This window comes from Kitasatospora sp. NPDC088351, from assembly GCF_040685575.1.
GTDB lineage: Bacteria > Actinomycetota > Actinomycetes > Streptomycetales > Streptomycetaceae > Kitasatospora.
Window position 1 is genome coordinate 1 of record NZ_JBFBIL010000010.1, and the last position, 55,689, is coordinate 55,689.

Here is a 55,689-nt window from a genome sequence, read left to right on the forward strand (position 1 = left end):
TCAGTTGCGCTCGCGTCACACACCACGGTCTACCGGATCAGGACCCGCCGCGAAGGTGAATCACACAGATTGATCACGACCGAATACGCGCCCTAGGTCCATCGCCGTAGGCGATCACCCGACCAAAGTCAGGGGTCACGCGGGTGGACGAGCCTTACGATGTTTCGTATGACCACTGCATCCCCCACCTCGGTCGACTCCGCCCCGATACCCCCCGCAGAGCACCCGGCCGACGGGGATCCCGGAGGCGGGGTGCTCAGCGGCCGCTTCCGGGCGCTGACCCTGGGGATCGTCTCCGTGGTCCTGCTCCTCGCCTTCGAGGCGACGGCCGTCAACACCGCGATGCCGGTGGCGGCCCGGCAGCTGAACGGCCTGGAGCTCTACGCCTTCGCCTTCTCGGGGTACTTCACCACCACGCTGTTCGCCCTGGTCGTCTCCGGCCAGTGGTGCGACAAGCGCGGCCCGTTGCAGCCGCTGTTCACCGGCATCGCGGTGTTCGGCGCGGGCCTGGTGGTCGCCGGGGCGGCGCCGGGGATGTGGATCTTCGTGAGCGGCCGGGCGATCCAGGGCCTGGGCGGCGGGCTGGTGATCGTCGCGCTCTACGTGGTGGTCGGCCGTGCCTACCCGGAGCGGCTGCGGCCGGCCGTGTTCGCGGCCTTCTCCTCGGCCTGGGTGCTGCCCTCGATCGTCGGCCCGGTGGTCTCCGGCGCCGTCACCCAGCACCTGGGCTGGCGCTGGGTCTTCCTGGCCGTTCCGGCGCTGATCCTGCTGCCGCTGGCGGTGATGGGCCCGGCGCTGCGCCGCTCCGAGCGGGAGCAGCCGGTGCTCAAGGGCGCGGACTTCGACCGCCGCCGTACCCGGCTGGCCGCGATGGCCGCGCTCGGCGCCGGCCTGCTGCAGTACGCGGGCCAGCGGCTGGACCTGATCGGGCTGGTCCCGGCGGTGGCCGGGGCGGCGCTGCTGCTGCCCGCCGTACTGGGGCTGCTGCCGACCGGGACGCTGCGGGCCGGGCGCGGGCTGCCGACGGTGATCCTGCTGCGCGGGGTGGCCGCCGGGGCGTTCTTCGCGGCCGAGGCGTTCATCCCGCTGATGATGGTCACCCAGCGGGGTCTCTCGCCGACGCTGGCCGGGCTGACCCTGACCAGCGGCGGTCTCTCCTGGGCGCTCGGGTCCTGGCTGCAGGGCCGGCCGGGAGCGGAGCGGTACCGGGAGACGATGATCCGGGCCGGCTTCCTGCTGACGGCGGTGGCGATCGCCGGTGCGGCCCTGGTGCTCGTCCCGGCGGTGCCGGTCTGGGTGGCGGCGGCGGCCTGGGGCGTCGGCGGCATCGGCATGGGCCTGACGGTCGCCAGCGTCAGCGTGCTGATGATGCGGCTGTCCACGCCGGAGGACGCCGGTGCCAACTCGGCCTCGCTGCAGATGAGCGACGCGCTCGGCAACGTGCTGCTGGTCGGCCTGGCCGGGGTGCTGTTCTCGGCGCTGGGCGGCGGGTCGGTGGCCGCCGCCCACGAGGGTGCCGAGGGTACCGGCTCGGCCGGCGCCTTCGCGGTGATCTTCCTGACCATGACCGGGGTGGCCCTGCTGGGCGCCCTGGTCTCCGGCCGGGTCCGCCGCGCGGCGGACGCCTGATCAGCCGGCCGCGGCCGGGGCGGCGGCGCCGAGGAAGGTCTCCCAGCCCCCGGCCGGCGACTGGCCGACGGCGAGGCCCTGCAGCTTGCGCAGCACCGCCGGGTCCTGGGCGTCCAGCCAGTCCACCAGCTGGCGGAAGGAGACCAGCCGGACCTCGGGCTTGTCGGCGACGGCCTTGAGCACGTCCTCGACGGCGTTCATGTAGACGCCGCCGTTCCACTGCTCGAAGTGGTTGCCGATGATGTACGGCGCCCGGTTGGTGGTGTAGGCCCGTTCGAAGCCCATCAGGTAGGCGTCGCGGGCCTGCTGCTGGTACGCCGGGTGGAGCGAGGCGTCGGCCTTGGTGTTGCTGCCGGACTGGTTGAACATGATGTTGTAGTCCATCGACAGCACCTGGAAGGTGTGCCCGGGGAAGGGGATGGACTGCAGCGGCAGGTCCCACAGCGCGCCGCCCTGGATCTTCTGCGGCCAGATCTGCGTCCCGTTCCCGCTGCTGTCGTACCGCCAGCCGCGCTTGACGGCGGTCGGCAGCAGATTGCGCTGGCCCTCCAGACAGGGGGTGCGGCTGCCGATCAGTTCCTTGCGGTAGTCGAAGGGCAGCGCCGGCAGGTCGGTGAAGCCGGTGTTGGTCCGCCAGTTGGTGACGAAGTCCATCGCCTGCTGGATCTCGCTGTCCCACTCCTCGGGCGACCACGCGCTGACACCGGTGGAGCCGCAGAAGTGCCCGTTGAAGTGGGTGCCGATCTCGTGGCCCTCCAGCCAGGCCGCGTGCAGGTTCTCCAGCGTGTCGTGGATGTGCCGGTCGGTCAGGTAGCCGATGTCGGAGGCGCCGGCCTTGTGCTGCGGCGGCCGGTAGAGGTCCTTCTTGTCCTCGGGCAGCAGGTAGAGGCCGCTCAGGAAGAAGGTCATCGAGGCGTCGTGCTCCCGCGCGAGCCGGCGGAAGCGGCCGAACAGGCCGTTGTCCAGTTCGCCTGCGCCGTCCCAGGAGAACACCACGAACTGCGGCGGGCGCTCGCCGAGCCCGAGCCGCTCGGGGACCGGCTGGTTCGGCTGGGCGCCGGTGTTCGAGGTCGAGCCGTCGCCGATCAGGACGGCGGGCTGTTCGGCGTCCGCGGCCGGGGCCGCGTTCTGCTTCGCCACCGGGCTGTCCGGCACCGGCACCGGGGTGGCTGACGGCGCGCCCACGGCGCCGTCGTTCGCGCCGCAGCCGGCCGCGAGACCCGCGGCGGTGGCGGCGCCGGCGGCGAGCAGGGCGCGGCGGGAGAGAGCGTCCATGGTCACTCCGTTCATGAGGCGTGTGACAGGCGTGCGACAGGCCGGCGGTACGTCCGGTCGGACAAGTGGGGTGATAGCCGCGCGGCCCGGGTCAGCATGGCATGGGTGCACGACCGGTCGGTGATTCACCGCGAACGGGCGCAAGTGATCGCCTGAATGATGCAACCGGACCGGTGTCCGGAACTGTCGATGGTCATGCGGTGTCGTTCCGCCCGTCGGCGCTCTCGCTCGGTGACCACACCCCTACGCGGCGCAGTATTCCGTCCGCTGGACCTGCCGATCGGGGGGGCGCGATACGACCGTCGTATGGATGTGCCTTAAGGTCCGATCCGGTTGAATTGTTCTCAGGAAACTCCCAGGAACGATCAGATCGTCAGCAGAGGGGAGCGCCGGTTGGGCGCCCAGCAGAGCAGGAGCCCGTGGCCGGGCGCCTTGGCGGCCGGCGCCGCCCTGGTGTTCGGCGCCTGGCTGCTGCACGGCGGCGGCTCCGGCGAGCTCCCGCCGGCCCCCGGCACCGGACAGGCCCTCTCCGGCTTCGCCCCGGTCTCCGTCGTACCTCCGCTCGGCCCCTCCGCCCCCACCCGGATCCGCATCCCCGCCGTCAGGCTCGACGCGCCCGTCACCGGCCTCGGCCTGGACCGCGACGGCCACCTCCAGACGCCCCCGGAGACCGACCGCAACCTGGCCGGCTGGTTCCGCGGTGGTGCCACCCCCGGGCAGCGCGGCACCGCGATCATCGCCGGACACGTCGACAACAGGAGCGGGCCCGCCGTCTTCTACCGGCTGGGTGCCCTGCACCGCGGCGACCGGATCGAGATCGCCCGCGAGGACGGCGCCACCGCCGTCTACCAGCTCTACGCCATCGAAGTGCACGACCGAAAGGACTTCCCGGACGACCGGGTGTACCGCCAGGCCTCCGACGCGCAGCTACGGGTGATCACCTGTGGCGGCGGGTACAGCGAGGAGCACGGCTACGAGGGCAACGTCGTCGCCTACGGCTTCCTGGCCGACACCACTCGGCCGGGGAAGAACGCATGAACTCTGTCTCGCTCGCCGTCCGCTGGAACCCGATCGACTGGCCGCTGACACACGGTCCGATCCCGCACGCCGTGCTGGCCGCGGGCTGGGGGGCCCTGCTCGTGCTCGCGCTCTCCCGGAGCCGGGCCTGGTGGAAGCGCCGGCTGCCCGCCGCGCTGCTCGCCGCCGCGGCGCTGAGCCTGCTGCTGGACACCGTCGTCGACGGCTGGTGGCACCCCTTCCCCGAGGGGCTGCCCCGGTACGTGACCTGGTGGATCGCCATCGCGCTGCTCGGGCTCTGCCTGGCCGGCTTCCGGATGCCCTCGCTTCCCCGGCGCGGCAAGGCGCTGGCGGCGGTCGGCGGCATCCTGGTGCTGCTGATGGCCTCCTCGCAGGTCAACCGCGGCTTCGGTCAGTACCCGAGCGGCCGGGTCATGCTCGCGCCCTGGCTCTCCAAGACCCAGGAGCTGATCACCAGTAAGGACGCCAGGACGGTCGGTCCGCCGCCCGGCAAGGTGCTCGACGAGGTCTGGCAGGCGCCGCCCGGACTGCCCGCCAAGGGCACCGTCTCGATCACGCCGATCCCCGGCACCAAGTCCGGCTTCAAGGGCCGCGACGCGTACGTCTACCTGCCGCCCGCCTACCAGGCGAGCCCGCGGCCGCTGCTGCCCGTGGTGGTCCTGATCACCGGTCAGCCCGGGAACCCGGGGGACTGGGTGCTCGGTGGCCAGGTGAACGAGGCGCTGGACGCCTTCGCCGCCGAACACCACGGCCTGGCACCGATCGTGGTGATGCCCGACCAGCTCGGCTCCATCTGGGCCAACACGCTCTGCATGGACTCCAGGATCGCCAACGTGCAGACCTACCTGGCCGTGGACATCCCCGACTGGGTCCACCAGAACCTCCAGGCCGCCAGGGGCCGGGGCTCCTGGTCGATCGGCGGCGCGTCCATGGGCGGCACCTGTGCGCTCCAGCTCGCCGTCAACGCCCCGGACGTCTACGGTTCCTTCCTCGACATGTCCGGACAGGAGGAGCCCACCCTGGGAACCCGTGAGCAGACCGTCGCGGCGGCCTTCGACGGGGACGCGGCGCGCTTCGACGCCGTCGACCCGTTGCAGGTGATGGCCCGTAAGCGCTTCCCGGACACGGCCGCCGCGATCGTCGTCGGCCGCACCGACGGCGAGTTCCGGCCGCAGCAGGAGAAGATCTACGAGGCCGTCACGGCCGCCGGGATGAAGGCGAAGTTCGACCTGATGCCGGGTGGACACGGCTGGGTGGTGTTCCGGCCCGGCATCGTCGACCAGTTGCCCTGGCTCGCCCAGCAGACCGGGCTGATCCGGTGATCCGGCTCGGCCCGGCGCCGGTCCTGGTCGACCAGCGTGAACGGGACCGCGACCGCGGCCACGCCCCGGACCGTGAACGGGAGCCCGACCACGCCCCGGTCACCGGTACGCCCGAGCCCCGGCCGCAGCGCGTCGGCCGGATCGCCGCCGTCCTGGGCGCGCGGCTGCGCGCCGCGCCGCTCACCCTGCTGCTGCTCGTCACGCTCTGGACGGTCGGCGCGGCCGGCGGCAGCCTGACCGGCGGGCCCTCGGCGCGGCTGCTGTCCCGGGCCGGCGTCGGCGTGTCCACCCTGGCCGAGGGCCGCTGGTGGACGCCGTTCACCTCGCTGTTCTGGTGCTCCGGCGTCAGCTCCTACGCCTTCGCCAGCCTGCTGCTGCTCCTGGTCGGCCCGGCCGCCGAGCGCCGGCTCGGACGGCTGCGGACCGCCGCCGTGCTGGTCGGCGGGCAGCTGCTCGGCACCCTGCTGGGCACCGGTCTGGTCGCGGCCGGCTCCCGGGCCGGCGAGCAGTGGACCGTCTCGGTCGCCGACCAGACCGCCATCGGCCCCGGCGCCGGTCTGTTCGCCCTGGCCGGGGTGCTCGGCTACCGCCTCACCGTGCTCTGGCGCCGCCGGCTGCACCTGCTGGTGGTGCTCGTCCCGCTGGTGATGACGCTGTACGTCGGGCACCTGCAGAGCGTCCAGCGGATCGCCGGCGCGCTGCTCGGCCTGGGCCTCGGCGCGCTGCTCTCCGAGGGCCGGCCGCACCTGCGCACGCACCGCTCCTCGCACACCGAGACCCGGGTGCTGGTCGCGTTCTGCCTGATCGCCGCCGCCCTCGGACCGCTGATCGCCTCGCTGTACGACAACGCCAGCGGACCGTTCAACACCTTCTCCGAGCTCTACTTCTCGCACCGGCTCACCCCCGACGAGGTCGCGGACTTCTGCGCGCTCTCCGCCCACGACTGCGCCCGCGCGCACGCCGTCGAGCGGCTCTTCGACACCCCGGGCCGGCTGATGGCAGCGCTCTTCCCGGCGCTGCTGCTGGTCCTCGCCGAAGGGTTGCGACGGGGCCTGCGGCTCGCCTGGCGGATCACCGTCGCCACCGAACTGCTCTGGGTGGCGCTGCTGGTCTGGCTGTTCGCCGACTCCGGCACCGGCAACGGGGACGCGATGCAGTACTTCGTCGAGGCGCTGCTGCTGCCGCTGCTCACCACCGGACTGCTGCTGGCCACCCGCCAGCGCTTCCGCCTGCGGCTGCCGGGCAGGGTGCTGCTCCGGCTCACCGCCGCCGTCGGCGGCGCCGCGCTGGCCGCCTCGGCCGCGTACACCGGTCTCGGGCTCGCCGCGGCCGGCCAGTTCGAGCCGGGGGCGACCTTCCGCGGGCTGGTCTCCGGCCTGCCGGCCCAGTTCCTGCCGCCCGCCTACAACGACCTGCTGCCGGACTACCCGATCGCCGTCGGCCGGTTCGCCCGCCTGCTGGAGACGTACTGCGGGATGGCCTTCTGGGCGGTCGCGCTGAGCGCCCTGCTGGTGGCCTTCCGCCGGCCGGTGGTGCACGCGGCCGCCGAGGACGCCGCCCGGGCCAGGGCGCTGCTCACCGCGTACGGCGGCGGGACGCTGTCCTTCATCACCACCTGGGACGGCAACCACTACTGGTTCGACGAGGAGGGCCGGGCCGCCGTCGCCTACCGGGTGCTCTCCACCGTGGCGCTGACCACGGGCGACCCGTTCGGCGAGCCGGAGGCCCGGCGGCGGGCGGTGGCGGGCTTCGCCCGGTACTGCGACGCCCGGGGCTGGACCCCGTGCTTCTACAGCGTGACCCCGGAGACCAGGGCCGCCGCCGGGCAGCTCGGCTGGCGCTCGCTGCAGGTCGCCGAGGACACCGTGGTGGCGCTGCCCGAGCTGGCCTTCACCGGCCGCAAGTGGCAGGACATCAGGACGGCGCTGAACAAGGCCGGCAAGCAGGGCATCACCGCCGAGTGGTGGGCCTACCACGAGGTGCCGCTCGCCCTGAAGGACCAGATCCGCTCGATCTCGGAGGAGTGGGTCTCCGAGAAGGGCCTGCCGGAGATGGGCTTCACCCTCGGCGGGCTGGAGGAGCTGGACGACCCGGCGGTGCGGCTGCTGATCGCCGTCGACGGGGACCGCACCGTGCACGGGGTGACCAGCTGGATGCCGGTCTACGAGGCCGGGGAACCGGTCGGCTGGACGCTGGACTTCATGCGCCGGCGCTCGGACGGCTTCCGCGGGGTGACGGAGTTCCTGATCGCCTCCGCCGCGCTCGGCTTCAAGGAGGAGGGCGCGAGCTTCCTCTCGCTCTCCGGCGCTCCGCTGGCCCGTTCCGGGCAGGGCGGGGAGCCCACCGCGCTGCAGCGGATGCTGGACTGGATGGGCCGGGTGCTGGAGCCGGTGTACGGCTTCCGCTCGCTGCTCGCGTTCAAGGCGAAGTTCCAGCCGGAGTACCGGCCGATGTACATGGCGTACCCGGACCCGGCGGCGCTGCCCAGCATCACCCGGGCGATCGGCAAGGCCTACCTGCCGCACCTGACGGCGGCGCAGGGCGTCCGGCTGATGCGCCGGCTGTCCTCCTGAGGGCGGCGGGGCGGCGGCCCCGGCAGCGACGGCCTGGGCCCCTCCTGCCCGGCGGCGGGCGAGGAGGTGGGCCCCTCCTGCTCGATGGCGGGCGAGGAGGTGGGCCCCTCCTGGCCGATGGCGGGCAAGGAGGTGGGCCCCTCCTGGCCGATGGCAGGCAAGGAGGTGGGCCCCTCCTGGCCGATGGCGGGCAAGGAGGGAGAGCAGTGGGGGTGCTCCCGGCCGCCGGGCGGGGCTCAACCGAGCAGCTCGGCCAGCGCGCGGTCGGCGTCCAGGTGCAGGTGCTCCTCGCCCTCGGGGACGAGCAGCCGGCTGCGCCACAGGAAGCGCCGCAGGTCGGTGCTGTCGAACTGGATCAGCGCGGTGCCCTCGGGCGCGCGCAGCTCGACCATGGTGCGGCGGCCGAGCGCGGGCCGGATGTGCACGTCGCCGATGCCCGAGGGCAGCTCCAGGCCGGCCGTCAGCAGCTGGCGGGCGAAGACCCACTCGATGTCCTGGCCGCCGGTGTCGGGGCCGGGCCCGTCGGCCGGCTCGTCCAGCGAGAACTCGGCGGGGAAGGCCATCCGGACGGCGAGTGGGTCCTCCGGGCGGTAGGTCAGGGTGACCCGCAACCGGATGGAGCGGTGAGTGGAGATGATCAGGCGGGCGTGGACGATCTCTTCGGCGGCGGTGTACACGGCGGTTCCCTTCTCGTGGTGCGAGGCCGGCGGTGGCGACTGTGGAGGGTGGGGCGGCCTCACACCGGATGAGAGCGGGTGGGGTGGTCGCGATTACGCGGTTTCCCGGACCGATTCCAGTGATCCACATCACATCGATTTCCGGCCGCGCGGGCCGCGCGGGGGCCGGGCCTGGGCGTCCCCGCGGCGCCGGGCCGGTACGCTGGACCGGTTGTCCGATCGCCGCCCGACCGCGGGCCGGGGCCGCAATACCGCCCCTGACCTGCGACGATCCCCCTCGGAGACCGTGAGTACTGCCGCCGCCTCCTCGATGCCCCTCTTCTCCGACGCGCACGAGTCGCACGCACCCGTCCGGGCCGCCGCCCATGGCGCGTCCGGCCCCTCGCACCACCTGTCGCCGGCCTTCCCCGGCCGTGCCCCCTGGGGCACCGCCGGCAAGCTCCGGGCCTGGCAGCAGGGTGCGCTGGACAAGTACATCGAGAAGCAGCCGCGCGACTTCCTCGCGGTCGCGACCCCGGGCGCCGGAAAGACCACCTTCGCGCTGACCCTGGCCTCGTACCTGCTCCACAACCACCTGGTGCAGCAGATCACCGTGGTCGCGCCGACCGAGCACCTGAAGAAGCAGTGGGCCGAGGCCGCCGCCCGGATCGGCATCCGGCTCGACCCGGCGTACTCCTCCGGGCCGCTCTCCCGGGACTACCACGGCATCGTGGTCACCTACGCGGGCATCGGGGTGAACCCGATGCTGCACCGCAACCGCACCGAGGCCCGCAAGACGCTGGTCATCATGGACGAGATCCACCACGCCGGTGACTCCAAGTCCTGGGGCGAGGGCTGTTTCGAGGCCTTCGAGCCGGCCACCCGCCGGCTCGCGCTGACCGGTACGCCGTTCCGCTCGGACACCAACCCGATCCCGTTCGTCCAGTACGAGGCGGGCGGCGACGGCATCCGCAAGTCGGTGGCCGACTACACCTACGGCTACGGGCACGCGCTGGCCGACCACGTCGTGCGCCCGGTGATCTTCCTCTCCTACAGCGGCAACATGCGCTGGCGCACCAAGTCGGGCGACGAACTGGAGGCCCGGCTCGGCGAGCCGATGACCAAGGACCTGATCGCCCAGGCCTGGCGCACCGCGCTGGCCCCGCAGGGCGAGTGGATCCCCAGCGTGCTGCAGGCCGCCGACCGCCGGCTGACCGAGGTCCGCAAGGCGATCCCGGACGCCGGCGGGCTGGTCATCGCCACCGACCAGAACACCGCCCGCGCGTACGCCAAGATCCTGCGCGAGATCAGCGGTGAGAAGGCCACCGTGGTGCTCTCCGACGAGACCGAGGCGTCCAAGCGGATCTCCGACTACGCGGCGGGCGACTCGCGCTGGATGGTCGCGGTCCGGATGGTGTCCGAGGGCGTCGACGTGCCGCGGCTGTGTGTCGGGGTGTACGCCACCTCGATCTCCACCCCGCTGTTCTTCGCGCAGGCCGTCGGGCGCTTCGTGCGGGCCCGCAAGCGCGGCGAGACGGCCTCGGTCTTCCTGCCGACCATCCCGATGCTGCTGGGCTTCGCCAATGAGATGGAGGTCCAGCGCGACCACGTGCTGGACCGGCCGAAGAAGGAGGGCGAGGGCCTCTTCGACGAGGAGGACCGGCTGCTCGCCGAGGCCGAGCGCGCCAACGACGGGCCGGACGGTGCCGGGGGCGAGGAGTTCTCCTACGAGGCGATCGGCTCCGACGCGGTCTTCGACCGGGTGCTGTACAACGCCATGGAGTTCGGCATGCAGGCGCACCCGGGGAGCGAGGAGGAGGACGACTACCTCGGCATCCCGGGCCTGCTGGAGCCGGATCAGGTGCAGATGCTGCTGCAGAAGCGCCAGCACCGGCAGATCCAGCGCAGCAAGGCCAAGCCCGCCGAGGAGGCCGACCTGCTGGAACTGCCGGCCGAGCAGCGGCCGGTCGTGACCCACCAGGAGCTCCGCGAGCTGCGCAAGGAGCTGAACGCGCTGGTGGCGGCGTGGCACCACCGCACCAGCCAGCCGCACGGCACCATCCACAACGAGCTGCGCCGTCAGTGCGGCGGTCCGCTCACCGCGCAGGCCACCGCGAACCAGCTCAAAGCGCGGATCGTCCAAATCCGGGAATGGGCGAAGTAACGGTACGTCAGGCAATAATTCCGGGTTGTAGTAGCTATATATGACATTCAGGTATACGTGAAGGAATTGAAGAGACATCCGGTGTGATCATCGGCTAGTGTTCCGCGTGCCGCGCCGCTTCCGGGCCGTCACAGCTGTACGCCGACCCGCCGGGGACGGTTGCCGCAGTCCCCGGTGAGTCCGGCCGGCGACCTCACCGAACCCGAGGCCGCGGCAACCATGCCGTGCCCGGGGATGCCGCTACAAGGAGCACACCGAACGTGTCGTACCCCCCTTACGCCCAGCAGCCCGAGCTGTCCGACAAGTCGAAGGTCGTCGCGGGCATCCTGCAGATCCTGCTCGGCTCGCTCGGCGTGGGCCGCTTCTACACCGGCCACATCGGCATCGGCATCGCCCAACTGCTGACCTGTGGCGGCCTGGGCGTCTGGTCCCTGATCGACGGCATCCTCTTCCTCACCAGCAACGACCGCACGGACGCCCAGGGCCGGCTGCTGCGCAGCAACTGACCTTGCGCACGCCACGCGCGGCACGCCGCCCCGGCTCCGGCCGGGGCGGCTTCGCCGTTCCCGCCCGGCTGCGGACCGCCGTCCCGCCGCTGGCGGTGCTCGTGGGCGGACTGGCCGGCGCCGCCTACCTCTGGTCGCGCGACCCGCACCTGCCCGGGCAGGTGCTGCCGTTCTGCCCCTGGCGCAAGGTCACCGGCCTGCAGTGCCCCGGCTGCGGCGGCACCCGGATGACGTACGACCTGCTGCACGGCGACCTCGCGGCGGCCTGGCACGACAACGCGGCACTGCTGCTCTCGCTGCCGCTGGTCGCCCTGCTCTACGTCACCTGGCTGCGGCGCGGGGTGGCCGGCCGGAGCTGGCAGCCCCCGCTCGGGCGCCGCGGCACGGCGGTGGTGCTCGGCGCCGCGGTGGCCTGGACGGTGCTGCGCAACCTGCTCTGAGCCGGCGGGCGTCCGGGGCCGGGCACCCGGGGCGGCCGGTCCGGGCGTGGCGCCCCCTCCGGTCCAGGTGTCCGAACTTCGGACTGTGTTCGAACTGACACCCGGTCACGCCTTGTGATACGTGGGCATTTGCCCGGATTTGCCGGGCGCGTTCAAATCGATCATGCCCGAATTTTGGACAACCACTTCCGTCGCGACATTTCCTTCACTACCTTTCCCACACGCTCTTCCGCCGGGTAACCCCCGGGGACGGGCGCCGCAGGACCGCCAGGGCGTCAAGGACGACACACCGCGGCCCGAGCGCGGTCACCCACCTGCGCGCGACACCTGAGTCCCGGACCGGCGCCGCCGCTCCGGCGACCGCCGCGGAAAGGAATTGCGCGTCGTGACTGCAGAGACCTCCCAGACCCTGGACCGTGGCGTCCGGGTCCTCAAACTCCTCGCCGACTCCGAGCGCGGGCTGACGGTCACCGAACTGGCCGCCCGGCTCGCCGTCAACCGGACCGTCGTCTACCGGCTGCTGGCCACCCTGGAGCAGCACGGGCTGGTCCGTCGGGACATCGGCGGCCGGGCCCGGGTCGGCCTGGGTGTCCTGCGCCTGGCGCACCGGGTGCACCCGCTGCTGCGCGAGGCGGCCCTGCCGGCCCTGCGCAGCCTGGCCGAGGACCTCGGCGCCACCGCCCATCTGACCCTGGTGGACGGCAACGAGGCGCTGGCCGTCGCCGTGGTCGAACCCAGCTGGACCGACTTCCACGTCGCGTACCGGACCGGCCTGCGCCACCCGCTGGGCGAGAGCGCCGCCGGGCGGGCGATCCTGGAGGCGCGCGGGTTCCCCGGCCAGCGCCGGCCGGACCAGGGATTCGTCATCACCCGTGCGGAGGAGCAGTCCGGGGCGTCCGGCGCCGCGGCCGCGCTGCTGGGGCTGAGCGGGATCGAGGGCAGCGTGGGCGTGGTGATGCTGAACGGACTGGTCCCCGAGCGGGTCGGCCCCCGGGTGGTGGAGGCGGCGACCGAGGTGGCCGACGCCCTGCGGTAGTGCCCGGCGGGAGTGCCGGGTGTGTTTGGATGCCTCTGTGTCCGACTCCAGGCTGCCCAAGGCCCTGACCGCCCCCCGTACCCGCGCGCTGGCGCTGTGCGGGGCGCTGGTCACCGCGCTGTTCGGCGTGGCGGCCTTCGTCCCGCTGCCGTACACCCTCACCTGGCCCGGCGTGACGGCGGACACCCTCGGCAGCTACCAGGACCGGCCGGTGCTCACCATCACCGGAGCGCCGGTCCGGGCCACCGACGGCCAACTGCGGATGGTGACCATCTCGGCGACCAGCCCGGGGGAGCGCACCACCTTCTGGCGCTCGCTGCAGGCCTGGTTCGACCGGGACGAGGCGGTCCGGCCGACCGACACCGTCTACCCGCAGGGCAATCCGGCCAAGGCCGAGGAGGTCACCGCCCGGCAGATGGCCGAGTCGCAGAACAGCGCCGCGATGGCCGGGCTCTCCTACCTCCACCTCTCGCCGGACCAGGTGAAGGTGAAGGTCGACCTCGGCGACATCGGCGGCCCGAGCGCCGGCCAGATGCTGGCGCTGGGCATCGTCGACAAGCTCTCCGGGGACGGCAAGGGCGGCGACCTCACCGGCGGGCTGAAGATCGCGGGCACCGGCACCATCGACGACCAGGGCACCATCGGCGCGGTGGGCGGCGTACCGCTGAAGACGCAGGCCGCCGCCCGGGACGGCGCGACGGTGTTCCTGCTGCCCAAGGACGAGTGCACGGACGCCAAGGTGAACACGCCCGAGGGCCTGCGGCTGGTCCCGGTGGGCACGCTGGGGGAGGCCGTCTCCGCGCTGGAGGCGCTCAGGAACGGCGGCGGCGTCCCGAGCTGCTGACGGCCGACGGCGGCCGGACGGCGCGGGTGCCGGGCCGGGCGGCTACTCCGCGGCGGCCTGGTCCACCAGCGGCAGGATCCGGTAGGGCACCGGGTTCTCCAGCGCGATCGCCGTCGAGGACCGGACGATCCCGTCGAAGCCCACCACCCGGTCGATCACCCGTTGCAGATCGGCGTTGGAACGGGCCACGATCCGCACCATCATGTCCCCGTGCCCGGTGATCGTGTGCAGTTCCAGCACCTCCGGCACGCCCACCAGGTGCGCCCGCACGTCCGCGCCCTGCCCCTGGGAGATCTCCAGCGTGGCGAACGCCGTCACCGGGTAGCCCAGCGCCGCCGGGTCCACCTCCGGGCCGAAGCCGCCGATCACCCCCTTCGCCTGGAGCCGGTCCAGCCGCGCCTGCACGGTGCCCCGGGCCACCTGGAGGCGGCGGGAGCACTCCAGCACCCCGATCCGGGGCTCCTCCGCCAGCAGCCGGATCAGCCGTCCGTCCAGCGGGTCGATCGCGTCGTTGCCGCCGCCCGCGCCCGCCGGCGGCGCGGAAGGGCTCGGTGCGGCAGGGGAGTCGGCCGAGCCGGGGGAGCTCGGGGAGTTGGCGGGGGGCATCGCGGGCTCCGTCCTCCGGTGGGCATTCTGTACAGCGGTGCGGCCGATTCTCCCGCCCCGGCGCACACCTTGACCAGGAGGAAACGGAACAGTTGCGCGGCGGTCGGCTCGGCGCCACCCTCCAGCCACACCCCCGTGAGCCGGTCCCCGCACCGCGCCCGGGCTGATCGTGGTCCCGTACGCCTACCGGGAGGGCCGTCATGACCGACACCGCCGCCGAACCCGTTCTGCTCGCCGCGGGCCGGGAGGAGCCCGACCTCGTCCCGATGGGGCGCGCCGACGCGGTGGTCTTCGCGGTCGGGGACGCCGAGCGCGCGGCACGCCGCTACGCCGCCGCGCTCGGCCTGCGATGTACCGCCTACGCGGGGCCCGGGACGGGCGAGCCGGAGACCGTCTCGTACGTGCTGCGGGCGCCCGGGACGCGGTTCGTGCTCACCTCGCCGGTCCAGGTCGTCGGCCCGCGCGGGCGGGAGCTGGCCGCGTACCTGGCCCGGCACGGCGACGGGGTGGTGGACCTGGCGGTGGCGGTGCCCGACGTCCACTACGCGTACGACTTCGCCGTCGACCGGGGCGCCGGCTCGCTGGCCGAGCCGTACGAGGTGCGGGACCGCTACGGCACGGTGGTGCTCGCCGCGATCAGGGTGCCCGGCGGCACCCGGCACACCCTGGTCGACCGCTCCCGCTACACCGGGCCCTATCTGCCCGGGTACCTGCCGTTCGAGGGGTGGTGACGGGAGGTCAGCGGATCACCGGGTCGACAATCGGCGGGTGGCCGTTCCAGTAGGCGATGACCGAGTTGGTCTGGTCGTCCTTGGTGAAGTCCACCCGCAGCCACTGCTCGCCGTTCCAGACCCGCATCGTCCAGCCGGGGTCCGGTGTGGCGGAGACCAGTGAGGCACTGTCCGACCGGATGTCCAGGGCCACCTTGCCGCCCGGGACCGGGTAACTGCGCACGGTGGACGTGGGGGTGGCGGTCGGTACGGGCCGGCGGGAGGAGGGCTGGGCGGTGGCCGCGGTGACGGGACTGCGCTGGGTGGTCGGGGCGGCGGGCGTGGACGGCGGGGCGGGCGGCTGGGGCTGGGGCGTCGACGACGCCTGCGTCTGGGCCTGCGCGGACGTGGGCGTCGGCGTGGGTGTCGGCCTGGTCCCGCTGGAGGCCGGGGAGGGCAGTGGCAGCGCCGTCGGCTGCTCGAACGCGGCGCCGGTCAGCACCGCGTGCACGCCGAGCCAGGACAGCGCCACCGCCGCCCCGGTGGCTGCCGCCCAGGCGCCGAGCTGTACCAGTCCGTTCCGCATCGTGCGCACATCCTGCCGTATCCCGGGGCGCGGCAGGTGGGCACCCCTGCTATTCGGCAGGGTAGTTGCACAAAACCCCGGCCGCGGGCCGGACCGGGTCCGGCCCCGCCCGCGGCCGGGGCCGGACCCGACCCCGAGGTACAGACCATTGCATGCCGATGGCGTACCGTGCAGCCCCATGGCAACAGTGCTCGTGGTCGAGGACGACCCCTTCGTACGCTCCGCCCTCATCCGGCACCTGGCCGACACCGGCCACGCGGTCCGCAGTGTGGGCACGGCACTTGAGGCGCTGCGCGAGGTCGCCCAGGTCGGCTGTGACCTGGTGATCCTCGACCTCGGCCTGCCCGATCTGGACGGCAGCGAGGCGCTCAAGATGATCCGCGGCCTGACCAATGTGCCGGTCATCATCTCCACCGCCCGCGACGACGAGACCGAGATCGTCCGGCTGCTCAACGACGGCGCCGACGACTACTTGGTGAAACCTTTCTCCGGTGAGCACCTCAGCGCCCGGATGGCCGCCGTCCTGCGCCGGCTCGGCGGCGGCGTGGCCCCCGTGGCCCAGGTGCTCAGAGTCGGCGGGCTCGCCATCGATCTCCAGCGGCGCGAGGCCGCGCTGGACGGGCGGCCGCTGGATCTGACCCGCCGTGAATTCGACCTGCTGGCCTTTCTCGCCGCCCGCCCGGGGGTGGTGGTGCCGCGCAAGGAGATCCTGGCCGAGGTCTGGCGTCAGACCTACGGCGGCGACCAGACCATCGACGTCCACCTCTCCTGGCTGCGCCGCAAGCTCGGCGAGACCGCCTCCAGCCCCCGTTACCTGCACACCGTGCGCGGCGTCGGGGTCCGGCTGGAGGCGGCCGGGCACCCCACCGGTCCCGGGCCGGCCCACGCGGAGCGCCGGACATGAGGAAGTTCGGCCACTCGCTGCGCTGGGCCCTGATCAAGGCCGCCGTGGCCGGTACCACCATGGTCGCGCTGGCCTTCCTCATTCCGCTCGGGCTGATGGTCCAGCAGACCGCCCGCGACCGGGCGTTCACCGCGGCGGAGCGTCAGGCCGCGGCCCTCGGCCCGGCGCTCGCCATCACCACCGGCCAGGAGGCCATCACCCGCGCCGTGGCCAGCACCGACGCGGGCGCGCAGCGCCGGATGGCGGTCCACCTGCCGGCCCCGGCGCGGACCGCCGCCGGGGCGGACGGCGCGGCGGCCACGGCACCGGCCGCGGTGCCGGGCGTCCTGCCCGGCGCGGCACCGACCGCGGTGCCCGGCGTGCCCGCCGCGGCGGGCGGGGAGCCGGCCGGCGCGGGTGAGGGGGGCGGGCCGACCATCGGCGACGCCCACGCGCTCGCCGCCGACGTGGCCAGCGCCGCCGGCCAGGGCCGCTCGTTCACCGTCGAGGTGCCCGGCGGCTTCGCGCTGCTCCAGCCGGTCGCCGTCGACACCGGCCGGACCGCAGTGGTCGAGGTGTTCGTGGCCGACGTCGACCTCACCCGGGGCGTCTCCACCGCCTGGCTGGTGCTGTCCGCCGTCGCACTCGCCCTGGTCGCCATCTCGGTGCTGGTCGCCGACCGGATGGGCGCGCGGATCGTCGCCTCCGCCCGCCGGCTGGCCGGCGCCGCCCGTTCGCTCGGCGCCGGCAACCTCGCGGTCCGGGTGCCCACCGACGGCCGGCAGACCGCCGGCAGCCCCGAGGAACTGCGCGAGGCCGCGCACGCCTTCAACGCCATGGCCGACCGGGTCGTCCACCTGCTCGCCGCCGAGCGGGAGCTGGCCGCCGACCTGTCGCACCGGCTGCGTACCCCGCTCACCGTGCTGCGGCTCAACGCCGCCTCGCTCGGCGAGGGCGACGCCGCCGACGCCACCCGGCACGCCGTCTCCCAGCTGGAGCGCGAGGTCGACCAGATCATCCGCTCGGCCCGCCGGGCGCCCGAGGACGCGCCCGCCGTCACCGTCGGGTGCGACGCCGCCGAGGTGATCCAGGAACGGGTCGGCTTCTGGTCCGCACTCGCCGAGGACGAGGGCCGCCGCTGGCAGCTCGCCGGCGCCGACCAGCCGGCCCCCGTCCCGGTCCAGCGCGGCGACCTCGCCGCCGCCGTGGACGCGCTGCTCGGCAACGTCTTCCGGCACACCGCCGTCGGCACCGCCTTCTCGGTGGACGTGCTCGCCGCCGACAGCTCGGTCATCGTCCTGGTCGGCGACGCCGGCCCGGGCTTCACCGACCCCGAGGCCGCCCTGCAGCGCGGCCAGGGCCACGGCGGCGAGGGCTCCACCGGCCTCGGTCTGGACATCGCCCGCAAGCTCGCCGAGGCCACCGGCGGCGATCTCGCGCTCGGCCGCTCCGCCGTGCTCGGCGGCGCCGAGATCCGGCTGCGGCTGGAGGCGCGCCCCGACGGTGCCCCGGCCCGGGCCGGCCGCCGCCGCAGCCGCAGCGCGCTGTTCCAGCGGTGAACCCCGGCGACGCCCCGGCCTCTTTCTTAAGCGGGCCCTAAGGGACCTGTACCCCTCGCTCAGCAGGCCGGTTCCGGTCCTCGGGCACCGCTAGCGTCGTCCGCGCCGGTCACCCGACCGAGCCGGGTCGCAGGCCCGCGACGGGTCCACGCACCCTCGCCCGGCCGCTGCGGCCCCCACGGCCCCACCTTGCCTCCCCCACCCTTTCGGGCGGGGAGGTTTCCCAGCGGAGGTACGCCCCTATGACGACCCAGCCCAACCGCCGTCCAGGCCGCCGCCGACGCAGCCGCAAGGGGACCGTCATCGGCGCCTCGGCGGTCGCCGCCGCGCTGGTCGCGGGCGGTGTCGTCGTCCTCGCGTCCTCGGCCAGCGCCGCCTCGCTGGGCGCCGTCTACAGCCGCACCAGCACCTGGGACGCCGGCTACACCGGCCAGTACCTGGTCACCAACCCCGACAGCGGCGCGATCGAGGACTGGACGCTCTCCTTCGACCTGCCCGCCGGAGCGAAGATCGACTCGCTCTGGAACGCCACCTTCAGCGCCACCGGGCAGCACATCACCGTCAAGCCCGAGTCGTGGAACAAGCGGCTGGAGCCCGGCAGGAGCGTGGTGGTCGGCTTCGTCGCCCAGGGCTCCGGCGCCGCCCAGGGCGAGCCCGGCAACTGCCTGATCAACAACGTCTCCTGCAAGGCCGGCGACGGCACCGCGCCCACCCCCTCGGGCCGGCCGACCACCTCGCCCAGCGCCACCGCGACCGCCGTCCCGACGTCCGCCACCCCGACCCCGACCCCGACCCCGACAGCGACGGCCCAGCCCACCACCGCCCCGCCCAGCCCCACCGCCACCGTCAAGCCCACCACCCCGGCGCCGACGCCGACCACGGTCCCGACGCCCACCGCGACCGGCACGCCCGTCCCGGCCACCGGCGCCGGCTTCGCCCCGTTCGTGGACACCTCGCTCTACCCGCCGTACGACCTGGTCGCCACCGCCAAGGCGAGCGGCGTCAAGAACTTCACCCTGGCCTTCGTGGTCTCCGGCGGCGGCTGCGTCCCCAAGTGGGGCGGCGTCAGCGACCTCTCCGCCGACGCGGTGGCCGCGCAGATCGGCGCGCTGCGGGCGATCGGCGGCGACGTCCGGGTCTCCTTCGGCGGTGCCAACGGCAGCGAGCTGGCCCTCGCCTGCTCCTCGGTGGCCGACCTGACCGCCGTCTACCAGAAGACCGTCGACACCTTCGGCCTGACCAAGATCGACTTCGACGTGGAGGGCGGCGCGATCGGCAACACCGCCGCCAACACCCGCCGCGCCCAGTCCATCGCCCAGCTGCAGAAGAACGCCGCGGCCAAGGGCAAGGCCCTGGACGTCTCCTACACCCTGCCCGCGCTGCCCTCCGGCCTCACCCAGGAGGGCGTCAACCTGGTCGCCGACGCCAAGAACAACGGCGTCGCGATCGGCGCGGTCAACATCATGGCGATGGACTTCGGCGACGGCGTCGCCCCGAACCCGCAGGGCCAGATGGGCAAGTACGCCATCGCCGCCGCCACCGCCACCCAGGCCCAGGTGAAGAGCGTGCTCGGCCTGGACGACGCGTCCGCCTGGCGCAAGGTCGCCGTCACCCCGATGATCGGCGTCAACGACGTCGCCAGCGAGATCTTCACGGTCGCCGACGCCAAGCAGCTCGCCGACTTCGCCACCGCCAAGCACCTCGCCTGGCTGGCCATGTGGTCCGGCACCCGGGACAAGGCCTGCGACGGCGGCGCCAAGGCGTACGCCGACGCCAGCTGCAGCAGCATCGTCCAGCAGCCGCTGGACTTCACCCGGGCCCTCGGCGCCTACGCCGGCTGACCCGTCGACCGCCCTCCCCCCGGCCCCGGCCGGCCGCGCACCGACCGCAACGGAGCGTGGCCGGCCGGGGCGTTTCCCTCAGGGTGGACACTCTCCGTGACCGAACGGCGCCGGGCCGGGGTGCCGGGCATCCGGTATCGTCGCTGGTTGGTCGAGCGGTGGACGGAGCGGAACAGTGACAGCGGTGCAAGACGAGCGCAGCCCGGTGCGAACCGCACCCGACCCGGCGCCCGCCCCCCTGTCGAACCGGCTGAAGGCCGCCCTCGGCGCGCCCGTCCAGGCCCTGCGCGAGGCGCCGCGCCGACCACTGCTGGCCGTCTCCGCCGTGGCGCTGCTGTCCCTGGTCGTCTACGCCGTCGTCCGGCACTTCGTCCACACCTCGATGGTCGACATGATCGTCTACCGGGCCGAGGGCGCCGCCGTCGCCAACGGCACCGATCTGTACGGACTGCGGGTCACCGAGTGGAACCTCCCTGCGACCTACCCGCCGTTCGCCGCGATGCTGTTCGTGCCGACCACCTGGTTCCCCGTCCCCTTCCTCCGGGTGGCGATCACACTCGGTAACCTCGGGCTGCTCGCGCTGCTCACCCACCTGTCGTTCAAGCTGGTCGGCTGGCCACGCCGGGAACTGCGCCCGCTCGGCGTGATCCTGGTCACCGGCGGCGGGGTCTGGCTCGAACCCGTCTTCACCACGCTGCGCTACGGCCAGATCAACCTGGCCCTGGCCTGCCTGATCCTCTGGGACCTCACCCGCCCGGACGGGCGCCGCAGCAAGGGCGTCGCGATCGGCATCGCCGCCGGCATCAAGCTCACCCCCGGCCTGTTCGCCGTCTACCTGCTGATCACCGGCCGGGTCCGGGCCGCGCTGGTGGCCGGCTTCACCTTCCTCGGCACCTTCCTGATCGGCGCCCTCGTCCTGCCGGACGCCACCTGGGGCTTCTGGACCAAGTACCTCTACGACTCCTCGCGGGTCGGCAAGACCGAGATCGTCGACAACCAGTCGGTGCGCGGCGCCATCGCCCGCCTGCTGCACACCGCCGACCCCGGCACCGTCGCCACCCTCGCCGGCGTCGTGGTCGCCGTGGCCGGTCTCGGCGTCGCCGCCTGGGCCTCCTACAGCTCCCGCTGGCTGCCCCGCGCCGAGGCGTGGGGCGTCTGCTGCGCCGCCGTCACCGCCGTCCTGATCTCGCCGATCAGCTGGACCCACCACTGGGTCTGGTGCGTGCCGATGCTCGCCCTGCTCGCCTGCGAGGCGTCGATCGAGCACGCCCGCCCGGCCGCCGTCCGCAAGCTGCGCTGGCGCGCCGCCTTCTGGGCCACGCTGGTCGCCTTCTTCTCCTTCGCGATGTGGGCTGTGCCGCACCACGGCGACCTCGACCTGCACCTCCCGCCGGCCAGCCAGCTCCCGGCCTCGGTCTACCCCTGGGTCGGGCTCTGCTTCCTGCTGGCCGCCGGGCTACGCATAAGGGCCAGGAGGCGCGCCGCCGGCGCTCCGCTGGTTTGGCTGCCCGGCCAGCGCGACGGCGGTGGCCACCCGGGCCCCGCGCGCGACCGTCAGCAGGCCCCCGCGGCCCGCTGAGTCGTCGGGGCCGCCTGGGCCGGCGAAGCGGTCCGGGCCGCCGGGGTCGTGCGCCCCGGGGGCGCGGCCGGTCACGCGAGCAGCTCGGCGAGCGAACCGTCCAGGTCCAGGGCGGACAGCTCGCTGCCCGGCGGCACCAGCCGGTGCGCCCGCTCCAGCCAGGCCGCGACGGCCGGCAGCGGGGCCTCCAGCAGCGCGTCCCCGGCCGGCGAGCTCAGCGCCAGACAGAGCACGCTGCGCCGGCCCGAGCGGGTCGGCCAGATCCGCACGTCCCCCTGGCCGCACGGCCGGAAGGTCCCCTCGACCAGCAGCTCGCGGGCGAACACCCAGGTGACCGGCGAGCCGGTGTCCAGGTGGAAGGTGATGTGCACCGCGTACGGGTCGTGGCTGCCGTACGACAGCCGGGCCGGGACGGGGACGCTGTGCTCGGGTGAGAGCACCAGGTTGAGTTCCAGCTCGTGCTCGACCACGCTCGTCGCGCGCTCCATGATCGGCTTCCTCTCTGCCTGCGGTTTCGTGCCCGGTTCCGGGCCCTGCCCCCTTTCAGAGCGCGTCCGGGGTCCGTTCTTACTCGGGTTTCCGAGATTTCTTCGCGGACTTCCGTGGACTTCGGTGAGGAGTGGTGAACACGGTGGAGTGAGCGCGTGTTCGTGGGCGCGCGCCGGGGCGACCGCAGGCCGGCCTTACCCCGTTCGAACCCGCTCCGTCCGATGATTGACCAACTTTCCACCTCGGGGCCGCCGAGGCACTACCCTTTGTGACTGTCCGGCGACTGTCCGCCCATGCGGTGGTGCCCCCGAGCGCGCCAACGGCGCAGCCGCCGCCCCGCCCCGGGTTGCCCGCGTGCTCGCCGGGCGCGCCGCATCGGCCCTGCCAGGAAAGAAGACCCCCATGACGGACCGGCCCTTCGTCGGCGGTACGGACACGGCCGTCGGCCCCGCGCCGGGCTACTACCCCGACCCCTCGATCCCCGGCTTCGTCCGCTACTGGGGCGGCACCGCCTGGGTGCCCGGCACCAGCCGGCCCGCCCCCGCGGCGGGTGAGGTGCTGGAGCCGCCCCGGTTCGCGTCCCGCAGGCCGGTGCAGGGGGGTGCCGGAGTGGGTGGCGGTGCGCGGTTCGTGCCGCCGCCGGTGGCGCCGGAGGCCGGCGGGGAGGGGACGGGGTTGCCGCCGGGGGCGGGATCCGGGGAGGCGTTCGCGGCGGGGTCCGCGGTGGCCGCGGGGGAGACCGGGCCGGTGTACCTGGACCAGACCGAGGGCAGGGCGTCGTTCAGCGTCGGGCCGCCGGTGGAGCCTGCGGGCGGCCCGGTGTTCCTGCCCGCGCGTGGTGAGGCGGGGGCGTCCGCGGCGGTGGGGTACGAGTCCGTCCCGTCGGGCTGGCAGGTCGACCCGCGGACCCAGCGCGGACTGCTGGACACGGGTGACGCGCCGCGCTGGGTCTCCTGGGGCGTGCTGTCCGGGGCCGGCCCGGCTCCGGACTCCGTGGACTCCGCGCACTCCATGGGCTCTCCGGACTCCGAGGGTTTCCCGGAGCTCTCGGGCGTCCCGGGCTTTCCGGGCTTCCCGGGTGCGGGCGAGTGCGTCGCGGACGAGCGCGGGCCGGCGGCCGGATCGGGGGCCGCGCTCGGTCCTGTGCCCGGCCCCGGCGCCGCTTCCGGGCCCGGCGCAGGCCCGGTGGCGGTTCGCTCCGTCGTTCCGGCGGCTGCCGTGCCCGGTCCCGTACCGGCTTCCGCGGCCGCCTCGCCGTCCGCCCCGTCCGCCCCGTCGGTCCCGTCCGCCCCGGTGGGGTCGGCCGAGTCGGTCCCGGTGGTACCCCCTCCTGCCGCAGCCGCCGTCCGGCCGGTGGCGGAGGCCGCCCCGCGCCGCCCGTCCACCGCCCGGCGCCGCCCCGCCCGGCGGACACCCGCCGGCCCGGGGCGCCGGCTGGCCGCCCGGCTGGTGGACACCGCCGTCCTGGCCGTGGTCGCCGCCGCCGCGGGCCTCCCGCTCGGCCGCGAGGTGTCCGCCCACCTTCAGCGGAAGCTCGACCAGGCCCGGATGGCCAGCGTCCTCACCCACCACCAGGTCCAGGTCTGGCTGGTGGACGGCGTGGTGGTGGGCAGGCTCGCCGTTCTCCTCGGCATCCTGGCCTTCGTCGGACTGCTCTACGAGGTGCTGCCGACCGCCCGTACCGGCCAGACCTTCGGCAAGCGCCTGGCCCGGATCCGGGTGGTGGACGCGGCCCCGGCGGCCGCCCGCGCCCGGCTGGGCTTCGGCCGGTCGCTGCTCCGCTGGACCGTCGGGCAGCTCGCGGCCCTGCTGCTGATCGGCCTGGTCTGGCCGCTGCTCGACCGCCCGGCCCGCCGCGGCTGGCAGGACCGGGCGGCACGCACCCGGGTCGTCCGGGACTAGGACGTGTTGTGCGGGTCGAATAGGCAAAACGGACTAAATATCCCAACCCCATAGAATGCGCGATGTTCTACTCGGGGCATGAGCACCCACGACCCCTCAGGCCCCGAGCCGGAGGGGGGCGGCCAGCCCTCCTTCGACAAGCGGCCCCCGCAGTCGGGCGGCGGCACGCCGGAAGGTAAGCCGTCGGACCCGTACGGAAACCCCCCGCCGTCGTCCGGTGGCCCCGAAGACCGGCCCGGCGCGTACGGCGGTGAGTACGGCGGCGCCCCCGGCGGGTCGCCGTACGGGCAGAGCCCCTACGGCCAGTCGCCGTACGACCAGCCGCCGCCGCCCGGCTACGGCCCGACCGGACACGGCACACCGGGCGCCGGGCCCCTGCCCGGGATGCCGCCGCTCGGCAGCTGGCCCAACCGGATCCTCGCCCGGCTGATCGACTACCTGCTCGTGCAGGTCGTGGCGATCATCGTGGTACTCCCCTTCGCCAGCCTCGGTGACCGCTCCGGTTCGACCGGCGCGTTCTGGCTCGCCTGCGCGCTCTACCTGGTCTACGAGGGTCTGATGCTCAGCCGGGACGGCCAGACGCTCGGCAAGAAGGCGATGAAGATCCGGGTCGCCATGCTGGCCGACGGCAACTCGCCGGCCCCGGCCGCCGCCTGGACGCGGGCCGCCGTCTTCATCGTCCCGGCGGTCGTCTGCTGCGCCGCCCTCTGGTGGCTGATCGACGGCCTGTTCGGCGTCTTCGACAAGCCGTACCGCCAGTGCCTGCACGACAAGGCCGCGAAAACCGTGGTGGTCTCCACGGCCTGAGCGCGAGTCCTTCGGGTCCGGTGCCGCCAGGTGGTGGGTCAGCGCTGCCGGGCGTACTCGTGCCCGGCGGGGCCCGCGGCGGGTGCGGGCGCCTGGGCGGTGGCGCCCGCCGGACGCCGGCGGGCGGCGGTGGACAGCGACAGCAGGGTCACCAGCGTGCCGAGCGCGAGCGCGAAGCCCAGCAGGACGGCGGTCTCCAGGACACCGGTGGCGCCCGAGACGGCCAGCAGCGCCACGGTGGCGGCGACGACGGTGAAGGTGCCGAGGCAGATCTGAGCGGTGGTCGGGCGCGGCATGGCGGTGGTCCTTCGCACGTCGGGGGGAACGGGCGGTGCCGGGAGAGGTGCCAGGAGCCATGCCCGGCACGGGAGTTCGGTACGTTCAGGCTAGCCCGCCGGCTCCGGGGCACAGGGGGCGCACAGGCTCACCCGGGGGTCGTCCGCCCCACTCGGTACGGTGGTCGCGACCCGACCGCCGACCCTCGCAGGGAGAACCGCCGTGCCCGTCCCCGCCGACTGGCCCACCACCGAGGCCGAGGCGCTCGCCGAGCAGGAACGGCTGCGCCCGCTCGTCCAGCCGTACGGCGACAGCCCCACCGCCGACACCGGCGAGCGGCCCGACGAGGCGCTGGTCGCCGGCGTCGACGTCGCGTACGACGACGAGCGGGACCTCGTGGTCGCCGCCGCCGTCCTGCTGGACCGCGACACCCTCGCCGTCGTCGAGGAGGCCACGGCCGTCGGCCGGATCGCCTTCCCCTACGTACCCGGCCTGCTCGCCTTCCGGGAGCTTCCCGCCGTCCTGGACGCCCTGGCCGCACTCACCCGCACCCCCGGCACCGTGGTCTGCGACGGGTACGGCCTCGCCCACCCGCGCCGCCTCGGCCTGGCCAGCCATCTCGGCGTGCTCACCGGCCTGCGCACCCTCGGGGTCGCCAAGACCCCGTTCACCTTCGACCACCGCGCACCGGACGCCGCCCGCGGCTCCTGGACCCCGCTCACCGACCCCGCGACCGGCGAGGAGGTCGGGCGCGCCGTCCGCACCCGGCCCGGCGTCAAACCCGTCTTCGTCTCGGTCGGCCACCGCATCGGCCTGCCCGAAGCCGTCGACACCACCCTCGGCCTCGCCCGCCAGTACCGCCTGCCCGAGACCACCCGCCGCGCCGACTCGCTCTGCCGCCGCGCCCTCGCCGCGCTGCAGGAGAGGACGCCCACGAACTGACCCCGGGTCAGGCGGTGTGGCGTTCACCGGCGATGCCGTTCTGCCGGCCCGGGCCATGTGTTAGACATGTGTTCCCGGGCGCCGCAGAGGGCCGCGCGGGACGAACGTACGGGACGGACGCACGGGGGAGGCGCCGGGAGTGGGCACGGGGACCGGTTCGAGCGGCGGGGCCGGCGGCGGCTACCGCGTCGAGGTCGAGCAGCTGCGGGCGTTCGCCGCCCAGGTCCGGGTGCTGCTGGCCGAGTTCCAGCACTACGCCGACGGCACCACGACGCACGGCCGGAGCGGCGTTGGCAAGAACGCCTTCGGCACCTTCGCCGAGGCCACCGAACTGCACGGCCGGTACCAGGCGATGCGGGACGGCCTGCGGGACGTGCTCAACCAGCTCCAGGAAGCCGTCGACGACGCCCAGAAGAAGGCCGAACTCACCGCCACCAACTACGAGGAGCAGGAGCGCCGCACTGCGGGCAGACTCAAACTCGGCGACGACGGCTGGTCGGTGGCGGTCCCGTCCGCCACCAGCGCCGCCGCGTACGCCCGGACGGTGGCCCCGCCCCGGCACTCCGGCGGGAAGTCCGAACGGTGAGCACCGAACAGCCGAGGAAGAGCGGAGGCGACCACCGGTGAACTACACCGACTTCGGCGCGTACAGCCACGGCCAGCTCCGGAAGATGGCCGAGGCCCTGAACCCCGGCGAGGTCATGGCCGCCAGCGACCCCTGGCGCCGCGCCGCCGACACCCTCAAGGCGATCCGCACCACCCTCACCCGCGCCAGCACCGAGGCGGCCGTCAGCTGGGAGGGCAGCACCAGCGACGCCTTCCACGCCCGCATGCTCCAGCTCGCCGCCACCATCAACAACACCGCCGCCTACGCCAACGACGCCGCCATCACCCTCAAGGCCATGTCCGAGGCCATCGCCAAGGCCAAGCGCGACATGCCCGAAGAACCCAGCGGCTGGGACCAGTTCAAGGACGGCGTCGGCGACACCGTCTCCTCCCTCTTCGGCGGCGACGACGAGGACACCAAGACCGCGGTCGTCGAGCAGAAGAAGGCCGAAGCCGTCGCGGTCATGCAGACCCTCGCCATGCACTACCGCGTGGCGACACCGATGCTGAAGCCGCCGCCTCCGCCTTCTTCTTCGTCGTCGACGCAACCGGTGCGGAATGAAGACCGTGACATGGCGGGGACCGGTGACCCCGGGGGCTTGGCGGCGGCTTTCGGCGCGATGGTGACCAGTGCGACCGTCAGCAGCACTGGATCGAGACCCACAACGACGAACAGCCCCCTGCCGCGGACTCGTAGCACTGTTGACGAGTCAGGGCCGAAGCGCTCGGGGACGCCGGTGGCGGCTGCTTCGGCAGAGCCCGGTATCAAGGGAGGCACGGCACAGGCGGCGCCCAGAACGCCGTCGGTCGCGAACGTCGGCCCCGGCACTGGGATCGACGGCGCGGTGACCACAACCCCCACAACGTCAGGTGCCGGTTCCGGTACCTCGGTGGTGAAGGGTTCTGGCTCGGTTCTCGGTAGTCCCAGTGGTGCCGTGACTGGGGATGTCTTTCACGTCGGTGCTGCTGGACCGATTTCCGGCCGACCGGGTGGACTTGGCGGAGAGCAGGGCAAGAGCAGCGAGTTCGGCGAGGACACGCTCGGGCGGGAGAACGCGGCGGGCAGGCCCGTGACCGGTGGTGGTCGAGCTTTCGGCGCCGGTGAGACACACGAGGGCGGTTTTGGCTCGGGCGCCCGTGGGGGCTTGGGAGTCAGGGCCGGAGGCGGTCTGCCGGGGAGAGCCGGCAGCGGTGGTGGTGAGGGCAATCGTCCCGCCGTCGGGCAGGGCGAAAAGCAGGGCTTCACTGAGGGCGGATCCGGATTGGGAGCCCGGAACCGGGCCAGGAGTGAACTGAATGCGAACACCGCTGGTATCGCCGGCGGGATGGGCCCGGGTATGCCGGTGGGGGGTTCCCAGCGCCGTAAGAAGGACGGGGAAAGGGGCGGGAAACGCCCTGAATATCTGGTCGAGGATGAACGGACTTGGGCTTCGGAGAAGCCAGTCAATCCGAACGTGGTGGAATGAGGTCTGCCCGCAGGGAGGGCAGGCCGATCGGACCGCGTCTCGTAGATCTCTGATCTGCGAGACGCTTCGCTGAGTGGGGTGACCATTGTCGAGCAGGCGACTTGTACGCGGTGCGGCCATACTTGCCGCCGGGGCTCTGTTGTGGGGGGCCGTCGGGTCCCCGGCAGTGGCCGACCAGGTCCGGGACTCGCAGTGGATTCTGCGTAAATTCGATGTCGAGAACAAAGTCTGGCCGGTCAGCCAAGGCGAGGGCATCGTTGTCGCCGTTGTTGACAGCGGTGTTATGCAGGAACATCAGGATCTGACGGATCAGGTACTGCCGGGGACCGATTTTTCGGGCGCCAAGACCGATGGTCGGGTTGACTCCCTCGGCCACGGCACAGGAATCGCAAGCCTTATCGCGGGCCATGGCCACGGATCGCAGGCGGGCGTGATGGGTCTGGCGCCAAAGGTGAAGATCTTGCCTGTTCGCATCAGGACCAATGGCGAGTCGCCGGATCTGGCGCAATCTGATATCGCGCTCGCGGTTCGCTATGCGACTGATCATGGCGCACAGGTCATCAACATGTCCATCGGGGGATATTCACGGTTTGATTCGCAGGCGCGAGCCGCGATCAACTATGCGGTGTCCAAGGATGTTGTGGTCGTTGCCGCCGCCGGAAACGGTGCTGATCAGTCCGGGACGGTGGAATATCCCGCGGCCTTTCCAGGGGTCGTGGCTGTCGGTGCGGTTGACGAGCAGGGAAAGCTGTGGGAAAAGTCCACGGCTGGATCTGAGATCACGCTGGTGGCACCAGGTGTTGAGATCTATCATGCGTCGGCGAAGTCCGCATCGAGTTATGGAATCAGCCAGGGGACTTCGGACGGGGTCGCCTACGTCTCCGCGACGGCCGCGCTCATTCGGTCGAAGTACCCCGGTCTCTCGGCCGGGCAGGTCATCAACCGGATGATCAAGAGCGCGACTCCGCCCGGCGACGGTTCGGCGGTGCCGAATGACCGGTACGGGTACGGGGTGGTCTCTCCGGCGAAGGCGCTGGAGGCCAATCCGGCGGTGGACGGCGGGCCGAAGGAGAACCCGTTGCTGGGGCGGGCGGAGTCCCAGGGGACTCCGCCGGGGGCGACGACGGCCGTTCCCGGTGGGGAGCCCTCCGAGGACGTGACCGAGCCGCCGATGGCCGCGCCGGTGGCGGGGGCGGGCGGGAACCCGGGGATCACGTACACGTTGGTCGGCGCGGGCGGCCTGTTGGCGCTGGTGGTCGCGGGTGTGGCCGGGGCGGTGGCGGTGCGGGCGCGGCGCCGGAGGCGGGCGGTCGTGGTGCCGGGGTACGGCGGGTACCCGCATGCCGGGCCGACGGCGCCCGTGCCGCCCCCGACGCCTCCGGTGCCGCCGTCGGGGAATCCGTATCAGTGAGCGGGGCCGTGCGGCGCGTCCTCCGAAGGAGTAACCCTCCGGGTGAACGCGGTGTCGGCGGATTCGCTCGAAGGCGTGACGCGGGAGGCGGCGGTCGGGGAGGGGGTTAGAGCTTCCGGTACATCACGTGCAGGCCGATGTCGCCCTTGTCGGGGTGGTGGAAGGCCTCGGGGACGGTGGTGAGGATCTCGAAGCCGAAGGACTGCCAGAGCGCGACGGCGCGGTGGTTGGTCTCGACGACGGCGTTGAACTGCATGGCGCGGTAGCCGTCGGCGCGGGCCTGGTCGAGGACGTGGGCGCAGAGGGCGCGGGCGACTCCGCGCCCGGAGTGGCGGGGGTCGACCATGAAGCCCGCGTTGGCGACGTGGGAGCCTGGGCCGGCCTGGTTGGGGTGGCTCTCGGCGGTGCCCAGGACGGTGCCGTCCTCGTCGACGGCGACGAAGGTGCGGCCGGGGGCGGGCCTGCACCAGAGGGCGCGGGCCCGTTCCTCGCCGGTGTCGCGGTCCCAGCAGTACGTCTCGCCGGCGGCGACGATCTCACGCAGGAAGTGCCAGATGGCCGGCCAGTCGTCGGGGGTGGCTTCGCGGATGAGCATGGTGTCCAGCATGGACCGGAGCGCCCCGGTTTGACCAGGGGTTTCCGGCCTGCGGGCGGTCGGTGCGGCCCGGCGGCGGGCTGGCAGTATTTCGGCGGCCGCTGGCGGTAAGGCCGCTGGCCGGGGCGCCGGCCCGCCGTCATCCTGGATGCATGACCACCGCCGAGAACCCCGCCGCCGTCGTCCCGGACACCAAGGACTGGACCTGGGTCCTGGAGCGCCCCTGCCCGGACTGCGGCCTGGACGCCCGGTCCGTGGCCCGGGAGGAGGTCGCCGGGATGATCCGGGCCAATGCGGACGCCTGGCTGGCCGTGCTGGCCGGCGAGGAGGACGCGCTGCGCCGCCGCCGCAGTCCGGAGATCTGGTCGGACCTGGAGTACGCCTGCCACGTCCGGGACGTCTTCCGGCTGTTCCACGTCCGTCTGAACCTCATGCTCGACCACGAGAACCCGCTCTTCCCGAACTGGGACCAGGACGAGACGGCCGTCGCCGACCGCTACGGGGAGCAGCGTCCGCAGGACGTGGCCGACGGGCTGGCCGCCGCCGCGCAGACGCTGGCGGCCGCCTTCGAGGAGGTCGCGGACGGGCAGTGGCAGCGTACGGGGGGCCGCAGCGACGGCGCGCGTTTCACGGTGGAGTCGTTCTCCCTCTACCTGATCCATGACCCGGTCCACCACCTGTACGACGTCACGGGCGAGCGGGCCCGGGCCGCCGGGCGGCGGGTGGTGTAGGGGAGTTCAGCCGGTGGGCAGGCCTCCGGCCGGGGCCTGGGCCCGTGCCGGGGTCACCAGTCGGAGGCCTCGCGCAGCATGGTCCGGCGGAGCCGGCCGGCCACGCTGGCGGTGTCGGTGCCGATGACGTCGGCGATCTCGGGCGCGGCGAGACCGACGACGTAGTGCAGGATCGCCAGGTCGTCGTCGACGGGGTGGCGGACCGGTTCCGGCGGCCGGGACAGCCGGGTGTGATCGGTGACGATGCCGCGCAGGATCTGCCAGGCGTGCGCGGTCGGGTTGGAGCTGCCCAGCAACTCGCGCCAGCGGATCGCGATTTCGGCGAACGCCTGTTGGACCGCGCCGGCCGCCTCGGCCTGTTCCGGCAGCCAGACCCGGGCGTAGCTGAGGTACCGAGGCCGGTGCAGCTCACAGAAAGCCGTGAACTCCAACGGCATGTCGGGTGGTTCGCCGGGCCCCGGAGGGGGTTCGGCGGTGCTGTCATGACGAATTGTCATCTCGACTTCTCAGCAAGGGAGATGGATTTCTGACGGTCGATCATCTGTGCTCACTCTACGGTAGGCGCTCGGTGCGCTGGGTTACCAATCGGCCGGAGCGCCCGGCGTGCGCCGTCGCCCGGCCGGTTCCGGTGGCGGCCGGCGGGGCGGGGCGGACGGAGGGTTGGCGAGGGAGCGGTCGTGGCGTGGTGCGCAGTAGCGCCACGGGTGCAGGTGCGAGCGCGTCGCACCTGGTCAGGAGGTGTAGGACGGCAATAGCTGCAAGGCAGTTGATGTGCCACCGTAGGCCGTATGGAGGCTCACGTCCACGACCACGGCGCGAAGCCGCGCCCGCACAACCATTCACCCGACCACCCGCACGGTGGTGATGCCGATGATCATGCTGACGCCCGTCAGGTGCAAGCTCGCCGCTCCGGCCGCGGCGATCACGGGCGGACCCGTGCGCACGGCTCCCCGCGCCACCGTCTCGGCCATCTGCTGCGCCCGCACTCGCACGACGCGGCGGACCGGGTGGACGCCGCCCTGGAGGCCTCCGCGGACGGTCTGCGCACGCTCTGGATCTCCCTCCTGGTGCTCGGCGCCACCGCGCTGGTCCAGGCCGCCGTGGTGCTGTTCTCCGGCTCGGTGGCGCTGCTCGGCGACACCGTGCACAACCTGGCGGACGCGCTGACGGCGGTCCCGCTGGCGGTGGCCTTCCTGCTCGGCCGCCGGGCGGCGAACCGCCGCTACACCTACGGCTACGGGCGGGCCGAGGATCTGGCGGGTGTCGCGATCGTGCTCGCGGTCGCCGCCTCGGCCGGGTTCGCCGGGCTGGCCGCGGTGGACCGCCTGCTGGACCCCCGGCCGGTGGGCCACCTCTGGGCGGTGGCCGGCGCGGCGGTGGCCGGCTGTGTCGGCAACGAGTGGGTGGCCCGCTACCGGATCAGGACCGGCCGGCGGATCGGCTCGGCGGCCCTGGTGGCGGACGGTGTGCACGCCCGTACCGACGGCCTGACCTCGCTGGCGGTGCTGGCCGGCGCGGTCGGCGCCGGACTCGGCCTGCCCTGGGCGGACCCGCTGGTCGGCCTGCTGATCACGGTGGCGATCCTGTGGGTGCTGCGGGGTTCGGTGCGCGAGGTCGGCCGCAGGCTGATGGACGGGGTGGATCCGGCTCTGGTGGACGCCGCGGAGGGCGCGTTGCGCGAGGTGGAGGGCGTGCGCGGGGTGGGCGCGCTCCGAATGCGCTGGATCGGGCACACGCTGCGGGCCGAGGCGGACGTGGTGGTGGACGGCACGCTCTCGGTGGTGGCGGCGCACCGGGTGGCCGAGGCGGCGGAGCAGGCGCTGGTCCGGGCGGTCCCGCGCCTGCTGGCCGCCACCGTGCACATCGACCACGCTCCGGCGGCCTGAGGCCGAATCGCGAAGCGCGGCCGCGGGTGTGATCGCTCGTCAGTTCTGGCGTCCGGTCTCCGCCGGGGTGATCCGGTCGTCCGCCGCGGTGCGCCGCTCGACCTGGGCGGGGAACGATTCGAGGGCTCGCCGGCGGGCCAGTTGCGCCGCTGCGGCGGCCGCGGCGCCGGCGGCGCTCGCGAGTCTCGCGGTGTCGGCCTCGTCCCCGCCGTGCACGGTGAGTCTCGCGAGGTCGGCCCCGGTGCCCCGCCGGTCGCGGCCGACGGCGCTGCGTGCGGCGTGTTCCTCGGCCGCCTGTCTCGCGGCCAGATAGGCCTGGACGGCGGCCATCCCGTACACCGGCTGGATCAGCTGGTGGCCCTTGAAGAAGGGTCTGGCCGGGGCGAACCCGGCGGCGACCACGAGGTCGCGAATCTCGGCTATCTCCGCCTCGCTGCGGGCGGTGAAGCGGACCTCCCAGCCTTTCTTGTACGTATGGCCCTGTTCGCCGCTCCGGCGGGCCGGGTCCGGCCGGCGGACGTATCCGGGCAGGCGGCCGAGGCGGAGTTGGGCCGCGCGGAGGCCGGCGGTCTCGTCACGTGACATGAAGTAAGGGTAGGCAATCCGGAGGGCGGGAGTGACTCCCGGAGGGGCTTCGGCGTATGCCCTTGGTCACCCACGGTCAAACGCCCTGGTCGGCGATCGGCTTCGATCGGTGATGACAACCATAAGGCCGACCATTGCTCCGAATGGGTGAGGGTATGGGGACTTTAGTGCGGGCTGATCCCGGTTTCGCGACGGTTGGGTAACAGTGCGTCAGGCGCCTGATGGCCGGTCGGTGCTGTTGGGGATGGTGTCGGCATGAGCTACCGGATTCCCTCGCCGCCGCCTTCCCTGGAGGAGCTGGCGAAGCGTCAGCAGAATGTTGTCACCGCCAGCCAGTTGCGCGCCCGCGGCGTGCCGGCCCGGGTCGTCAGTGAGCACTGCCGCCGTGGTGGCCCGTGGCGGCGGCTGCTGCCCCGCGTCTACCTGTTGCAGGACGAAGGGCCGACGCCGGAGCAGCGGATGTGGGCCGCCCTGCTGTACGCCGCGCAGAACGGCCGGGAGGAGGGCCGCCGCGAGGGCGCGGTGATCACCGGTACGGCCGCGCTCGCGCTGTACGGCTTCGCGGCCGCGCCGCGGCTGACCGCCGTCACCGGGGTGGACGTCCTGGTGCCCCGGCAGCGCCGACTGAAGGACGCCGGTGAGGTGCGGATCCGGCGCACCGAGCGGGAGTTGGTGGCCCGGTCCGTACAGGGCCTGGCGTGTGCGCCGGTCGCCCGGGCGGTCGCCGACGCGCTGTGCGCGTGGACGGCGGACGGGGCCGCGCCGGGCGTCGCGGCCGGCCCGCGGCTGGTCCGCGAGGTCCTGCGCGAGGCCGTGCACCGGCCGGACGTCCGCTGCACGGCGGGGGAGTTGGTCGCCGAGCTGACCGAGTCCGGGCTGATCGCCGACCCGGCCGTGCGGGCCGCACTGGACGAACTGCTGGCCGCCGAGCGGGATGTGGCGCTGGACCGGGTCGGCGAGGTGGTGGACGCGTGGCTGCTGCCCGCCCCGCTGGCCGGCCCCGAACTGCGGATGCGCGGCGGCACCTACATCGCCGTTCCGGACCTCTACTGGCCGCAGGCGGGCGTGGCGGTGGAGGTCGACTCGGAGCTGCGCTGTGTCAGCGAGGGGGAGACCGCCTGGGTGCGCGGCGGCCAGCAGCGGATGGAGTACCTCGGGGTCCGGGTGGTCCACCTCTCCGGCGCGCGGCTGGCCGCCGACCCGGACGCGGTCGGCGCGGAGCTGCGCGAGGCGTTGTTGCGGGGTGGCACCGACGTGGTGGAGCTGATGGTCACCGAGTTCTGAACCGCGTGCCGAACCGCGTGCCGAGGCGAAACGCCGTGGTGGACGCCGGGCCGAGTGCCGAGCGGTCTGCGGAGCAGGGGCTCAGCTCCGCACCACCGGGGAGCCGACCAGCTCGACCCCGGCGGCCCGCAGCTCCTCCAGCGCGGCGGAGACGGTCGCCGGCATGACGCCCGCCGTCAGGTCCAGCAGGACGCGGGTGGTGAAGCCCGCCCTGGCCGCGTCCAGCGCGGTGGCCTTGACGCAGTGGTCGGTGGCGAGGCCGACCACGTCCACCTCGGTGACCTGCCGCTCGCGCAGCCACTCCACCGGTCCGCGGTTGTTCTCGTCGATCCCCTCGAACCCGCTGTACGCCGCCGCGTAGGCGCCCTTGTCGAAGACCGCCTCGATGGCGCCCGAGGTGACGGAGGGCGCGAAGTTGGGGTGGAAACCCACACCCTCGGTGCCCGCCACGCAGTGCACCGGCCAGCTGTTGATGTAGTCCGGCCGGTCGGAGAAGTGGTCGCCCGGGTCGATGTGGTTGTCGCGGGTGGCGAGGATGTGCTGGTACCCGGGGGAGGACTCGGCGATCAGGTCGGTGATCGCGGCGGCCACCTCGGCCCCGCCGGAGACGGCCAGGCTGCCGCCCTCGCAGAAGTCGTTCTGCACGTCGACGACGATCAGTGCCCGGTGCATGGCTCGCATCCTCGGTTGTGGGGGGTCTGCGCCCCGGCGGTGGGAGCCCTCGGGAGGTCCTCGGGAGCTCCGCGGGAACTCTACGGCTGACTCTAGGGAGTGGCGCGCGGAGGTGGAAGGCCCGGGCCCGCCGCCTCCGCGCGAGACCTGCGTTCGAACGTTCAGACGATCAGTTCGGTGGGCAGCACCGGATCGCCCTTGGACAGCTGGGTGGCCGACAGCGGCAGCGCCGCCCGGGCCCGGACGTGCCGCTCGCGGGCCGCGCTCAGGGGTTCCCGGCCGACCACCTCGCCCGCCCGGACCAGCGGCACCTGCATCAGGTACGGCTCCAGCCCGGCCGGGACGGGCCCGGTGCCGACCACCTCGGCCTCGGCGACGCCCTCCCCGTCGGGCCGGCGCGCCGCCCACTTGCGGCCGCCGATGCTGGTCTTGCCGCCGGCCGCGCGCTTGGCCACCGGGGCCAGCGGCCCGTCCGCCGACGTGGCCCGGGCGACCAGCTTGTAGACCATCGCGCAGGTCGGGTGGCCGCTGCCGGTGACCAGGCTGGTGCCGACGCCGTAGCCGTCCACGGGTGCGGCGGCCAGCGCGGCGATCGCGTACTCGTCCAGGTCCGAGGTGACGATGATCTTCGTCCGCTCGGCGCCGAGCTCGTCCAGCTGGCGGCGGACCCGGTGGGCCAGCAGGGTGAGGTCGCCGGAGTCGATCCGGACCGCGCCCAGCTCCGGTCCGGCCACCTCGACGGCGGTGCGCACCGCCTCGCGCAGGTCGAAGGTGTCGACCAGCAGGGTGGTGCCCTTGCCCATGGAGGCGATCTGCGCCCGGAACGCGTCGCGCTCGCTGTCGTGCACCAGGGTGAAGGCGTGTGCGGCGGTGCCGGTGGTCGGGATGCCGTAGGTGAAGCCGGCCTCCAGGTCGGAGGTGGCGCCGAAGCCGGCCACGTAGGCGGCCCGGGCTGCCGCGACGGCGGCGTGCTCGTGGGCGCGCCGGGCACCCATCTCGATGCAGGGGCGCCCGCCGGCGGCGGCGGTCATCCGGGAGGCGGCGGCGGCGATCGCCGAGTCGTGGTTGAGGATGGAGAGGATCACCGTCTCCAGGATCACCGCCTCGGCGAAGGTGCCCTCGACGGTGAGCAGCGGCGATCCGGGGAAGTAGACCTCGCCCTCCGGGTAGCCGTGGATGTCACCGGTGAACCGGTAGTCGGCCAGGTAGCGCAGGGTGTCCTCGTCGGCCACGCCCTGGCCGGCCAGCCAGTCGAGCTGTGCGGCGGTGAAACGGAAGTCCTCGACGGCGTCCAGCACCCGGCCGGTGCCGGCCATCACGCCGTAGCGCCGGCCGTTCGGGAGCCGGCGGGTGAACACCTCGAAGACGGAGCGGCGGTGCGCGGCCCCGCTGCGCAGGGCTGCCTGCAGCATGGTGAGCTCATAACGATCGGTGAACAGCGCGGTCGAGCCGGCCGCGCGCACGGAAGTGGCGTCCATGTGGATGATGCTACTACCACTTAGCGTCAGAGTGACGATTTCTCGTTCGCGGTACCTGGGGCGGAATCGCCCGAGGGTCCCCCGGATGGCAGCATGGGGGCTGGAAGGGCATGTGGGAGAGAGCACAGCGAGGGAGGACCCAGCGGTGAGTGTCGCGCCCGCGGAGATCGAGCGCCCGGAGGTCGAAGGCCTGCCGGTGGTGGAGCCGGACACGCCCTGGGTGACCATCGTGCACAACGATCCGGTCAACCTGATGAGCTACGTCCAGCACGTCTTCCAGGCCTACTTCGGCTACCCGAAGGACAAGGCGAGGAAGCTGATGATGGAGGTGCACAGCAAGGGCCGGGCAGTGGTCTCCAGCGGCTCCCGCGAGGAGATGGAGCGCGACGTCCAGGCGATGCACGGGTACGGCCTCTGGGCCACCCTGCAGCACGACTGACCCGCCGGCGCGGGCTCCGCACACCACCGAATCGACGAGACGGGCTGACCGATACAGATGGCTGGGTTGTTCGAGAGTGCCGGCGGCGGGAGCGCTGCGATCGCGCTGGACGAGCTGGAGGCCTCCATCCTGCGCTCCCTGGAGGTGCAGATGCTGGAGCTGATCGGCCCCGGCCCGGCGGCGGAGGGCGGCGGCGACCCGCTGGCCGCGCTGTTCGCCGAGGGGCCCACCGAGGCGCCCGCCGATCCGGCGCTGGCCAGGCTCTTCCCGGACGCGTACGGCGATCCGGAGCGGCCCGAGGAGGCCGAGGACAAGGTGGCCTCCGCCGAGTTCCGCCGCTACACCGAGCTGGACCTGCGCGCCCGCAAGCGCGAGGACGCGCTGCACGTGGTCCGGGCCCTGGACGGGCTGGGCGGCGAGGGCGGGGTGCTCAAGCTGGCCGCCGCCGACGGTCTGCGCTGGCTGGGCGCGCTCAACGACCTGCGGCTGACGCTGGGCGTGCGGCTGGAGGTCACCGAGGAGGACGAGCAGGGGCTGTACGACCTGCCGGACACCGACGAGCGCAAGCCGCTGGTGATGGCCTACCTCTGGCTGGGCGCACTCCAGGAGTCGCTGCTGGAGGCGATCGCGGACTGATTCTCCCGCCGCCGGGCCGCCCCGACCATCTGTCCACATGATGGACCGATGGTCGGGGCATTTCTGTCTAAAACGGGCGAAAACCTACCAGGTCATGCTCAAATGTCGCTCAGATGAACACCGCTATTCGGAGCCTGCGTGGTACGACTTCCTCCTCCCCACGAGACCCACCCAGGACGGTGAACCATGGCCGAACAGCTCTACGACGAAGTCGTCGACGCCAAGCCGGACGAGGAGGGTTACCAGCGGGGGCTGGGCAGTCGCCAGATCCAGATGATCGCCATCGGTGGCGCCATCGGCACCGGCCTCTTCCTCGGTGCGGGCACGGCGATCTCCAGGTCGGGGCCGAGCCTGATCCTGTCCTACGCCGTCGCCGGCGTGGTGATCTTCGTGATCATGCGGGCCCTCGGCGAACTGCTCACCTACCGCCCGGTGTCGGGCAGCTTCGCGGAGTACGCGCGGGAGTTCCTCGGCCCCTTCGCGGGTTATGTGACCGGCTGGACGTACTGGCTCTTCTGGGTGGTCACGGGCATGGCGGAAACCACCGCCGCCGCCGTCTACATACGGTTCTGGGCGCCCGACATCCCGCAGTGGATCAGCGCGCTGACCTTCCTGGTCATCCTGTACGCGGCCAACCTGATCTCGGTGAAGCTGTTCGGCGAGATCGAGTTCTGGTTCTCCATGGTCAAGGTGACGGCCATCATCGGCATGATCCTGATCGGCATCGGCGTGCTCACCCTGGGCTTCAGCAAAGCCGGTGACACCGCGTCGATCACCCACCTCTGGGACAACGGCGGCTTCTTCCCCAAGGGCATCGGCGCCACCGTGATGACGTTGCAGATCGTGATGTTCGCCTACCTCGGCGTCGAACTCGTGGGCGTCACCGCCGGGGAGAGCGAGAACCCGCAGAAGACCCTGCCGCGGGCCATCAACACCCTGCCCTGGCGCATCGTGCTGTTCTACATCGGCGCCCTGACGATCATCCTCGCGCTGGTGCCGTGGACCGAATTCCAGCCCGGCGTCAGCCCGTTCGTCGCCGCTTTCGGCAAGATAGGCATCCCGGCCGCGGCCGGCATCATCAACTTCGTGGTGCTCACCGCCGCGCTCTCCTCCTGCAACTCCGGCATGTACTCCACCGGCCGCATGCTGCGCGACCTCGCCCTGCGCGGCCAGGCCCCCGGCCGGCTCACCGGCCTCAACGCGCGCCGCACCCCCGCCGTCGCGATCACCGTCTCCTCGCTGCTGATGGGCGTCGGCGTGGTGCTCAACTACCTGGTGCCGGCCAAGGCGTTCGAGTACATCACCTCGGTCGCCACCGTCTGCGGGCTCTGGACCTGGGCGATGATCCTGATCTGCCAGATCCGCTACCGCCGGGCCTGGCGGAACGGCCACCTGCCACCGCCCAGCTTCAAGGCGCCCGGCGGTGTCTGGAGCAGCTGGGCCGCTCTCGCCTTCCTCGCCCTGGTCGTCGTGCTGATCGCCTTCGACCCGATCAGCCGGATCTCGCTCTACGTCTTCCCGGTCTGGGCCGTGCTCCTGGTCGTCGGCTACCAGGTGCTCAAGCGCACCCGCCCGCAGGCCGTCCACGGCACCGCCCATGACCACCTGCACGTCGGCGACAGCGGCTGAGCCGGGCCGTGGACGCCCCGGCGGACACCGGCCGGGGCGTGGCTATCCTGGCCGCATGCTGACCATCACCCGAGAACTGCGCGACGCGATCGTCGCCCACGCCCGCGCCGACCATCCGGACGAGGCCTGCGGCGTGGTCGCCGGACCGGTCGGCAGCGGACGGCCGGAGCGGTTCATCCCGATGCTCAACGCCGCCCGGTCGCCCACCTTCTACGAGTTCGACTCGGGTGACCTGCTCAAGCTCTACCGCGAGATGGACGACCGGGACGAGGAGCCCGTGATCGTCTACCACTCGCACACCGCCACCGAGGCCTACCCGTCGCGCACCGACGTGAGCTACGCCTCCGAGCCGTTCGCCCACTACGTCCTGGTCTCCACCGCCGAGGGCAACGGCGCGGACGACCCGTACCAGTTCCGCTCGTTCCGCATCGTGGACGGCGCGATCACAGAGGAAGACGTCCAGGTAGTCGAGGCCTACCCGGCCTGACCAGCACCCACCTGGGCGGGGCCCGCCGACTGTCCGCGAAGCGGTCGGCGGGCCGTGCTGTCTCAGCAGCAGAAACGGAAACATCCGGATCCCGAGACGGGCATGTCGGAGCGGGCCCGGGAATCTATACGATGAGTCCATGCGTTCCGTCGATGTGAGCAACCAGGCCCCGGGCATCCGCCTTGTGGCGCGCCTGCACGTCGACCTGTGCCGGCTCGCCAGTGCGATCTGTCCCGGCACGCCGGCGCGCTCGCGCTGAGCCGCCCGTCCAGGCCCGCCGTCGGCCCCAGGCCCCGGGCCCACCCCGCCCTGCCGCGTCCGCTGCGGCCCACCACCCCACCACTCGCACAGGAGCGCACCCATGGCCATCGAGGTCCGCATCCCGACCATCCTCCGCACCTACACCGACGGCGCCAAGGCCGTCGAGGGCACCGGTAGCAACCTCGGGGAACTCTTCCACGACCTCGACGCCCGCCACCCGGGCATCGCCGCCCGCCTGCTGGACGGCGGCGAGCTGCGCCGCTTCGTCAACGTCTACCTCAACGACGAGGACGTCCGCTTCCTGGAGGGCATCTCCACCGCCCTCGCCGACGGTGACAGCGTCACCATCCTGCCCGCCGTGGCCGGCGGCGCCCGCTGACCTCCCGCTCTCCCGCCCGATCGCCCACCGGGCGGCGCGGGCGGGAGAGCCGCCGCACCCGACCCTCACCGCCGTTGCCGGAGGCCCCCCTTGCGTTACGACAGCCCGCTCGAAGCCGTCGGCAACACCCCGCTGGTCCGCCTGCCCCGACTCTCCGCCGCGCTCCCCGGCAACGCCGACGGCCTGGTGAGCATCTGGGCCAAGCTGGAGGACCGCAACCCCACCGGGTCCATCAAGGACCGCCCGGCGCTGCACATGATCGAGCGCGCCGAGGCCGCCGGCCGGCTCACCCCCGGCTGCACCATCCTGGAGCCCACCAGCGGCAACACCGGCATCTCGCTCGCCATGGCCGCCAAGCTCAAGGGCTACCGGATGGTCTGTGTGATGCCCGAGAACACCAGTGAGGAACGGCGCGAGCTGCTCCGCATGTGGGGCGCCGAGATCATCGCCTCCCCGGCCGCCGGCGGCTCCAACACCGCGGTGCGGATCGCCAAGGAGATCGCCGCCGAGCACCCCGACTGGGTGATGCTCTACCAGTACGGCAACCCGGACAACGCCGGTGCCCACTACGCCACCACCGGGCCCGAGATCCTCGCCGACCTGCCCACCGTCACCCACTTCGTGGCCGGCCTCGGCACCACCGGCACCCTGATGGGCGTCGGCCGGTTCCTGCGCGAGAAGGTCCCCGGCGTGCAGATCGTCGCCGCCGAGCCCCGCTACGACGACCTGGTCTACGGTCTGCGCAACCTCGACGAGGGCTTCGTCCCCGAGCTGTACGACGCCGAGGTGCTCACCACCCGCTTCTCGGTCGGCTCCGCCGACGCCGTCCGCCGCACCCGCGAGCTCCTCCAGCAGGAGGGCATCTTCGCCGGCGTCTCCACCGGCGCCATCCTGCACGCCGCCATCGGCGCCGGCCGCAAGGCCGCCGCGGCCGGCCGCCGCGCCGACATCGTCTTCGTGGTCGCCGACGGTGGCTGGAAGTACCTCTCCACCGGCATCTACACCGCCGAGACCACCGAGGACGCGGTCGAGGCCCTTCAGGGCCAGCTCTGGGCGTAGGGCCCTTCCCGCCGAACGGGCCGGACGGCCCGACCGCTAGACCCCGGCCGCGTGCCGGGCCCGGGCCCAGGTCTGCCCGTCCACCGCACCGGCCCGGCGGCGGAAGGCCGAGAGCGGCACCTCGCGCAGCTCGTCGGTCTCCAGCCAGCTGCTCCGGCCCTGCCGGTCGGCCACCGTGCCGGGCGGCAGCGGCAGCACCCCGGGGCGGTCGGCGTGGTGCTTGCTGGTGATCTTCGCGACGGTCGCGACCCGGCCGTTCACCCGCAGCACCAGACAGGGGCGGTCCTTCGACCCCGGGCCGTCCTCGAACGGGACCTCGGCCCACCAGATCTCCTGCGGCGCCGGTCCGGGACGGCCCTTCGCCGGCCGTGGCGCGGCCGGTGCGGGCGCCTGCCGGGCCCGCCGGACCAGCGCCGGCACGACGAAGGCCAGGGCCGCGACCGCCGCCACCGCCAGGACCACCCAGATGCCAGTCATGCGGCCGACCGTACCGGGCACGCGGCTCCCCGCACCACTGTGACCGTCGCCGCGGCCGGGTATTTGTCCGGACTCTGCTTCCGGTTCGTCACGGAATGACCACAGAGTCCGATCTTGGGCGAGGATGCCCCCGGCCCCCGGAAAGGCTGCTCACGAACGTTTCCCGACGCAAACGGAGTGACCCCGTGAGGCACAGCACCGACCTGTGGACCTACACCGAGATCGCCCGCCACATCAAGGTCCAGCCGGAGACCGTCCGCAACTACCGCAGGCACGGCCTGCTGCCCGCCCCCGACGTCGTCGACGGCAGCGGCCACCCCCGCTGGTACCCCGCCACGATCAGGACCTGGGCCCGCAGGCGCCCCGGCCACCGCTGAACCGGAGACGCCGCCCCCGGCCCAGGCGTTCTGGTGATTCCAGCCACAGCGCGGCACGGAGACGGGGGCAAAGTGCCGCTCCCCCCTTACTCTCGACACGCGAACGCAGTGCTACCGGCCGGTTCACCGGCCCGTACTGCCATTGACCAGCAGCAGCCAGGACGTGTCGGGGCGGAGGGGCTCGGATGAAACTGACCGTGGTGGGGTGCTCGGGGAGCTTCCCGTCCGCCGACTCGCCGTGCTCCAGCTACCTCGTCGAGGCCGACGGCTACCGGGTGGTGCTCGACCTCGGCAACGGCGCGCTCGGCGCCCTGCAGAAGTACGCCGACCTCTACGAGGTGGACGCCGTCCTGCTCAGCCACCTCCACGCCGACCACTGCATCGACCTCTGCGCCTACTGGGTCGCGCGCAACTACCGTGCCGGGGGCTGTCCCGACCCGATGCCGGTCTACGGCCCGGCCGGGACCGCCGAACGGCTCGCCCGCGCCTACGACATGCCGGAGGACCCCGGCATGAAGGAGGTCTTCGACTTCCGCACCCTCACTCCCGGCGGCTTCGACCTCGGCCCGCTGCGGATCGGGGTCGCGCAGGTCAACCACCCGGTCGACGCCTTCGCCTTCCGGCTCGAACACAACGGCCGGGCCCTCGTCTACTCCGGCGACACCGGGGAGAGCGCCGAACTCGTCGAGCTCGCCCGCGACAGCGACCTCTTCCTCTGCGAGGCCGCCTACCTCGACGGCCGGGACACCTACCGCGCCGTCCACCTCAACGGCCGTGAGGCCGGTGAACACGCCACCGCCGCCCGCGCCCGGCGCCTCGTGCTCACCCACATCCCGCCGTGGACCGACGCCGAGCACAACCTGCGGGACGCCGCCGAGGCCTTCGCCGGCCCGGTCGAGGTCGCCCGGGCCGGCGCGGTGTACGAGATCTGAGTCCGCACCCGGAGACCGTCCGGCCTCCGGGCGGGTTCACTCCACCGGGGTCAGCCAGCGCCGGTACCGGGGATCGGCGCCCGAGACCGCCGCCTCGTAGGCCGCCCGCAGCCGGGCCGTCAGCGGGCCGGGCGCGGCCGGCAGCTCCCGGTCGTCCAGCGACCGCACCGGGACCACCCCGGCCGCCGTCCCGCAGACGAACACCTCGTCCGCCGCGTACAGATCCGAGCGCAGCAGCCGTTCCACCCGCACCTCCACCCCCAGGCCCCGGGCCAGCGCCAGCACCGTGTCCTGGGTGATCCCCTCCAGCGCTCCCGCGCTGGTCGGTGGGGTACGCAGCACCCCGTCGCGCACCGCGAACACGTTCTCCCCGGTGCACTCGCTCACCGAGCCGTCCGGGCCGAGCAGCAGCGCCTCGTCGTACCCCGCGTCGGTCGCCTCCCGGCGGGCCAGCACCGAGTTCAGATACGGGCCGGTCGCCTTCGCGGCGGGCGGCACCGTGTTCGGGTCGTTCCGCCGCCAGCTGCTCGTCTTCACCCTGATCCCCGCGTCCGCTTCGGGGAGTTGGGACTGCCACTCCCAGCTCGCGATCGACGTCGAGACGGGGGAGGAGCGCATGTCCATCCCCATCGAGCCGTAGCCGAGGAAGGCGAAGTGCCGCAGATAGCAGGACCGGTGGCCGTTGGCGCGCACCAGTTCGATCGTTGCCTTGGTCAAGTCGTCCACGGTGTAGGGGAGTTCAATACGCAGCATGCGGGCGCTGCGCTCCAGCCGGCGCAGATGCTCGGGCAGCCGGAACACCGCCGGGCCGTCCGCCGTCGCGAACACCCTGGTGCCCTCCAGTACCCCTGTGCCGTAGTGCAGTCCGTGCGTCAGGACGTGCACCCGCGCCTCCTGCCAGGGCACCAGTGCGCCGTCCAACCAGATCGTCGAAGCTTCGGGAAGAGCCATGGGACCATCCTGGCCACCGCCGGACCGAAGGTCAGCCGCCCCGGCGCTGCCGGAACCGGCCATGACCGGGAGCGGAAGGGGCGGCCGTCTCGCTCCTCGGAAACCCCGGACCCACCCGCCGCCCCCTCACTACGCTGCGCTGATGGAGAGCCCCGACGGCCGCCCCGACAGTGACGCCACCCTGCTCTACGCCCGCCTGCTCGCCGAGCCGGGACGCCCGGCCGTCGCCCTCGGCCTGGGCTGGGACGAGAGCCGCCTCGCCGCCGCGACCGGCGAGCTCCTCGCGCTCGGCCTGCTCCAGCCGACGGCCGGCGGTCGGGGCGCGGGCCAGGAGGCAGGTCGGGGCGCAGGTCGGGGGCCGGGCCAGGGCGCCGACGGCGTCGGCGATCACGCTGCCGGTCATGCGGCGGTCTCCGTCGACACGGCCGTCCGCCAACTGCTCCTCGACGCCGACCAGCAGGTCGGCGCCCTGGTCACGGCCCTGCGCCGGGCCCGCGACTCCGTCGACCGCCTGCACACCGGCTACCTGCCGGTCCAGCACCGCCACCACGCCGGTACCGCCCTCGAGCTCGTCCGCGGGGCCGACCGGATCGCCGCCCTGCTGGAGGACGCGGCCCGCGGTGCCCGCACCGAGGCGCTCTCCCTGCGCCCGGGCCAGGACCTGTCGGGTCCGGCCCTGGCCGGCAAGCTGGCCCGCGAACGGCTCGCCCTCGCCCACGGCGCCGCCCTGCGCACCATCTACCCGGCCGCCGCGCTGCGCCGGCCCGCCGTGCTCGCGCACGTCCGGGAGCTGACCGGCGCCGGGGCCAGGATCAGGGCCGCCCACTCGCTGCCGCTCTGGCTGATCGTGGTGGACGCCCGGCTGGCGATCCTGCCCGCGCCGGGCGCCGGTCCGGACGGCGACGCCCCGGTGGCGGAGGCGGCCGTGGTGGTCCGCGAACCGGCCCTGGTCGCACTGGTGGCGGAGCTGTTCGAGTACTTCTGGTCGGCCGCCTGGACGCCGCCGGAACTCCTCTCCGACGCGACGGAGATGACCGACCGTCATCTGGAGGTGCTGCGGCTGCTCGCGGCCGGCCGTACCGATGCGGCGATCGCCCGCAAGCTGGAGGTGTCCGAGCGTACGGTGCGCCGGCTGGTCGCCGAACTGACCGCCGGCCTGGGAGCGGAGAGCCGCTTCCAGGCCGGTGTGCACGCGGCCCGCCTCGGCCGGATCTGAGGCGGGATCTGAGCCCGGATCCGAGGCGGGCCGCGGTGCGGGTGCGTTCGGCTCAGCGCCGTCCGGGCACGGGCAGGCCGAGGTGGTCGCGCAGCGTCGTCCCGGTGTACTCGGTGCGGAACACCCCGCGCTCCTGGAGCAGCGGCACCACCTGGTCGACGAAGTCGTCCAGGCCGCCGGGGGTGAGGTGGGGGACGAGGATGAAGCCGTCCGCCGCGTCGTTCTGCACATAGCCGTTGAGCTGCTCGGCGACCGTCTCGGCCGAGCCGATGAAGGACTGCCGCCCGGTCAGCTCGATCACCAGTTCGCGGCTGGTCAGTTTCTTCTCGGCGGCCACCGCACGCCATCGGGCGGCGAGTTCCAGTGGGTTCCCGGCCCTGACCCGGCCCTGGACGAGGGTGCTGTCCGGGTCGGGGTCCACGGCGGGCAGCGGACCGTCCGGGTCGTGGTCGGACAGGTCGATGCCCCAGACCTGCTCCAGGAAGGCGATCGCCGTCTGCGGTCCGACCTGGGCGCGGCGGATCTCGGCGGCGCGCTCGGCGGCCTCGGCGTCGGTGTCGCCCAGGACGTAGGTGACCCCGGGCATGATCTTCAGCTCGTCGGGCTTGCGCCCGTACCCGGCCAGCCGCCGCTTGACGTCGGCGTGGAAGGCCTGGCCGTCGGCGAGGGTGGAGTGCCGGCTGAAGATGACGTCGGCGGCCGAGGCGGCGAACTCCCGCCCCTCGTCGGAGTCCCCGGCCTGGATCACCACCGGATGGCCCTGCGGCGGGCGGGGGAGCGACAGCCGGCCCTCGACCTCGAACTGCGGGCCGCGGTGCCGCACCGCTTCCTCCTCGCCGTCCCAGAACTCCCGGACCAGCTGGACGAATTCGGCGGCGCGGGAGTAGCGGTCGGCGCGGTCGAGGTAGCCGCCGCGGCGGAAGTTCTCACCGGTGAAGGCGTCCGAGGAGGTGACCACGTTCCAGGCCGCCCGGCCGCCGGAGAGGTGGTCGAGCGAGGCGAACCGCCGGGCCAGCTCGTACGGCTCGTTGAAGGTGGCGTTGACGGTGGCGGCCAGCCCGAGGTGGGTGGTGACGGCGGCCAGCGCGTTGAGCACGGTGATCGACTCGGGGCGCCCGACCACGTCCAGGTCGTGGATGCGGCCCTTCAGCTCGCGCAGCCGCAGGCCCTCGGCGAGGAAGAAGAAGTCGAACCGGCCGCGCTCGGCGGTTTCGGCGAGATGGCGGAAGGAGGAGAACTCGATCTGGCTCCGGGAGGCCGGATCGGTCCACACCGTGGTGTTGTTGACGCCCGGGAAGTGCGCGGCGAGGTGGATCTGCTTGAGCGGTCGGTCCGTCATCGGGTCACCTCGGCGGGGGCGGCGGCAGCGGGGGCGGCGGTGCTGGAGAGGGCGTAGCGGCTGGCGGGGCGGACCAGGCCGAGGTGGTCGCGCAGGGTGCGGCCGGTGTAGCGGGTGCGGAACAGCCCGCGCTCGCGCAGGGCCGGGACCACGTCGTCGGCGAGGGCGGCCAGGTCACGGGCCGGTTCGGCGGGCACCAGATGGAAGCCGTCCACGCCGCCTCCGCTCCCGGCTATCTCCGCGACCAGCGCGCGGGCCGCGGGCGCGTCGGGGAGCGCGGCGTCGATCCGGGCGAGGATCCGCAGGCTCTCGCCCGCGTGCAGCCGCAGTTCGGTGGCGGCGGTCAGCCGGGCGGCCGGGCCGGGGGCGTCCAGCAGGACCACGTCCGCGTACCGGGCCGCGGTGCGGACCCGGGCGCGGGCGCCGGCCGGGGCGTCCGGCGCGAGGTCCGCCGCGGCGACCGGGACCACGATGACCGGGCGGCCCTGCGGCGGGCGCGGGGTGATGGACGGCCCGCGAACGGAGAAGTGCGGGCCCTCGAAGTCGATGTAGTGCAGCTTGTCGCGGTCGATGAAGCGGCCGGTGGCGACATCGCGGATCTCCGCGTCGTCCTCCCAGCTGTCCCAGAGCCGGGAGGCGACCTCGGCGGCGTCGGCGGCCTCGGCCCAGAGCACGTCGGCCGGGGCGACGGCGCGCCGACCGAAGGCCCTGGCCTCCGCCTCCGTGTCGGAGACCCCGACCAGCCAGCCGGCCCGGCCCTCGCTCACCCAGTCCAGCGTGTTGACGGAGACCGAGGTGTGGAACGGCTCGGTGTGGGTGGTGGTGACGGTGGGGACGAGGCCGAGGCCGCCGGTGACCGGTGCCAGCCGGGAGAAGGTGGCGAGGGCGTCGAGGCGGCGCGGCTCGGGGGTGTACGAGTCGTCGAGGGTGGCGAAGTCCAGGGTGGCCCGTTCGGCGAGGCGGGCGAGGGCGGCGAAGTGCCCGGCATCGACGTGGCCGGGGCTGTCGAGGGCAGCGGAAAGGTGCAACTGGCGGGGCATGTGAGGCCTTGACTTTCCTCGTGCGGGTGCGTGCGGGCACGGGTCGGACCTGCGCGGGCACGCGGGGGTACGTGGCGGTGGCCCGGACAGAGCGGGCGGACACGAGAGGCGGGAAGCAGCGGGGCCGGGCCGGGCGGGGTCGTCAGCCGGGCGGCGGCGGGGGAACGGTCAGGTCAGGCGCAACACGCCGCGGACCACACCCGACCGAAGTCGATGTGGCTGCGGGTGACCAGAATGCGCGGGGCGTTCACCGCTTCAGTTGACCAGCGATCTTGCCGGTTCGTCAACCACCGTCTCGCCGGGCGGGCCAGGATCCGGGACGGCCGGAGACGGGACGACCCCGCCCCGCCGCTCGGGGGAGCGAGCGGCGGGGCGGGGTCGTGAGTGGTGCGGGGTGATCCTCGGCGTCAGGCCTTGGTCACGTCCTCGATCTCGTCGTCGTCCTCGCGACCGGGGGTCTTGATGTCGAACTTGATGATCGCGAAGCGGAAGAGGAAGTAGTACAGCGCGGCGAAGACCAGGCCGATCGGGATGATCAGCCACGGGTCGGTCGCGAGGTTCCAGTTGAGCAGGTAGTCGATCAGGCCGGCCGAGAAGCCGAAGCCGTCGTGGACACCGACGGCCCAGGTCACGGCCATCGACAGACCGGTGAGCAGGGCGTGGATGACGTACAGCACCGGCGCGATGAACATGAAGGAGAACTCGATCGGCTCGGTCACACCGGTGACGAAGCTGGTCAGGGCGACCGAGATCATCATGCCGACGACGGCCTTGCGGCGCTCGGGGCGGGCGCAGTGGGCGATGGCCATCGCGGCGGCCGGCAGGCCGAACATCATGATCGGGAAGAAGCCGGACATGAACTGGCCGGCGCTCGGGTCACCGTGGAAGAAGCGCGGGATGTCGCCGGTCCAGACCTGGCCGGAGGCGTCGGTGAAGCTGCCGACCTGCTGCTGGAAGAAGGTGTTCAGGAACTGGTGCATGCCGACCGGGATCAGCATGCGGTTGGCGACGCCGTAGATCCCGGCGCCGCCGGCGCCGAGGCCGGTGAGCCAGTCGCTGGCGTTGGTCAGGCCGGTGCCGATCGGGCCCCAGGCGAGACCCATCACGACACCCAGCAGGGTGCCGACGAAGGCCATCAGGATCGGGACCAGGCGGCGGCCGTTGAAGAAGCCCAGCCAGTCCACGAGCTTGGTGCGGTGGTACTTCTGCCAGATCATGGCGCTGAGCAGACCGACCACGATGCCGCCGAAGACGCCGGGGTTCTGCGGCTTTCCGTCGGGCAGCGCCGCGGTGACCGTCCCGTCCATCGGGAAGGCGGTGAGCACGTTGTGGTAGACGAGGTAACCGACCAGGGCGGCCAGCGCCGTGGAACCGTCCGCCTTCTTGGCGAAGCCGATCGCCACGCCGACGCAGAACAGCAGCGGGAGGTTGCCGAACACGGCGTCACCGGCGGTGGCGAAGACCTTGGCGACCTTGCCCCAGCCGAGGCCGTCCGCGCCGAAGACATCGGGCTGGCCGAGGCGCAGCAGGATGCCCGCTGCCGGCAGCACGGCCACCGGGAGCTGGAGGCTGCGGCCGATCTTCTGCAGACCCTGAAGCAGGTTCTGGCCGAACTTCTTGGTGGGACTTGGCGTGGCCGGAGCCGCGGCGGGCGCCGGTGCCTGCGCAGACTGACTCATGGGGGTGGGTTCCTAACGACAGGGGCGGGTCGGTCGGGGGTAGGTGCACAGGGGGCCGAACCGCGAACTGGTCTACACCACACGTGGTGTAGACCAGTTTTGTAGCACGGGTGGAGAAGGGGGGGAACCCCTGAAAGCGGTGCTGGTGAGAAGCGCTATGAAATCGAAACCTACTTGCGGATCAACGATCATGATTACCCGCCGTGATTGGGATTTTGGCTATTTGCGCAACAAAAAGGCCCGGGCGCTCGGCGGGTGGTGCGCGGAGGCCCGGACGGGGCCGGACAGTGGACGAATGGTCGGCCGGGCCGGGCGGTGCCGGCGGACCTCGGTCCGGGTCGGGGTCCGACTCGGTGGGGCGGGCCGGACGGCGGGGCCGGGGCGCGGGGTGAGGTGGCGGCCGCGGCCGGCGGCGGGCCGGCCGGGACCGTCGCCGGTCAGCGGCGGCGATCGTCGGCGTGATCGCGGGACGCCGCCCGCCCCCGTCCGGGTGCCCGGTATTTCCTGACACATTGAGATCGGTCTCGGCGCAGGTGTCCCGCCTTCTCGGTGAAACCGGCGGCAGCGCCCGGGGGCGGCGGCGGTGGCCGATTGCCGAACGCGGTATCGCCGGCGGTGGTGATCTCTCCCCCCACCCGGGCCCGCTCCCGCCGCCGTGGGCGCTCCGGCGGCCCCGGGGCAGGCCGCCCACGGCCGGTCCGGCCCCGGGCCCCGGGCGTCCGGCGGGCCCCGGATCACCCTGGGAGGGATATCTCCGTCCTTTTCGCGGCCGTCGGAACCGGCTCTTTTCGGATATGCCGAAGGCCCCCGGGCCGATGCTCCGGAGGCCTTTTTCGGATGGCGCGTGGTGACGCTCGGTTTATGCCTTGGTCACGTCCTCGATCTCGCTGTCGTCCTCGCGTCCGGGGGTTTTCAGGTCGAATTTCAGGATGATGAACCGGAACAGCGCGTAGTACACGGCGGCGAAGCAGAGCCCGATCGGGATGATCAGCCAGGGCTTGGTGGCCAGGCTCCAGTTGATCACGTAGTCGATCAGGCCGGCCGAGAAGCTGAAGCCGTCGTGCACCCCGAGGCCCCAGGTCACCGCCATCGACGCGCCCGTCAGTACGGCGTGCACGCCGTACAGCGCCGGGGCGATGTAGGCGAAGGAGTACTCGATCGGTTCGGTGACGCCGGTGACGAAGGAGGTGAGCGCCACCGAGGTCATCAGGCCGTAGATCTCCTTGCGGCGGTGCGGCTTGGCGCAGTGGGCGATGGCCATCGCGGCGGCCGGCAGCGCGAACATCATGATCGGGAAGAAGCCGGAGGTGAACTGGCCCGCGGTGGGGTCGCCCGCCAGGAAGCGCGGGATGTCGCCGTGGACGATGCTGCCGTCGGGCTTGGTGAAGTCACCGAACTGGAACCAGACGAAGGTGTTCAGCAGCTGGTGCATGCCGATCAGCAGCAGCGCGCGGTTGGCCAGGCCGAAGATGCCGGCGCCGCCCGCGCCCAGGTCGGAGAGGTCCTGGCTGAGGTCGGTCAGGCCGCGGCCGATCGGCGGCCAGACCCAGAGGGCGACGCACGCGGTGGCCAGGCCGACCAGGGCGGTGATCATCGGCACCAGGCGGCGGCCGTTGAAGAAGCCCAGCCAGTCCACCAGCCTGGTGCGGTGGAAGCGGACCCAGAGCCAGGCCGTCATCAGGCCGATCAGGATGCCGCCCAGCACCCCCGGGTTCTGGTACGTCGCCGCCGCCGCCCGCGCCGAGGTGTAGTCCACGCACTGGTCGCTGACCAGTACCGTCGGCGGCTTGCAGTGCTCCGGGAAGGCGTGCAGCACCTTGTAGTAGACGAGGAAGCCGACCACGGCGGCCAGCGCCGTCGAGCCGTCCGCCTTCTTCGCCATGCCGATCGCGACGCCGATGCAGAAGAGCAGCGGCAGCCCCAGCGAGGAGTCCAGCAGGGCGCCGCCCGCCGCCGCGAAGACCTTGGCCACGTCGTCCCAGCCGAGGCCGTCCTTGCCGAAGACGTCGTCCTGGCCGAGCCGGTTGAGGATGCCCGCCGCCGGCAGGACCGCCACCGGCAGCTGGAGCGAGCGGCCCATCTTCTGGAGTCCGCCGTAGAAGGTGTGCCACCACGTGGTCTGCGGGGCTGTGGCGCCTGCCGAACTCATCCCTGGCCCTCCGAGAGCAGTTGCCGATCGCTGGCCCCGTGGGGGACCCTCGGACGGGGCTCAGGAACGCCCGGGGTGCTTCCTGCGTTCATCGGAGTACCCATATATTGGTGTAGACCACTTTTGGGTTGCAGGCCGCGCGCGCCGGGGCGCAAGCCCCACTGGTCGTCATCCTCGGACGAAGATCCAGACCGTGCGCGTCGGAATGGGCCAAAAGTGGACTAACGTGGCAGATCGGTCCTGCTCGGGTGATGCTTGTCGCGCTGCCGCGCGGCGCGACGACGGCTGAATCCGCATCAGCACCGACAGCGATCCTCCCCGGTCTTCGGCCGGGGTACCCCCGCACAGCGCAGGACGGCACCCGGCAGAGCAGCCGACGGGCCGAGACAGAGGGAGAAATCAGATGGCCAGCAAGGCTGAGAAGATCGTCGCCGGTCTGGGCGGCATCGACAACATCGAAGAGGTCGAGGGCTGCATCACCCGCCTGCGCACCGAGGTCAAGGACGCCTCCCTCGTCGACGAGGCAGCCCTGAAGGCCGCCGGCGCCCACGGCGTCGTCAAGATGGGCACCGCCATCCAGGTCGTCATCGGCACCGACGCGGACCCGATCGCGGCCGACATCGAGGACATGATGTGAGCTGAGCCCACCGGGCTCGCCCTCCCCGGCCCGCCGACCCCAGGTCGGCGGGCCGAGGCATCCCCGGGGCACCCGTGCGAAGCGACTACGCTCGATGCCTATGTCACGCATCGACGGCCGCACCCCCGACCAGCTCCGCCCCATCACCATCGAACGGGGCTGGAGCAAGCACGCCGAAGGCTCCGTCCTCATCTCCTACGGCGACACCAAGGTGCTGTGCACCGCCAGCGTCACCGAAGGCGTCCCCCGCTGGCGCAAGGGCAGCGGTGAGGGCTGGGTCACCGCCGAGTACTCCATGCTCCCGCGCGCCACCAACACCCGCGGCGACCGCGAGGCCGTCAAGGGCCGCATCGGCGGGCGCACCCACGAGATCAGCCGCCTCATCGGCCGCTCCCTGCGCGCGGTCATCGACCACCGCGCCCTCGCCGAGAACACCATCGTCCTCGACTGCGACGTCCTCCAGGCCGACGGCGGCACCCGCACCGCCGCCATCACCGGCGCCTACGTCGCCCTCGTCGACGCCGTCTCCTGGGCCCGCGAGAAGAAGATCCTCCGCGCCAAGGGCCAGCCCATCACCGGCGGCGTCAGCGCCGTCAGCGTCGGCATCATCGACGGTGTCCCGATGCTCGACCTCCAGTACGAGGAGGACGTCCGCGCCGAGACCGACATGAACATCGTCTGCACCTCCGACGGCCGCTTCGTCGAGGTCCAGGGCACCGCCGAAGGAGCCCCCTTCGACCGCGCCCTGCTCGACCGGCTCCTCGACCTGGGCACCCTCGGCTGCGCCGAACTCGACGAGATCCAGCGCAAGGTGCTGGAGGGCTGAGCCGCTCCCCGGCCGCCCAACGGGCCCCGGTGCCTGGCCGGTTGTACGGCGTCGCTGCTGTACAGGCCGGGCCCGGAGCCCGTACGGTTCCCGCAGCACCCCCGTTGCGGGAACCGCGCACCCCTCGGCGCGCGTCCCCTCCCTTCGGAACCCGCGCACCCAGGAGGACCGGATGCCCCCGAGCATCGCCCGCCCCGCCACCCTCGCCGTGGCCGGCCTGATCGCCATCCTCCCGCTCAGCGCGGTCAGTTGCTCCGCCGCCCAGAAGGCCCTCGACTGCGGCAACACCGCGGTCCGGATCACCGGCGACCTCGCCGACGTGACCAGCGCCTACGACAACGCAAGCAATGACGCGGCCGCCGCCGGGCAGGCCCTGCAGAAGCTGAAGAACGACCTCGACCAACTGGGCAGGAACTCCAAGGACACCGATGTCGCCAAGGCCATCAGCGACCTCCAGACCCAGGTCGACAAGGTCCAGAAGGCCGTCAACGACAAGGAGGTCCCGGACCTCAAGCCGCTGGGCGACGCGGCCGGGAACCTCACGCAGGTCTGCGGCAGCTGACCGGCGGTGACGGTTGGCTAGGGTGGGGGCATGTCCACCCGACTGATCCTCGCCACCCGTAACCAGCACAAAGTAGCCGAACTTCGCGCCATTCTCGGCGCCGCCGGCCTGGACGTCGAACTGGTCGGCGCCGACGCCTACCCCGAGATCCCGGACGTTCGCGAGACCGGTGTCACCTTCGCGGAGAACGCCCTGCTGAAGGCGCACGCCCTGGCGCGGGCCACCGGTCTGCCCGCGGTCGCCGACGACTCGGGCCTCTGCGTGGACGTCCTCAACGGTGCCCCCGGCATCTTCTCGGCCCGCTGGGCCGGCAAGCACGGCGACGACCGCGCCAACCTCGACCTGCTGCTCGCCCAGCTCTCCGACATCGACGCCCCGTACCGCGGCGCCCACTTCTTCTGCGCGGCAGCCCTCGCGCTCCCCGACGGCACCGAGCGGGTCGTCGAGGGCCGTCTCCTCGGCACCCTCCGGACCGCCCCCGCGGGTGACGGCGGCTTCGGCTACGACCCGATCCTGCAGCCGCTCGGTGAGGCCCGCACCTGCGCGGAGCTGACGGCGGACGAGAAGAACGCCATCAGCCACCGCGGTCAGGCCTTCCGTGCCCTCGCCCCGGTGGTGAAGGACCTCCTCGGCTGACGAGGCCTCGGAGAACGACGAAGGCCCACCCGGAGATCGCCTCCGGGTGGGCCTTCGATGTGAAGGCTGGTGCGGCCTGAGGGACTCGAACCCTCACGGGATTTCTCCCATGGGCACCTAAAACCCAGGCGTCTGCCAATTCCGCCAAGGCCGCTTACACCATTGCCTCTCATGCTACTGGGACCATGCGTGCGGTCGCACCACCCTTTCCCCGGCGTGGTCGGCGGCGGGTCTCCGGCGGCCCCCCGGCCGGGTCCGCGCCGGGCCCTCGGCGGGCCCTTGACCTGACCCCCGGTGAGTGCGTGGTTGACCGGCGATGTTTGGGATTTGATTACCAATTGGTACAGACCTATTGACCTATGTGGTTCAGACCACATAGCTTCAGCGCCAATCTGCAATCCCCCACGTGCGTGCTCCCCCACAGGCATGCGCCGGCACTCTCTCCCGGAGGACCGAGTGTTGATCAGAACCACGGCGGAGCAGCGTCCCACCGCTGTTCGCCGCCGCAAGAACCCGGCCGCCCGGGCAGGCGTGGCCTCGCTGGCGGCAGCCGGTCTGGCCGGTCTGCTGCTGGCGACGCTCGGCGCGGCGCCCTCGCAGGCGTCCGCCACCGTCGACAACGCCGCCTGTCGTCCCGACGGCATGTACCAGACGCCCGGCGTGGACGTTCCGTACTGCAACGTCTACGACACCGCCGGCCGCGAGAAGATGGGCGCGGACCACCAGCGCCGCATCATCGGGTACTTCACCGGCTGGCGTACCGGCAAGGACGGTACGCAGCCCTACCTGGTGAGCGATGTCCCCTGGGACAAGGTCACCCACCTGAACTACGCGTTCGGGCACGTCGGCGGCGACAACAAGCTGTCCGTCGGCACCGACAACGACAAGAACGAGGCCACCGGGATCTCCTTCCCGGGCGTGCCCGGCGCCGAGCTGGACCCGTCGCTGCCCTACAAGGGCCACTTCAACCTGCTGACGAAGTACAAGAAGCAGTACCCGAACGTCAAGACCATGATCTCGGTGGGCGGTTGGACCGAGACCGGCGGGTACTTCGGTGACGACGGCAAGCGCGTCAACAGCGGCGGCTTCTACTCGATGACCGTCAACCCGGACGGCAGCGTCAACCAGGCGGGCATCGACACCTTCGCCGGCTCGGCGGTCGACTTCATCAAGAAGTACGGCTTCAACGGCGTCGACATCGACTACGAGTACCCGACCTCGATGAAGGACGCCGGCAACCCGCTGGACTGGCAGCTCGCCAACAGCAAGCGCGGTTCGCTGGCCAAGGGCTACGCGGCGCTGATGAAGACGCTGCGGGAGAAGCTCGACCGGGCCGGCGCCACCGACGGCAAGCACTACCTGCTCTCGGTCGCGGCCCCGTCGTCCGGCTACCTGCTGCGCGGCATGGAGACCTTCCAGATCGCGCAGTACCTGGACTACGTCGACATCATGTCGTACGACCTGCACGGCTCCTGGAACAAGTACGTCGGCCCGAACGCCTCGCTGTTCGACGACGGCAAGGACGGCGAGCTGGCGGCGGCCAACGTGTACGGCACCGGCCAGTACGGCGGGATCGGCTATCTGAACGCCGACTGGTCGTA

55 protein-coding genes and 1 tRNA gene (1 of these 56 only partly in view) are annotated in these 55,689 nt (G+C 72.8%); 38 read left to right on the forward strand and 18 right to left on the reverse strand.

The features are described from left to right. Positions 1–168 precede the first annotated feature (168 nt). Positions 169–1,629 (forward strand): MFS transporter, encoded by a 1,461-nt coding sequence (locus tag AB0P06_RS10335; RefSeq protein ID WP_363606591.1) that lies wholly within the window; start codon positions 169–171, stop codon positions 1,627–1,629. On the opposite strand, the gene AB0P06_RS10340 is transcribed toward AB0P06_RS10335, so the two are convergent. After that, positions 1,630–2,904, reverse strand: coding sequence for a hypothetical protein (locus AB0P06_RS10340; RefSeq protein ID WP_363606593.1), 1,275 nt, complete (start codon positions 2,902–2,904; stop codon positions 1,630–1,632). It lies immediately after the preceding gene. Positions 2,905–3,297: 393 nt separating this feature from the next. On the opposite strand from AB0P06_RS10340, the gene AB0P06_RS10345 reads away from it, so the two are divergent. From AB0P06_RS10345 to AB0P06_RS10355, 3 genes are read left to right on the forward strand one after another with little or no spacing between them, the layout of a single operon-like run. Further along, on the forward strand, positions 3,298–3,942 hold the full coding sequence (locus tag AB0P06_RS10345) for a class F sortase (RefSeq protein WP_363606594.1): 645 nt from the start codon (positions 3,298–3,300) through the stop codon (positions 3,940–3,942). Then, positions 3,939–5,264 carry an alpha/beta hydrolase-fold protein gene (locus AB0P06_RS10350; RefSeq protein ID WP_363606596.1) on the forward strand — a complete coding sequence of 442 codons (1,326 nt, stop codon included), beginning with the start codon at positions 3,939–3,941 and terminating at the stop codon, positions 5,262–5,264. The genes AB0P06_RS10345 and AB0P06_RS10350 overlap by 4 nt, the downstream gene beginning before the upstream one ends. Next, positions 5,261–7,837, forward strand: a complete 2,577-nt coding sequence (locus tag AB0P06_RS10355) for a DUF2156 domain-containing protein (protein ID WP_363606597.1) — start codon at positions 5,261–5,263, stop codon at positions 7,835–7,837. Before AB0P06_RS10350 ends, AB0P06_RS10355 begins: the two co-directional genes overlap by 4 nt. Positions 7,838–8,073: 236 nt before the next feature. Here the strand turns inward: AB0P06_RS10355 and AB0P06_RS10360 are convergent, their stop codons facing one another. After that, the gene (locus AB0P06_RS10360) at positions 8,074–8,514 is read right to left on the reverse strand and encodes an SsgA family sporulation/cell division regulator (protein ID WP_363606598.1); all 441 of its coding nucleotides are present in this window, start codon (positions 8,512–8,514) and stop codon (positions 8,074–8,076) included. Positions 8,515–8,800: 286 nt separating this feature from the next. Here AB0P06_RS10360 and AB0P06_RS10365 point away from each other — a divergent pair, with 286 nt between their 5' ends. The 5 genes from AB0P06_RS10365 to AB0P06_RS10385 all read left to right on the forward strand — a co-directional run bounded on the left by AB0P06_RS10365 (position 8,801) and on the right by AB0P06_RS10385 (position 13,483). Beyond that, positions 8,801–10,657 carry a DEAD/DEAH box helicase gene (locus AB0P06_RS10365; RefSeq protein ID WP_363606599.1) on the forward strand — a complete coding sequence of 619 codons (1,857 nt, stop codon included), beginning with the start codon at positions 8,801–8,803 and terminating at the stop codon, positions 10,655–10,657. 260 nt (positions 10,658–10,917) lie between these two features. Further along, positions 10,918–11,163 (forward strand): TM2 domain-containing protein, encoded by a 246-nt coding sequence (locus AB0P06_RS10370; protein ID WP_363606600.1) that lies wholly within the window; start codon positions 10,918–10,920, stop codon positions 11,161–11,163. Positions 11,164–11,165: 2 nt separating this feature from the next. After that, on the forward strand, positions 11,166–11,603 hold the full coding sequence (locus AB0P06_RS10375; RefSeq protein ID WP_363606601.1) for a DUF2752 domain-containing protein: 438 nt from the start codon (positions 11,166–11,168) through the stop codon (positions 11,601–11,603). A 385-nt stretch (positions 11,604–11,988) separates the two neighbouring features. Continuing rightward, positions 11,989–12,639 carry a helix-turn-helix domain-containing protein gene (locus AB0P06_RS10380; protein ID WP_363606603.1) on the forward strand — a complete coding sequence of 217 codons (651 nt, stop codon included), beginning with the start codon at positions 11,989–11,991 and terminating at the stop codon, positions 12,637–12,639. Positions 12,640–12,676: 37 nt separating this feature from the next. Beyond that, the gene (locus tag AB0P06_RS10385) at positions 12,677–13,483 is read left to right on the forward strand and encodes a S16 family serine protease (RefSeq protein WP_363606605.1); all 807 of its coding nucleotides are present in this window, start codon (positions 12,677–12,679) and stop codon (positions 13,481–13,483) included. 42 nt (positions 13,484–13,525) lie between these two features. Here the strand turns inward: AB0P06_RS10385 and AB0P06_RS10390 are convergent, their stop codons facing one another. Beyond that, on the reverse strand, positions 13,526–14,089 hold the full coding sequence (locus tag AB0P06_RS10390; protein WP_363606607.1) for an Lrp/AsnC family transcriptional regulator: 564 nt from the start codon (positions 14,087–14,089) through the stop codon (positions 13,526–13,528). A gap of 200 nt (positions 14,090–14,289) precedes the next feature. Between AB0P06_RS10390 and AB0P06_RS10395 the strand changes: the two genes are divergently transcribed. After that, entirely contained in the window at positions 14,290–14,820 is a 531-nt protein-coding gene (locus AB0P06_RS10395; protein WP_363606608.1) for a VOC family protein, read from the forward strand. A 7-nt stretch (positions 14,821–14,827) separates the two neighbouring features. On the opposite strand, the gene AB0P06_RS10400 is transcribed toward AB0P06_RS10395, so the two are convergent. Then, positions 14,828–15,385 carry a hypothetical protein gene (locus tag AB0P06_RS10400; RefSeq protein WP_363606610.1) on the reverse strand — a complete coding sequence of 186 codons (558 nt, stop codon included), beginning with the start codon at positions 15,383–15,385 and terminating at the stop codon, positions 14,828–14,830. Positions 15,386–15,563: 178 nt separating this feature from the next. Here AB0P06_RS10400 and AB0P06_RS10405 point away from each other — a divergent pair, with 178 nt between their 5' ends. From AB0P06_RS10405 to AB0P06_RS10420, 4 genes are all read left to right on the forward strand, one after another. Beyond that, positions 15,564–16,289 (forward strand): response regulator transcription factor, encoded by a 726-nt coding sequence (locus AB0P06_RS10405; RefSeq protein WP_363606611.1) that lies wholly within the window; start codon positions 15,564–15,566, stop codon positions 16,287–16,289. Beyond that, complete coding sequence (locus AB0P06_RS10410) at positions 16,286–17,827, forward strand: HAMP domain-containing sensor histidine kinase (RefSeq protein WP_363606612.1); 1,542 nt, start codon at positions 16,286–16,288, stop codon at positions 17,825–17,827. Before AB0P06_RS10405 ends, AB0P06_RS10410 begins: the two co-directional genes overlap by 4 nt. 242 nt (positions 17,828–18,069) lie before the next feature. Beyond that, positions 18,070–19,668: a cellulose binding domain-containing protein gene (locus AB0P06_RS10415; protein ID WP_363606613.1), complete on the forward strand. Its 1,599-nt coding sequence runs from the start codon at positions 18,070–18,072 to the stop codon at positions 19,666–19,668. Between the two features lie 175 nt (positions 19,669–19,843). Beyond that, complete coding sequence (locus AB0P06_RS10420; protein WP_363606614.1) at positions 19,844–21,247, forward strand: glycosyltransferase 87 family protein; 1,404 nt, start codon at positions 19,844–19,846, stop codon at positions 21,245–21,247. A 71-nt stretch (positions 21,248–21,318) separates the two neighbouring features. On the opposite strand, the gene AB0P06_RS10425 is transcribed toward AB0P06_RS10420, so the two are convergent. Further along, on the reverse strand, positions 21,319–21,735 hold the full coding sequence (locus tag AB0P06_RS10425; protein WP_363606615.1) for an SsgA family sporulation/cell division regulator: 417 nt from the start codon (positions 21,733–21,735) through the stop codon (positions 21,319–21,321). Positions 21,736–22,138: 403 nt separating this feature from the next. Here AB0P06_RS10425 and AB0P06_RS10430 point away from each other — a divergent pair, with 403 nt between their 5' ends. Both AB0P06_RS10430 and AB0P06_RS10435 read left to right on the forward strand, forming a co-directional pair. Beyond that, positions 22,139–23,638 (forward strand): RDD family protein, encoded by a 1,500-nt coding sequence (locus AB0P06_RS10430; RefSeq protein ID WP_363606616.1) that lies wholly within the window; start codon positions 22,139–22,141, stop codon positions 23,636–23,638. 78 nt (positions 23,639–23,716) lie between these two features. Further along, complete coding sequence (locus AB0P06_RS10435) at positions 23,717–24,445, forward strand: RDD family protein (protein WP_363606617.1); 729 nt, start codon at positions 23,717–23,719, stop codon at positions 24,443–24,445. 38 nt (positions 24,446–24,483) lie between these two features. Here the strand turns inward: AB0P06_RS10435 and AB0P06_RS10440 are convergent, their stop codons facing one another. Then, positions 24,484–24,741 (reverse strand): hypothetical protein, encoded by a 258-nt coding sequence (locus AB0P06_RS10440; protein WP_363606618.1) that lies wholly within the window; start codon positions 24,739–24,741, stop codon positions 24,484–24,486. Positions 24,742–24,943: 202 nt separating this feature from the next. Here AB0P06_RS10440 and AB0P06_RS10445 point away from each other — a divergent pair, with 202 nt between their 5' ends. From AB0P06_RS10445 to mycP, 4 genes are all read left to right on the forward strand, one after another. Further along, a complete protein-coding gene (locus tag AB0P06_RS10445; RefSeq protein WP_363606619.1) occupies positions 24,944–25,663 on the forward strand; it encodes an endonuclease V in 720 nt (239 codons plus the stop codon). A 139-nt stretch (positions 25,664–25,802) separates the two neighbouring features. Next, positions 25,803–26,249 carry a hypothetical protein gene (locus tag AB0P06_RS10450; RefSeq protein ID WP_363606620.1) on the forward strand — a complete coding sequence of 149 codons (447 nt, stop codon included), beginning with the start codon at positions 25,803–25,805 and terminating at the stop codon, positions 26,247–26,249. Between the two features lie 37 nt (positions 26,250–26,286). Beyond that, on the forward strand, positions 26,287–27,735 hold the full coding sequence (locus tag AB0P06_RS10455; protein WP_363606621.1) for a hypothetical protein: 1,449 nt from the start codon (positions 26,287–26,289) through the stop codon (positions 27,733–27,735). A gap of 166 nt (positions 27,736–27,901) precedes the next feature. Continuing rightward, complete coding sequence (gene mycP / locus AB0P06_RS10460; RefSeq protein ID WP_363606622.1) at positions 27,902–29,146, forward strand: type VII secretion-associated serine protease mycosin; 1,245 nt, start codon at positions 27,902–27,904, stop codon at positions 29,144–29,146. Between the two features lie 106 nt (positions 29,147–29,252). Here the strand turns inward: mycP and AB0P06_RS10465 are convergent, their stop codons facing one another. Next, positions 29,253–29,741 carry a GNAT family N-acetyltransferase gene (locus AB0P06_RS10465; RefSeq protein WP_363606624.1) on the reverse strand — a complete coding sequence of 163 codons (489 nt, stop codon included), beginning with the start codon at positions 29,739–29,741 and terminating at the stop codon, positions 29,253–29,255. Between the two features lie 152 nt (positions 29,742–29,893). On the opposite strand from AB0P06_RS10465, the gene AB0P06_RS10470 reads away from it, so the two are divergent. Continuing rightward, positions 29,894–30,472: a DinB family protein gene (locus AB0P06_RS10470; protein ID WP_363606625.1), complete on the forward strand. Its 579-nt coding sequence runs from the start codon at positions 29,894–29,896 to the stop codon at positions 30,470–30,472. A gap of 53 nt (positions 30,473–30,525) precedes the next feature. Here the strand turns inward: AB0P06_RS10470 and AB0P06_RS10475 are convergent, their stop codons facing one another. Further along, positions 30,526–30,969, reverse strand: coding sequence for a hypothetical protein (locus tag AB0P06_RS10475; RefSeq protein ID WP_363606626.1), 444 nt, complete (start codon positions 30,967–30,969; stop codon positions 30,526–30,528). 291 nt (positions 30,970–31,260) lie between these two features. On the opposite strand from AB0P06_RS10475, the gene AB0P06_RS10480 reads away from it, so the two are divergent. After that, entirely contained in the window at positions 31,261–32,358 is a 1,098-nt protein-coding gene (locus tag AB0P06_RS10480) for a cation diffusion facilitator family transporter (RefSeq protein WP_363606627.1), read from the forward strand. A gap of 39 nt (positions 32,359–32,397) precedes the next feature. Here AB0P06_RS10480 and AB0P06_RS10485 read toward each other — a convergent pair whose 3' ends face one another. After that, positions 32,398–32,943 carry a hypothetical protein gene (locus tag AB0P06_RS10485; protein ID WP_363606629.1) on the reverse strand — a complete coding sequence of 182 codons (546 nt, stop codon included), beginning with the start codon at positions 32,941–32,943 and terminating at the stop codon, positions 32,398–32,400. 255 nt (positions 32,944–33,198) lie between these two features. Here AB0P06_RS10485 and AB0P06_RS10490 point away from each other — a divergent pair, with 255 nt between their 5' ends. Further along, complete coding sequence (locus AB0P06_RS10490; protein ID WP_363606630.1) at positions 33,199–34,227, forward strand: hypothetical protein; 1,029 nt, start codon at positions 33,199–33,201, stop codon at positions 34,225–34,227. An 81-nt stretch (positions 34,228–34,308) separates the two neighbouring features. Here the strand turns inward: AB0P06_RS10490 and AB0P06_RS10495 are convergent, their stop codons facing one another. Then, positions 34,309–34,899 (reverse strand): isochorismatase family protein, encoded by a 591-nt coding sequence (locus AB0P06_RS10495; protein ID WP_363606632.1) that lies wholly within the window; start codon positions 34,897–34,899, stop codon positions 34,309–34,311. A gap of 161 nt (positions 34,900–35,060) precedes the next feature. Next, on the reverse strand, positions 35,061–36,377 hold the full coding sequence (locus tag AB0P06_RS10500; protein ID WP_363606633.1) for a nicotinate phosphoribosyltransferase: 1,317 nt from the start codon (positions 36,375–36,377) through the stop codon (positions 35,061–35,063). Positions 36,378–36,522: 145 nt separating this feature from the next. Between AB0P06_RS10500 and clpS the strand changes: the two genes are divergently transcribed. The 7 genes from clpS to AB0P06_RS10535 all read left to right on the forward strand — a co-directional run bounded on the left by clpS (position 36,523) and on the right by AB0P06_RS10535 (position 41,267). Then, complete coding sequence (gene clpS, locus AB0P06_RS10505) at positions 36,523–36,816, forward strand: ATP-dependent Clp protease adapter ClpS (protein ID WP_363606635.1); 294 nt, start codon at positions 36,523–36,525, stop codon at positions 36,814–36,816. A gap of 57 nt (positions 36,817–36,873) precedes the next feature. Then, complete coding sequence (locus AB0P06_RS10510; RefSeq protein WP_363606636.1) at positions 36,874–37,452, forward strand: DUF2017 domain-containing protein; 579 nt, start codon at positions 36,874–36,876, stop codon at positions 37,450–37,452. Positions 37,453–37,638: 186 nt separating this feature from the next. Next, positions 37,639–39,081, forward strand: coding sequence for an amino acid permease (locus AB0P06_RS10515; protein WP_363606637.1), 1,443 nt, complete (start codon positions 37,639–37,641; stop codon positions 39,079–39,081). A gap of 55 nt (positions 39,082–39,136) precedes the next feature. Then, positions 39,137–39,568 (forward strand): M67 family metallopeptidase, encoded by a 432-nt coding sequence (locus AB0P06_RS10520; RefSeq protein ID WP_363606638.1) that lies wholly within the window; start codon positions 39,137–39,139, stop codon positions 39,566–39,568. A 139-nt stretch (positions 39,569–39,707) separates the two neighbouring features. After that, positions 39,708–39,827, forward strand: coding sequence for a putative leader peptide (locus tag AB0P06_RS10525; RefSeq protein WP_363606640.1), 120 nt, complete (start codon positions 39,708–39,710; stop codon positions 39,825–39,827). 102 nt (positions 39,828–39,929) lie between these two features. Then, positions 39,930–40,208, forward strand: a complete 279-nt coding sequence (locus AB0P06_RS10530) for a MoaD/ThiS family protein (RefSeq protein ID WP_350544771.1) — start codon at positions 39,930–39,932, stop codon at positions 40,206–40,208. A 90-nt stretch (positions 40,209–40,298) separates the two neighbouring features. Then, positions 40,299–41,267 carry a cysteine synthase gene (locus AB0P06_RS10535; RefSeq protein ID WP_363606642.1) on the forward strand — a complete coding sequence of 323 codons (969 nt, stop codon included), beginning with the start codon at positions 40,299–40,301 and terminating at the stop codon, positions 41,265–41,267. 36 nt (positions 41,268–41,303) lie between these two features. On the opposite strand, the gene AB0P06_RS10540 is transcribed toward AB0P06_RS10535, so the two are convergent. Continuing rightward, entirely contained in the window at positions 41,304–41,744 is a 441-nt protein-coding gene (locus AB0P06_RS10540; RefSeq protein WP_363606644.1) for a type II toxin-antitoxin system PemK/MazF family toxin, read from the reverse strand. A 185-nt stretch (positions 41,745–41,929) separates the two neighbouring features. On the opposite strand from AB0P06_RS10540, the gene AB0P06_RS10545 reads away from it, so the two are divergent. Next, entirely contained in the window at positions 41,930–42,121 is a 192-nt protein-coding gene (locus AB0P06_RS10545) for a MerR family transcriptional regulator (RefSeq protein WP_363606646.1), read from the forward strand. A gap of 185 nt (positions 42,122–42,306) precedes the next feature. Continuing rightward, entirely contained in the window at positions 42,307–43,053 is a 747-nt protein-coding gene (locus tag AB0P06_RS10550; protein WP_363606647.1) for an MBL fold metallo-hydrolase, read from the forward strand. 36 nt (positions 43,054–43,089) lie between these two features. Here the strand turns inward: AB0P06_RS10550 and AB0P06_RS10555 are convergent, their stop codons facing one another. Further along, a complete protein-coding gene (locus AB0P06_RS10555; RefSeq protein ID WP_363606648.1) occupies positions 43,090–44,004 on the reverse strand; it encodes a branched-chain amino acid transaminase in 915 nt (304 codons plus the stop codon). Positions 44,005–44,146: 142 nt separating this feature from the next. On the opposite strand from AB0P06_RS10555, the gene AB0P06_RS10560 reads away from it, so the two are divergent. Further along, entirely contained in the window at positions 44,147–45,220 is a 1,074-nt protein-coding gene (locus tag AB0P06_RS10560) for a helix-turn-helix transcriptional regulator (protein ID WP_363606650.1), read from the forward strand. A 52-nt stretch (positions 45,221–45,272) separates the two neighbouring features. On the opposite strand, the gene AB0P06_RS10565 is transcribed toward AB0P06_RS10560, so the two are convergent. The 4 genes from AB0P06_RS10565 to AB0P06_RS10580 form a co-directional block, all read right to left on the reverse strand. Further along, positions 45,273–46,559, reverse strand: coding sequence for an LLM class flavin-dependent oxidoreductase (locus AB0P06_RS10565; RefSeq protein ID WP_363606652.1), 1,287 nt, complete (start codon positions 46,557–46,559; stop codon positions 45,273–45,275). After that, a complete protein-coding gene (locus AB0P06_RS10570) occupies positions 46,556–47,599 on the reverse strand; it encodes an LLM class flavin-dependent oxidoreductase (RefSeq protein ID WP_363606653.1) in 1,044 nt (347 codons plus the stop codon). The genes AB0P06_RS10565 and AB0P06_RS10570 overlap by 4 nt, the downstream gene beginning before the upstream one ends. Before the next feature lie 407 nt (positions 47,600–48,006). Continuing rightward, complete coding sequence (locus tag AB0P06_RS10575; protein ID WP_363606655.1) at positions 48,007–49,278, reverse strand: PTS transporter subunit EIIC; 1,272 nt, start codon at positions 49,276–49,278, stop codon at positions 48,007–48,009. A gap of 859 nt (positions 49,279–50,137) precedes the next feature. Continuing rightward, positions 50,138–51,427, reverse strand: coding sequence for a PTS transporter subunit EIIC (locus AB0P06_RS10580; protein ID WP_363606657.1), 1,290 nt, complete (start codon positions 51,425–51,427; stop codon positions 50,138–50,140). Between the two features lie 403 nt (positions 51,428–51,830). Between AB0P06_RS10580 and AB0P06_RS10585 the strand changes: the two genes are divergently transcribed. The 4 genes from AB0P06_RS10585 (at position 51,831) to rdgB (ending at position 54,088) form a co-directional block, all read left to right on the forward strand. Then, positions 51,831–52,064 (forward strand): PTS glucose/sucrose transporter subunit IIB, encoded by a 234-nt coding sequence (locus AB0P06_RS10585; protein WP_030060521.1) that lies wholly within the window; start codon positions 51,831–51,833, stop codon positions 52,062–52,064. A gap of 100 nt (positions 52,065–52,164) precedes the next feature. Further along, entirely contained in the window at positions 52,165–52,890 is a 726-nt protein-coding gene (gene rph, locus AB0P06_RS10590; RefSeq protein ID WP_363606659.1) for a ribonuclease PH, read from the forward strand. Positions 52,891–53,062: 172 nt separating this feature from the next. Continuing rightward, a complete protein-coding gene (locus tag AB0P06_RS10595; protein ID WP_363606660.1) occupies positions 53,063–53,452 on the forward strand; it encodes a hypothetical protein in 390 nt (129 codons plus the stop codon). A gap of 30 nt (positions 53,453–53,482) precedes the next feature. Continuing rightward, entirely contained in the window at positions 53,483–54,088 is a 606-nt protein-coding gene (gene rdgB / locus AB0P06_RS10600) for an RdgB/HAM1 family non-canonical purine NTP pyrophosphatase (protein ID WP_363606661.1), read from the forward strand. A 67-nt stretch (positions 54,089–54,155) separates the two neighbouring features. On the opposite strand, the gene AB0P06_RS10605 is transcribed toward rdgB, so the two are convergent. Beyond that, positions 54,156–54,242, reverse strand: a tRNA-Leu gene (locus AB0P06_RS10605). A gap of 302 nt (positions 54,243–54,544) precedes the next feature. Between AB0P06_RS10605 and AB0P06_RS10610 the strand changes: the two genes are divergently transcribed. Next, on the forward strand, positions 54,545–55,689 hold the 5' end (the start) of the coding sequence (locus AB0P06_RS10610; protein WP_363606663.1) for a chitinase C-terminal domain-containing protein. The gene runs 1,321 nt beyond the window's last position; only the first 1,145 of its 2,466 coding nucleotides appear in the window; the start codon lies at positions 54,545–54,547; the stop codon falls past the right edge of the window.

Coding starts and splice junctions, on each gene's coding strand:
- AB0P06_RS10335 (WP_363606591.1), top strand. CDS start 169: ATGACCACTGCATCCCCCACCTCGGTCGACTCCGCCCCGATACCCCCC.
- AB0P06_RS10340 (WP_363606593.1), bottom strand. CDS start 2,904: ATGGACGCTCTCTCCCGCCGCGCCCTGCTCGCCGCCGGCGCCGCCACC.
- AB0P06_RS10350 (WP_363606596.1), top strand. CDS start 3,939: ATGAACTCTGTCTCGCTCGCCGTCCGCTGGAACCCGATCGACTGGCCG.
- AB0P06_RS10390 (WP_363606607.1), bottom strand. CDS start 14,089: ATGCCCCCCGCCAACTCCCCGAGCTCCCCCGGCTCGGCCGACTCCCCT.
- AB0P06_RS10395 (WP_363606608.1), top strand. CDS start 14,290: ATGACCGACACCGCCGCCGAACCCGTTCTGCTCGCCGCGGGCCGGGAG.
- AB0P06_RS10400 (WP_363606610.1), bottom strand. CDS start 15,385: ATGCGGAACGGACTGGTACAGCTCGGCGCCTGGGCGGCAGCCACCGGG.
- AB0P06_RS10405 (WP_363606611.1), top strand. CDS start 15,564: ATGGCAACAGTGCTCGTGGTCGAGGACGACCCCTTCGTACGCTCCGCC.
- AB0P06_RS10410 (WP_363606612.1), top strand. CDS start 16,286: ATGAGGAAGTTCGGCCACTCGCTGCGCTGGGCCCTGATCAAGGCCGCC.
- AB0P06_RS10415 (WP_363606613.1), top strand. CDS start 18,070: ATGACGACCCAGCCCAACCGCCGTCCAGGCCGCCGCCGACGCAGCCGC.
- AB0P06_RS10425 (WP_363606615.1), bottom strand. CDS start 21,735: ATGGAGCGCGCGACGAGCGTGGTCGAGCACGAGCTGGAACTCAACCTG.
- AB0P06_RS10430 (WP_363606616.1), top strand. CDS start 22,139: ATGACGGACCGGCCCTTCGTCGGCGGTACGGACACGGCCGTCGGCCCC.
- AB0P06_RS10435 (WP_363606617.1), top strand. CDS start 23,717: ATGAGCACCCACGACCCCTCAGGCCCCGAGCCGGAGGGGGGCGGCCAG.
- AB0P06_RS10440 (WP_363606618.1), bottom strand. CDS start 24,741: ATGCCGCGCCCGACCACCGCTCAGATCTGCCTCGGCACCTTCACCGTC.
- AB0P06_RS10465 (WP_363606624.1), bottom strand. CDS start 29,741: ATGCTCATCCGCGAAGCCACCCCCGACGACTGGCCGGCCATCTGGCAC.
- AB0P06_RS10470 (WP_363606625.1), top strand. CDS start 29,894: ATGACCACCGCCGAGAACCCCGCCGCCGTCGTCCCGGACACCAAGGAC.
- AB0P06_RS10475 (WP_363606626.1), bottom strand. CDS start 30,969: ATGACAATTCGTCATGACAGCACCGCCGAACCCCCTCCGGGGCCCGGC.
- AB0P06_RS10480 (WP_363606627.1), top strand. CDS start 31,261: ATGGAGGCTCACGTCCACGACCACGGCGCGAAGCCGCGCCCGCACAAC.
- AB0P06_RS10485 (WP_363606629.1), bottom strand. CDS start 32,943: ATGTCACGTGACGAGACCGCCGGCCTCCGCGCGGCCCAACTCCGCCTC.
- AB0P06_RS10490 (WP_363606630.1), top strand. CDS start 33,199: ATGAGCTACCGGATTCCCTCGCCGCCGCCTTCCCTGGAGGAGCTGGCG.
- AB0P06_RS10495 (WP_363606632.1), bottom strand. CDS start 34,899: ATGCACCGGGCACTGATCGTCGTCGACGTGCAGAACGACTTCTGCGAG.
- AB0P06_RS10500 (WP_363606633.1), bottom strand. CDS start 36,377: ATGGACGCCACTTCCGTGCGCGCGGCCGGCTCGACCGCGCTGTTCACC.
- AB0P06_RS10510 (WP_363606636.1), top strand. CDS start 36,874: ATGGCTGGGTTGTTCGAGAGTGCCGGCGGCGGGAGCGCTGCGATCGCG.
- AB0P06_RS10515 (WP_363606637.1), top strand. CDS start 37,639: ATGGCCGAACAGCTCTACGACGAAGTCGTCGACGCCAAGCCGGACGAG.
- AB0P06_RS10520 (WP_363606638.1), top strand. CDS start 39,137: ATGCTGACCATCACCCGAGAACTGCGCGACGCGATCGTCGCCCACGCC.
- AB0P06_RS10525 (WP_363606640.1), top strand. CDS start 39,708: ATGCGTTCCGTCGATGTGAGCAACCAGGCCCCGGGCATCCGCCTTGTG.
- AB0P06_RS10530 (WP_350544771.1), top strand. CDS start 39,930: ATGGCCATCGAGGTCCGCATCCCGACCATCCTCCGCACCTACACCGAC.
- AB0P06_RS10540 (WP_363606644.1), bottom strand. CDS start 41,744: ATGACTGGCATCTGGGTGGTCCTGGCGGTGGCGGCGGTCGCGGCCCTG.
- AB0P06_RS10550 (WP_363606647.1), top strand. CDS start 42,307: ATGAAACTGACCGTGGTGGGGTGCTCGGGGAGCTTCCCGTCCGCCGAC.
- AB0P06_RS10555 (WP_363606648.1), bottom strand. CDS start 44,004: ATGGCTCTTCCCGAAGCTTCGACGATCTGGTTGGACGGCGCACTGGTG.
- AB0P06_RS10560 (WP_363606650.1), top strand. CDS start 44,147: ATGGAGAGCCCCGACGGCCGCCCCGACAGTGACGCCACCCTGCTCTAC.
- AB0P06_RS10565 (WP_363606652.1), bottom strand. CDS start 46,559: ATGACGGACCGACCGCTCAAGCAGATCCACCTCGCCGCGCACTTCCCG.
- AB0P06_RS10570 (WP_363606653.1), bottom strand. CDS start 47,599: ATGCCCCGCCAGTTGCACCTTTCCGCTGCCCTCGACAGCCCCGGCCAC.
- AB0P06_RS10575 (WP_363606655.1), bottom strand. CDS start 49,278: ATGAGTCAGTCTGCGCAGGCACCGGCGCCCGCCGCGGCTCCGGCCACG.
- AB0P06_RS10580 (WP_363606657.1), bottom strand. CDS start 51,427: ATGAGTTCGGCAGGCGCCACAGCCCCGCAGACCACGTGGTGGCACACC.
- AB0P06_RS10585 (WP_030060521.1), top strand. CDS start 51,831: ATGGCCAGCAAGGCTGAGAAGATCGTCGCCGGTCTGGGCGGCATCGAC.
- rph (WP_363606659.1), top strand. CDS start 52,165: ATGTCACGCATCGACGGCCGCACCCCCGACCAGCTCCGCCCCATCACC.
- AB0P06_RS10595 (WP_363606660.1), top strand. CDS start 53,063: ATGCCCCCGAGCATCGCCCGCCCCGCCACCCTCGCCGTGGCCGGCCTG.
- rdgB (WP_363606661.1), top strand. CDS start 53,483: ATGTCCACCCGACTGATCCTCGCCACCCGTAACCAGCACAAAGTAGCC.